General features: G+C 60.4%; 41 protein-coding genes, 1 tRNA gene and 3 pseudogenes (2 of these 45 cut by a window edge). 34 read left to right on the forward strand and 11 right to left on the reverse strand.

The genetic code is table 11. The annotated features are described in order from the left end of the window. The 18 genes and pseudogenes from RV1423_RS07110 to RV1423_RS30600 form a co-directional block, all read left to right on the forward strand. Positions 1-42, forward strand: the end of a protein-coding gene (locus RV1423_RS07110) for an SDR family NAD(P)-dependent oxidoreductase (protein WP_081768730.1). 822 nt of this gene lie to the left of the window's left edge; 42 of the gene's 864 nt are visible here — the last part of the coding sequence; its start codon lies beyond the left edge, outside the window; its stop codon occupies positions 40-42. A 38-nt stretch (positions 43-80) separates the two neighbouring features. Then, positions 81-2,270 carry a thiamine pyrophosphate-dependent enzyme gene (locus RV1423_RS07115; RefSeq protein WP_034294824.1) on the forward strand — a complete coding sequence of 730 codons (2,190 nt, stop codon included), beginning with the start codon at positions 81-83 and terminating at the stop codon, positions 2,268-2,270. A gap of 12 nt (positions 2,271-2,282) precedes the next feature. After that, complete coding sequence (locus RV1423_RS07120) at positions 2,283-2,774, forward strand: VOC family protein (RefSeq protein ID WP_034294827.1); 492 nt, start codon at positions 2,283-2,285, stop codon at positions 2,772-2,774. Between the two features lies 1 nt (position 2,775). Continuing rightward, positions 2,776-4,035: a pyruvate dehydrogenase complex dihydrolipoamide acetyltransferase gene (locus tag RV1423_RS07125; protein ID WP_034294828.1), complete on the forward strand. Its 1,260-nt coding sequence runs from the start codon at positions 2,776-2,778 to the stop codon at positions 4,033-4,035. Positions 4,036-4,042: 7 nt separating this feature from the next. Then, positions 4,043-5,446 (forward strand): dihydrolipoyl dehydrogenase, encoded by a 1,404-nt coding sequence (gene lpdA, locus RV1423_RS07130; protein WP_034294830.1) that lies wholly within the window; start codon positions 4,043-4,045, stop codon positions 5,444-5,446. A 42-nt stretch (positions 5,447-5,488) separates the two neighbouring features. Beyond that, positions 5,489-6,943: an NADP-dependent succinate-semialdehyde dehydrogenase gene (gabD, locus tag RV1423_RS07135; protein WP_034294832.1), complete on the forward strand. Its 1,455-nt coding sequence runs from the start codon at positions 5,489-5,491 to the stop codon at positions 6,941-6,943. Between the two features lie 400 nt (positions 6,944-7,343). After that, on the forward strand, positions 7,344-8,570 hold the full coding sequence (gene bcsQ / locus RV1423_RS07140; protein ID WP_034294835.1) for a cellulose biosynthesis protein BcsQ: 1,227 nt from the start codon (positions 7,344-7,346) through the stop codon (positions 8,568-8,570). After that, the gene (gene bcsA, locus RV1423_RS07145; RefSeq protein ID WP_034294838.1) at positions 8,567-10,789 is read left to right on the forward strand and encodes a UDP-forming cellulose synthase catalytic subunit; all 2,223 of its coding nucleotides are present in this window, start codon (positions 8,567-8,569) and stop codon (positions 10,787-10,789) included. Before bcsQ ends, bcsA begins: the two co-directional genes overlap by 4 nt. After that, entirely contained in the window at positions 10,786-13,041 is a 2,256-nt protein-coding gene (bcsB, locus tag RV1423_RS07150; protein ID WP_034294841.1) for a cellulose biosynthesis cyclic di-GMP-binding regulatory protein BcsB, read from the forward strand. Before bcsA ends, bcsB begins: the two co-directional genes overlap by 4 nt. 31 nt (positions 13,042-13,072) lie before the next feature. After that, positions 13,073-14,293: a cellulose synthase complex periplasmic endoglucanase BcsZ gene (bcsZ, locus tag RV1423_RS07155; RefSeq protein ID WP_081768731.1), complete on the forward strand. Its 1,221-nt coding sequence runs from the start codon at positions 13,073-13,075 to the stop codon at positions 14,291-14,293. Next, positions 14,269-18,303, forward strand: coding sequence for a cellulose biosynthesis protein BcsC (locus RV1423_RS07160; RefSeq protein ID WP_034294843.1), 4,035 nt, complete (start codon positions 14,269-14,271; stop codon positions 18,301-18,303). Before bcsZ ends, RV1423_RS07160 begins: the two co-directional genes overlap by 25 nt. Positions 18,304-18,332: 29 nt before the next feature. Continuing rightward, complete coding sequence (locus RV1423_RS07165; RefSeq protein ID WP_034294845.1) at positions 18,333-19,004, forward strand: SGNH/GDSL hydrolase family protein; 672 nt, start codon at positions 18,333-18,335, stop codon at positions 19,002-19,004. Next, entirely contained in the window at positions 19,001-19,666 is a 666-nt protein-coding gene (locus tag RV1423_RS07170; protein WP_034294847.1) for a cell division protein FtsQ, read from the forward strand. Before RV1423_RS07165 ends, RV1423_RS07170 begins: the two co-directional genes overlap by 4 nt. Before the next feature lie 18 nt (positions 19,667-19,684). Next, complete coding sequence (locus tag RV1423_RS07175; protein WP_034294849.1) at positions 19,685-21,100, forward strand: MBOAT family protein; 1,416 nt, start codon at positions 19,685-19,687, stop codon at positions 21,098-21,100. A gap of 14 nt (positions 21,101-21,114) precedes the next feature. Further along, on the forward strand, positions 21,115-22,248 hold the full coding sequence (locus RV1423_RS07180; RefSeq protein ID WP_197034893.1) for a cell division protein FtsQ: 1,134 nt from the start codon (positions 21,115-21,117) through the stop codon (positions 22,246-22,248). Positions 22,249-22,287: 39 nt separating this feature from the next. Beyond that, positions 22,288-22,581, forward strand: a pseudogene (locus RV1423_RS30595) (hypothetical protein); the annotation flags it as partial. Between the two features lie 669 nt (positions 22,582-23,250). Further along, entirely contained in the window at positions 23,251-24,780 is a 1,530-nt protein-coding gene (locus tag RV1423_RS07185; protein WP_231502081.1) for a ShlB/FhaC/HecB family hemolysin secretion/activation protein, read from the forward strand. A gap of 25 nt (positions 24,781-24,805) precedes the next feature. Then, a pseudogene (locus RV1423_RS30600) lies at positions 24,806-27,115 on the forward strand (filamentous hemagglutinin N-terminal domain-containing protein); the annotation flags it as partial. A gap of 1,374 nt (positions 27,116-28,489) precedes the next feature. Here the strand turns inward: RV1423_RS30600 and RV1423_RS30605 are convergent. From RV1423_RS30605 to RV1423_RS07200, 3 genes and pseudogenes are all read right to left on the reverse strand, one after another. Further along, positions 28,490-28,798, reverse strand: a pseudogene (locus RV1423_RS30605) (DDE-type integrase/transposase/recombinase); the annotation flags it as partial. 134 nt (positions 28,799-28,932) lie between these two features. After that, positions 28,933-29,022: transfer RNA gene (locus RV1423_RS07195), tRNA-Ser, on the reverse strand. 54 nt (positions 29,023-29,076) lie between these two features. Then, a complete protein-coding gene (locus tag RV1423_RS07200; RefSeq protein ID WP_034294851.1) occupies positions 29,077-29,880 on the reverse strand; it encodes an SDR family oxidoreductase in 804 nt (267 codons plus the stop codon). Between the two features lie 296 nt (positions 29,881-30,176). On the opposite strand from RV1423_RS07200, the gene RV1423_RS07205 reads away from it, so the two are divergent. Continuing rightward, positions 30,177-30,941: a sulfite exporter TauE/SafE family protein gene (locus tag RV1423_RS07205; protein WP_034294853.1), complete on the forward strand. Its 765-nt coding sequence runs from the start codon at positions 30,177-30,179 to the stop codon at positions 30,939-30,941. Between the two features lie 6 nt (positions 30,942-30,947). Here the strand turns inward: RV1423_RS07205 and RV1423_RS07210 are convergent, their stop codons facing one another. Next, on the reverse strand, positions 30,948-31,868 hold the full coding sequence (locus tag RV1423_RS07210) for a LysR family transcriptional regulator (protein WP_034295191.1): 921 nt from the start codon (positions 31,866-31,868) through the stop codon (positions 30,948-30,950). A gap of 276 nt (positions 31,869-32,144) precedes the next feature. Here RV1423_RS07210 and RV1423_RS07215 point away from each other — a divergent pair, with 276 nt between their 5' ends. The 9 genes from RV1423_RS07215 to RV1423_RS07250 all read left to right on the forward strand — a co-directional run bounded on the left by RV1423_RS07215 (position 32,145) and on the right by RV1423_RS07250 (position 40,881). After that, positions 32,145-33,005: a MaoC family dehydratase N-terminal domain-containing protein gene (locus tag RV1423_RS07215; RefSeq protein WP_034294855.1), complete on the forward strand. Its 861-nt coding sequence runs from the start codon at positions 32,145-32,147 to the stop codon at positions 33,003-33,005. Between the two features lie 27 nt (positions 33,006-33,032). Next, positions 33,033-34,193, forward strand: coding sequence for an acyl-CoA dehydrogenase family protein (locus RV1423_RS07220; protein WP_034294858.1), 1,161 nt, complete (start codon positions 33,033-33,035; stop codon positions 34,191-34,193). Between the two features lie 42 nt (positions 34,194-34,235). After that, positions 34,236-35,426, forward strand: a complete 1,191-nt coding sequence (locus RV1423_RS07225; RefSeq protein ID WP_034294861.1) for a CaiB/BaiF CoA-transferase family protein — start codon at positions 34,236-34,238, stop codon at positions 35,424-35,426. An 8-nt stretch (positions 35,427-35,434) separates the two neighbouring features. Continuing rightward, positions 35,435-36,271 (forward strand): CoA ester lyase, encoded by an 837-nt coding sequence (locus RV1423_RS07230; protein WP_034295193.1) that lies wholly within the window; start codon positions 35,435-35,437, stop codon positions 36,269-36,271. A gap of 69 nt (positions 36,272-36,340) precedes the next feature. Continuing rightward, positions 36,341-37,357 carry a TRAP transporter substrate-binding protein gene (locus tag RV1423_RS07235; protein ID WP_051516542.1) on the forward strand — a complete coding sequence of 339 codons (1,017 nt, stop codon included), beginning with the start codon at positions 36,341-36,343 and terminating at the stop codon, positions 37,355-37,357. 259 nt (positions 37,358-37,616) lie between these two features. Then, positions 37,617-38,078 (forward strand): hypothetical protein, encoded by a 462-nt coding sequence (locus RV1423_RS07240; RefSeq protein WP_034294864.1) that lies wholly within the window; start codon positions 37,617-37,619, stop codon positions 38,076-38,078. Between the two features lie 102 nt (positions 38,079-38,180). Further along, a complete protein-coding gene (locus RV1423_RS30345) occupies positions 38,181-38,336 on the forward strand; it encodes a hypothetical protein (RefSeq protein ID WP_197034894.1) in 156 nt (51 codons plus the stop codon). Next, the gene (locus RV1423_RS07245) at positions 38,302-39,021 is read left to right on the forward strand and encodes a DUF3304 domain-containing protein (RefSeq protein WP_197034895.1); all 720 of its coding nucleotides are present in this window, start codon (positions 38,302-38,304) and stop codon (positions 39,019-39,021) included. Before RV1423_RS30345 ends, RV1423_RS07245 begins: the two co-directional genes overlap by 35 nt. 15 nt (positions 39,022-39,036) lie before the next feature. After that, a complete protein-coding gene (locus RV1423_RS07250) occupies positions 39,037-40,881 on the forward strand; it encodes a phospholipase effector Tle1 domain-containing protein (protein WP_081768734.1) in 1,845 nt (614 codons plus the stop codon). 154 nt (positions 40,882-41,035) lie between these two features. On the opposite strand, the gene RV1423_RS07255 is transcribed toward RV1423_RS07250, so the two are convergent. Then, positions 41,036-42,085, reverse strand: a complete 1,050-nt coding sequence (locus RV1423_RS07255; protein ID WP_034294865.1) for an NADP(H)-dependent aldo-keto reductase — start codon at positions 42,083-42,085, stop codon at positions 41,036-41,038. 106 nt (positions 42,086-42,191) lie between these two features. Here RV1423_RS07255 and RV1423_RS07260 point away from each other — a divergent pair, with 106 nt between their 5' ends. Beyond that, positions 42,192-43,427 (forward strand): MFS transporter, encoded by a 1,236-nt coding sequence (locus RV1423_RS07260; protein WP_034294869.1) that lies wholly within the window; start codon positions 42,192-42,194, stop codon positions 43,425-43,427. 34 nt (positions 43,428-43,461) lie between these two features. On the opposite strand, the gene RV1423_RS07265 is transcribed toward RV1423_RS07260, so the two are convergent. The 3 genes from RV1423_RS07265 to RV1423_RS07275 all read right to left on the reverse strand — a co-directional run bounded on the left by RV1423_RS07265 (position 43,462) and on the right by RV1423_RS07275 (position 49,068). Then, positions 43,462-44,022, reverse strand: a complete 561-nt coding sequence (locus RV1423_RS07265; protein ID WP_231502082.1) for a hypothetical protein — start codon at positions 44,020-44,022, stop codon at positions 43,462-43,464. A gap of 143 nt (positions 44,023-44,165) precedes the next feature. Next, positions 44,166-45,755: an ABC transporter substrate-binding protein gene (locus RV1423_RS07270; protein ID WP_034294875.1), complete on the reverse strand. Its 1,590-nt coding sequence runs from the start codon at positions 45,753-45,755 to the stop codon at positions 44,166-44,168. A 157-nt stretch (positions 45,756-45,912) separates the two neighbouring features. Then, entirely contained in the window at positions 45,913-49,068 is a 3,156-nt protein-coding gene (locus tag RV1423_RS07275) for an EAL domain-containing protein (protein ID WP_034294877.1), read from the reverse strand. 429 nt (positions 49,069-49,497) lie between these two features. On the opposite strand from RV1423_RS07275, the gene RV1423_RS07280 reads away from it, so the two are divergent. Further along, on the forward strand, positions 49,498-50,604 hold the full coding sequence (locus RV1423_RS07280) for an S-(hydroxymethyl)glutathione dehydrogenase/class III alcohol dehydrogenase (protein WP_034294878.1): 1,107 nt from the start codon (positions 49,498-49,500) through the stop codon (positions 50,602-50,604). A 1-nt stretch (position 50,605) separates the two neighbouring features. Beyond that, positions 50,606-51,454, forward strand: coding sequence for an S-formylglutathione hydrolase (fghA, locus tag RV1423_RS07285; protein ID WP_034294879.1), 849 nt, complete (start codon positions 50,606-50,608; stop codon positions 51,452-51,454). Between the two features lie 66 nt (positions 51,455-51,520). Here the strand turns inward: fghA and RV1423_RS07290 are convergent, their stop codons facing one another. The 3 genes from RV1423_RS07290 to RV1423_RS07300 form a co-directional block, all read right to left on the reverse strand. After that, positions 51,521-53,086 carry a DHA2 family efflux MFS transporter permease subunit gene (locus tag RV1423_RS07290; RefSeq protein ID WP_034294880.1) on the reverse strand — a complete coding sequence of 522 codons (1,566 nt, stop codon included), beginning with the start codon at positions 53,084-53,086 and terminating at the stop codon, positions 51,521-51,523. Positions 53,087-53,103: 17 nt separating this feature from the next. Further along, positions 53,104-54,306, reverse strand: a complete 1,203-nt coding sequence (locus RV1423_RS07295) for an HlyD family efflux transporter periplasmic adaptor subunit (RefSeq protein WP_034294883.1) — start codon at positions 54,304-54,306, stop codon at positions 53,104-53,106. An 89-nt stretch (positions 54,307-54,395) separates the two neighbouring features. Further along, positions 54,396-55,892 (reverse strand): efflux transporter outer membrane subunit, encoded by a 1,497-nt coding sequence (locus RV1423_RS07300; protein ID WP_034294885.1) that lies wholly within the window; start codon positions 55,890-55,892, stop codon positions 54,396-54,398. Positions 55,893-56,095: 203 nt separating this feature from the next. Here RV1423_RS07300 and RV1423_RS07305 point away from each other — a divergent pair, with 203 nt between their 5' ends. The 3 genes from RV1423_RS07305 to RV1423_RS07315 all read left to right on the forward strand — a co-directional run. Continuing rightward, a complete protein-coding gene (locus tag RV1423_RS07305) occupies positions 56,096-56,713 on the forward strand; it encodes a TetR/AcrR family transcriptional regulator (RefSeq protein ID WP_051516545.1) in 618 nt (205 codons plus the stop codon). A gap of 144 nt (positions 56,714-56,857) precedes the next feature. Beyond that, on the forward strand, positions 56,858-57,466 hold the full coding sequence (locus RV1423_RS07310; RefSeq protein ID WP_034294890.1) for a methylamine utilization protein: 609 nt from the start codon (positions 56,858-56,860) through the stop codon (positions 57,464-57,466). 40 nt (positions 57,467-57,506) lie between these two features. Continuing rightward, positions 57,507-57,671: the start of a bifunctional diguanylate cyclase/phosphodiesterase gene (locus RV1423_RS07315; protein WP_034294893.1), read on the forward strand. It continues 2,220 nt past the right edge of the window; 165 of the gene's 2,385 nt are visible here — the first part of the coding sequence; it begins with the start codon at positions 57,507-57,509; its stop codon lies beyond the right edge, outside the window.

The following is a 57,671-nucleotide window of genomic DNA, read 5'->3' on the forward strand; positions in this document are numbered from 1 at the left end:
ATTGTCGCCGACGGCGGCTGGTCTTCCTACAGCTACATCTAATACGAACTTACCTATTCCTCTATCTGGAGATTGACACCATGTCAGACCACATTGCACTCGTCCCGGCATCGAACTGGGTCGAATTGCGCACGACCGATGCCGACTGGGCTGCCGCCGATCCGGCTGTGCTCGGCACTTTGCTGACGCATTCGCACATGATTCGCGCCTTTGAGGAGACCGTCCTCGAACTGGCGATGGATGGCCTCGTACACGGCCCGGCGCACTCCAGCATCGGGCAGGAAGGCGGCGCTGCGGGCTCCATCGTGCCGCTGCTGGCGGCCGATCAGGTCAACGGTTCGCATCGCGGACATCATCAGTTTCTCTCGAAGGCGTTGGCGTATCTGACGCCGAACGGCATCGATCCCAAGGCGGCCCTGACACCGGAAATCGACACCCTGCTGCAACGCACGCTGGCTGAAATCCTGGGATTGGCGCAGGGCTTTTGCCGCGGCCGCGGCGGTTCCATGCACCTGCGCTGGCAGGAGGCCGGCGTGCTGGGCACCAATGCGATCGTGGGCGGAGGCGTGCCGCTGGCCGCCGGTGCGGCGTGGGCGCATCGTCATGCGGGAACCGAGAACGTCGCCGTGACCTACTTCGGCGACGGCGCCGTCAACATCGGTTCGGTGCTGGAAACCATGAACATTGCCGCGGCATGGAAGCTGCCGCTGTGTTTCTTCATCGAAAACAATGGTTATGCGGTGTCCACGACCGTCGACGAAGCCACCGCAGAACCGCGTCTGTCGGCGCGCGGGCTGGCATTCAACATCCCGAGCTGGAAGGTCAACGGCATGGATCCGCTGGCCGTGTATCTGGCCATGAACGAAGCGCTGGCGCACATGCGCGCGGGCAAAGGCCCGACCATCATCGAGGCCGATGTCTATCGTTTCTTCCACCAGAACGGTGGCTTCCCGGGCAGCGCTTTCGGCTACCGCACACGCGAGGAAGAGCAGTCCTGGCGCCAGCGCGACCCGCTGGATCTGCTGGGCAGCAAGATGCAGGCGCGCGGCCTGATCGATGAAGCCGGCATTCTGGCGCTGCGCGAGCGCATCAAGGCTTCGATGGCCAAGGCCGTGGCCGAGCTGACCGAAGCCGATCCGAACGGCAAGGCCGGCAAGAAGCGTATTCGTCCGGAACTGTGGCCAAGCCCGGACTTCCGCAACGTCGGCGTGCGCGGCGATCTGAGCGAGCTGCAAGGCGCGCGCACCGAAGAGCAGGAGAGCTTCGGCGGCAAGCTGGATACGCGCAAGTTCATCGATGTCGTGGCCGATGTCATGGATCGCCGCATGAGTACGGATGACTCCGTGGTCGTCATGGGCGAGGATGTGCACCGCCTGAAGGGCGGCACCAACGGCGCCACGCGCGGGCTCAAGGAAAAATTCCCGGACCGCACTTTGGGCACGCCGATCAGCGAGAACGCGTTTTGCGGCCTTGGCGGCGGATTGGCCATGGACGGGCGTTTCAAGCCGGTGGTGGAGTTCATGTATCCCGATTTCATGTGGGTGGCGGCGGACCAGGTGTTCAACCAGATCGGCAAGGCCCGCCATATGTTCGGCGGCGATATCGATGTGCCGTTCGTCTTGCGCACCAAGGTGGCGATGGGCACCGGCTACGGTTCGCAGCACTCGATGGACCCCGCGGGCATTTTTGCGACCAGCCCGGGATGGCGCATCGTCGCGCCGTCGACGCCATTCGACTATGTCGGCTTGATGAACGCCGCGTTGGCGCTGAAGGATCCGGTGCTGGTGATCGAACACGTCGATCTCTACAATTCATCGGGCATCGCGCCGGTGGACGATTTCGACTACCAGATTCCGTTCGGCAAAGCGGCCATCCGCCGCGCCGGCAGCGAAGTGACGGTACTGACGTATCTGTCCATGGTGGCGCATAGCCTGGAAGCGGCGGAACAGACCGGCATCGATGCCGAAGTGGTGGACTTGCGCTGGCTGGATCGCGCCAGTATCGACTGGGACACGATTGAAGCAAGTATCCGCAAAACCAATAATGTACTGATCGTCGAGCAGGGCGCTGTCGGCACCTCTTACGGCGGATGGCTGGCCGACGAGATCCAGCGACGTTATTTCGACTGGCTGGATCAGCCCGTGCAACGCGTCTCGGGCAGCGAAGCATCGCCAAGCATCTCCAAAGTGCTGGAGCGCGCCGCAGCCGCACGCACCGAGGAAGTCGTCGCGGGCCTGCGCTTGGTCATGCGCGACAAGGGCGCGGCATAAGGAGAACCTGACATGACTATCAACATGATCGTGCCGCTCGAAGTGGGCATCGCATGCCGTGACTTGCCGAAGTTGCGTGCATTTTATGAGGACGTGATGGGCTTCCGTTTCGTCAGCGAAATCGTGGTGCCGGCGGCAAAGGCCGGGCCATCCGCATTGTCGGCCGACGGCTATACCGTCGTGCGCCTGCAGACGCCTTACGGCGAACGCGTCAAGCTGCTGGCGCCGAATACGCCGGCCGTTGCCGCCACCGCAACGCCGACGGCCTACATCCTGGATAAGCCGAATGCCGGTTATCTGACATTCATCGTTGACGACATTGACGCAGCGATTGCGACCTTGCTGAAAGCCGGCGTCAGATTCCTGACCGGCAACGCGCGCGTCGAGGCGCGCCCCGGCGTCTACCTGGCGTTCTGCGAAGACCCGGAAGGCAATGTGCTGGAGCTGGTCGAATACACCGACATCGAGGCTTACCGTCCCGATTTGAAAAAAGGAAGCAACTGAGATGGCTACATTGATTCGCATGCCCGAGATCGCCGCCAATGCCACATCGGCCGTCATCAAGGAATGGTCCAAGAAAGAGGGCGACAGCATTCGCGTCGGCGAGACTCTGGCGGAGATTGAAACCGACAAGGCATTGATTGAATTCGATGCGGACCAGGCCGGCGTCTTGGGGAAAATCCTGGCGCCCACCGGCAAGGATATCGAAGTCGGCGCGCCCATTGCGGTGCTGTTTGCGGAAGGCGAGACTAACGTCGACATCGCGGCGGTTCTGGCGGCGGCCGGCGTCGGGGCGCCGACCGCCCAGCCCGCTGCGCAGCTTGCCGCGTCGGCGGCTGCAGCTCTCGCTCCCGCTCCGGCGGCAACGCATGCGGTTCCGGGCGAAGGCCGGCTCTTTGTCAGTCCGCTGGCGCGCCGTCTGGCGAAGGATCGCGGCATCGATCTGCAAGGCGTCAAGGGAAGCGGTCCGCACGGTCGTATCGTCAAGCGCGATGTTGATGCCCTGGCTGCTCCGAATGCGGGAGTCGCCGGCAGCAGCGTCGTGATGACTGCGGCAGCGCCGTCGGCGGCCAAAGAAGCCGGCGCCGCCTACGTCGAAGTCGCGCATTCCGGGATGCGCCGCACGATTGCCCGTCGTCTGAGCGAGAGCAAGGCAAGCATCCCACATTTTTACCTGAGCGCCGCGTGCAGGATGGACAAGCTGATGGCGTTGCGTGCGGAAATCAATGCAAGCAGCGCCCGCAAGATTTCCATCAACGATTTCATCGTCAAGGCTGTTGCCGCGGCGTTGAAGGCGTCTCCACAGATGAACGTGAGCTGGACGGACAGTGCATTGCGCCAGTACGCGCAAGCAGACATTTCGGTGGCGGTATCAACGGACGGCGGCCTGATTACCCCGGTGGTGCGCGCCGCCGACAGCAAATCCCTCTCCGCCATCAGCGCGGAAGTCGCCGATCTGGCGGCCCGCGCACGCAGCGGCCAGTTGGCACCGGACGAATATCAGGGCGGCAGCTTCACCATCAGCAATCTGGGGATGTTCGGCGTGCAAGAGTTCTCGGCCATCATCAATCCGCCGCAAGCGGCGATCCTGGCGGTGGGGGCGACATCGCAGCAAGCGGTTGTCGTCGACGGCGCGATTGCCGTTGCCTCCGTGATGAACGTGACCTTGTCGGTCGATCATCGCGCCATTGACGGCGCGACGGCCGCGCAATGGCTGGCGCTGTTCCAGCGCCATATCGAGCATCCGCTGAGCACCCTGATCTGAGGCAACCATGACACAAGCAAACTACGATCTCGTGGTCGTCGGCGGCGGCCCCGGCGGCTATGTGGCCGCCATCCGCGCAGCGCAACTGGGACTGAAAACTGCGTTGGTGGAGAAGGCGCAACTCGGCGGCATTTGCCTGAACTGGGGCTGTATCCCGACCAAGGCGCTGCTGCGCTCGGCGGATGTGTTGCGTCTGGTCAGAGACGCCGGCCGCTTCGGCGTCCAGGTGGCCGCCCCGCAGATCGACCTCGCCGCGATGGTCAAGCGTTCGCGCGAGGTTGCTGCGCAATTGCAAAGCGGCGTGACCTATTTGATGAAGAAAAACAAAGTCACGGTCATTGCCGGGCACGCCAGGCTGGCAGGCGCAGGCAAGCTGAACGTCGCCACCGCCGAGGGCGTCTCTCTGCTTTCGGCAAAACACATCATCCTGGCAACCGGTGCGCGCGCGCGTCCCTTGCCCGGCCTGACGCCGGATGGCGAGAGTGTCTGGTCGTATCGCGAGGCGCTGATGCCCACGCGTGTGCCCAGGCATCTGGTCGTGATCGGCGCCGGTGCGATTGGCATTGAATTCGCCAGTTTCTATCATGCGCTGGGCGCCAGGGTCAGTGTGGTCGAAATGGCGGACCGCGTCCTGCCGGTGGAAGACGAGGATATCTCCAGGCATGTGGGCGATGCCTTGCGCAAGCAGGGCATGCAGCTCTACACGGGGTCACGTCTGACGAGCAGCAGCAAGCGGCGGGTCGGCAACGACGATGAATGGACGCTGCAACTGGATGGCAGGCATAAAGAAAGTCTGACGGCCGATGTCGTGCTGACGGCCGCAGGCATCGTCGGCAATGTGGAAGAACTGGGCCTGGAAGGCACCACCGTCCAGGTCGAGCGCAGCCATATCGTCACCGATGCATATGGCGCGACAGGCGAGCCCGGCGTCTACGCCATCGGCGACGTCGCCGGCGCGCCGTGGCTGGCACACAAGGCAAGCCACGAAGCAGTCATTTGCGTCGAGAAGATCGCCGGCCTGGAACCGCATGCCCTGGACATCACCAGGATTCCCGCGTGCACCTACAGCCATCCGCAGGTGGCCAGCGTCGGCTTGACCGAAGCGCAAGCCGGGGCCGGCGGCCGCAAGATCCGTGTCGGGAAGTTCCCTCTGGCCGTCAATGGCAAAGCCATCGCGTTGGGAGCGACGGGCGGCTTTGCGAAAGTGGTCTTTGATGAAGCCAGCGGTGAGTTGCTCGGCGCCCACATGGTGGGCGAAGAGGTAACGGAAATGATCCAGGGTTACACGATCGCCCGCCAGCTCGAAAGTACGGAAGCCGAATTGATGGAAACGATTTTCCCTCATCCGACCGTCTCCGAAACCATGCACGAAGCCGTATTGGCGGCATATGACCGTGCCTTGCACATTTAACGGTCGGCCCCACGGCCATTTCTTCTTTTGAAAGAGACCCCCATGCTTACACTGAACAGGCCTGACTTATTCCGTCAGCAATGCTATATCGACGGCCATTGGCTCGATGCCGACGAAGGCGGCGTGCTCTCCGTCAACAACCCGGCCACGGGCGAGATCATCGGAACGATTCCAAAAATGGGCGGAGCGGAAACGCACCGCGCGATCGATGCCGCCAATGCCAGTTGGCGCGGCTGGCGCAACAAGTCCGCCAAGGCACGCGCAACGATTCTGCGCCGCTGGTTTGACCTGATGATGGCCAACGCGGACGACCTCGCAAAAATCATGACGGTGGAGCAGGGCAAGCCACTGGCTGAATCGAAGGGCGAGATCGCCTACGCGGCTTCCTATCTGGAATGGTTCGGCGAAGAAGGCAAGCGCGCTTACGGAGACACCATTCCCGGCCCCTCGTCCGACCGCCGTATCGTTGTGGTCAAAGAACCTATCGGCGTGTGCGCAGCGATTACGCCGTGGAATTTTCCGGCGGCCATGATCACCCGCAAGGTCGGCGCTGCATTGGCGGCGGGCTGTCCGATTGTCGTGAAGCCGGCCACCCAGACGCCCTATTCGGCATTGGCGCTGGCGGTGCTGGCCGAAGAGGCGGGAGTGCCGCCCGGCGTATTCTCCGTCATTACCGGTTCGGCAGCCGCCATCGGCGCCGAGATGACGAGCAACCCCATCGTGCGCAAACTCAGCTTCACCGGATCGACCGAAGTCGGGCGGATGCTGATGGCGCAGAGCGCGGCGACGATCAAGAAGGTATCGATGGAACTGGGCGGCAACGCGCCATTCATTGTTTTTGACGATGCGGATCTGGATGCCGCGGTAGAAGGCGCACTGGCAAGCAAATTCCGCAATACCGGCCAAACCTGCGTCTGTGCGAACCGCCTGTACGTGCAAGACGGCGTCTACGATGCCTTTGCTGAAAAGCTGGTGGCCGCCGTCAACAAAATGCAGGTCGGCAATGGCCTGACGGCGGGTGTCAGCCAAGGTCCGCTGATCGATGAAAATGCGGTCGCGAAAATGGAAGAGCATATTGCAGACGCGCTGGGCAAGGGCGGCAAAGTCATCGCAGGCGGCAAGCGCCATGCGCTCGGGCAGACCTTCTTTGAACCCACCGTGGTGCGCGACGCGAACCCGCAGATGCTGGTGGCGAAAGAAGAGACTTTCGGCCCTCTGGCGCCGCTATTCCGTTTTCATTTGGACGACGAAGTCATCGGTCTGGCGAACGACACGGAGTTCGGCCTCGCCAGCTATTTCTATACGCGGGATATCGGCCGGGTATGGCGGGTTGCCGAAGGCCTTGAATACGGCATGGTGGGAATCAACACCGGCCTGATCTCGAACGAGATGGCGCCATTTGGCGGCGTCAAACAATCGGGTATCGGCCGCGAGGGTTCCAGGTACGGATTGGACGATTATCACGTGACGAAGTATTTGTGCATGGGAGGCATCTGAGTCCGAGGTGCGCCCTTGCGGGCGCAATTTAACAACGTGAAGTTGACGCGAATGATAGAAAACCATTGAGATCAATGATTTTGTTTCTATGGGTCAATGAATAAATTTCGGCAAGGAAAGAATTCATATTTTTTTTGAATGTTATCGTTTTCAATTGGATTTTTTCTTTAATTTTTGTTGCACTGCAAGGGATTTCTTTGTTTTAATGACAACTTGTTGACTCCGGGTGAAATTTGAATTTTTTCAAATATTTTTATTGTTAAATATTCAAAAAATAACTAAGCGGTTTCCCGCCGACAACAAAAAAAGAAGTGGTTTTGCGCAGGTAAAGGGAGGGATGCGGTTGGTATTGCCCCGATGCGTGAAATGAAAAGCTGCTCGTCATACAAACCGGGGAAATATGAACATAGCAAGCGATATCTCCAACCTGCTCGGCAGATTCGGAGCAAATGCAAACGGGTACCTGGAAGTAGAAAACACGATCGAATACAAGGAGTTGCCGAAAACGGCAGTAGTGATTCCTGTAGGGCCCGTCAATTCTCCGGCAGGCGTGAACGAGACTGAAGATTCGCCCCCGGCTGCGGAGAAGGAAACGGTTTCGGCTCCGCCGTCCGTTGCTGCGGCGAACTCGCCGCATTCGGCGGGCGAGCGCGTAGAGCCGGTCATCGTCGATTTGCCTGCGGATACCGATGGCGCCGCGCCGTCGGCAACCGCAACTGCAACCGCTCCTGATCCAGTCCCGCCCCCTGTCTTTTCATCTTCGCTGCGATCCTTGCTGGCCGAAGTCGCTCTCAAGCGTGAGAGCCAGGCACGCGCCCAAAACGAGGAGACGGCGCTTCACACTTCCCTGAACGTCGCCCAACCCCTTACGCCCGCGCAGGTCATCGCCATCGTCTCGCCCAAAGGCGGCGTGGGGAAGACGACGATATGCGCCGCCCTGGCTGGCGCCTTGCATGGCAAGGGACGCGTCATTGCGATCGATCTGGATCCGCAAAATGCCCTGCAATACCACCTGGGCGCCGGTTCGGATGCTGCCCCTGCAGGCGCAGCACTGACGGAAGAACGTTGGAGTTCGTTGCTGCGCAGCGGCGCTGCGGGAACTTGCGTGTTGTCCTATGAAGCCATTTCCGAAGAAGGGCCGCGCGCGCTTGAACAGCGCATCCAGAAGGATCGTCATTGGCTGTCCAGGCAACTGGGGCGAATGAATCTGGGCGCTGACGATGTCGTGATTCTCGATACGCCGGCAGGTCGGACGCCTTATCTTGAGCAGGCCCTGGATGTCGCCGACCAAGTGGTGGTGGTGGTCACTCCGGATGCCGCCTCCTTCCTGGCGCTGGATCATATCGGCGACCTGTTCGATCAGCATGGCGACTGCAGTTATGTCGTCAACCAGTTTGATGCCTCTCGCACCTTCTGCCAGGACATGCTGGAAGTGCTCAAGCGGCGGTTCGGAAGCAAACTGATCGGTGTCGTCCCCCTAGATCACGCTATCAGCGAAGGGCTTGCCTACGGCGTCAACACCTTGATGGAGAACAGGAAGTCGCCCGCGTGGCATGAAATCCAGGCCATCGGAGACGTGCTGAAATCGGAGTCCGAGTCGCATGCATTGGCAGGTATTCGCGCATGATAAACAAGTCGCTGCAACAACCGGCGTCCAATCGCCTGCAGTCCTGGATACAAACAATCACCGACAAATTTGAAAGGCTCTCGCCCGGTATGCGGCGCAGGCTGCAGATCGGCATTCTGCTGTTTGCTGCGCTGCTGGCGGTATGCGTCGTTTCCGTGCCGTTTGAGTTCTATTCGCAGTGCGTCTTTGCCATTGGTTGCTTTGTTGTCGCACTGGTACTGCGCAAGCAGACCGGGCGCTTTCCGGTCGTACTGCTGATCGTTTTATCCCTGACCGTTTCGCTGCGTTATATCTTCTGGCGCGTGACCTCGACCCTGGCTTTCGAAAGCTGGATCGATTTCGTGTTCGGTTACGCTCTACTGGCGGCGGAAATATATTCGCTTGTCGTGCTGTGCCTGGGCTACCTGCAAACTTCCTGGCCGCTGCGCCGCGAACCGCAGATGATGACTGCGCCGCCGTCCGAATGGCCGACGGTGGATGTATTCATCCCGACGTACAACGAAGCGCTGGATATCGTCTCGCTCACCATTCTTGCGGCACAGGCCATCGACTGGCCAAAGGACAAGCTGCGCGTTCACGTGCTCGATGACGGTCGTCGTGAAGAATTCCGCCAGTTCTGCGATAGCTGCGGCGTGAACTATCTGGTTCGGGATAACAATCGCCATGCCAAGGCCGGCAATCTGAACGAGGCGCTGAAAGTCACCGACGGGGAATTCGTCGCGATTTTCGATGCCGACCACGTGCCGACGCGTTCATTCCTGCAGATCTGCGTTGGCTGGTTCCGCAAGGATCCGAAGTTGGCGATGCTGCAGACGCCCCATTTTTTCTTCTCGCCGGATCCCTTCGAAAAGAATCTCAATACCTTCCGCTCCGTCCCTAACGAGGGCGAGTTGTTCTACGGCCTGGTGCAGGACGGCAACGATTTGTGGAACGCCACATTCTTTTGCGGCTCTTGCGCAGTGATGCGGCGCACCGCGCTGATGGACGTCGGCGGCATCGCGGTGGAAACACTGACCGAGGATGCGCACACCGCGCTGAAGATGAGCCGCGCGGGCTACAACACAGCCTACCTCGCTATTCCGCAGGCGGCCGGTCTGGCGACCGAAAGCCTTGCGCGCCATATCCGGCAGCGTATTCGCTGGGCGCGCGGCATGGCCCAGATCTTCCGCACCGACAACCCGCTGGCCGGCAAGGGCCTCACGTTCGGGCAGCGCCTGTGCTACCTCAACGCCATGCTGCATTTCTTCTACGGCTTGCCGCGCCTGATATTCCTGACGGCGCCGCTGACCTACCTGTTTTTCGACGCGCATATCTTCCAGGCGCCGGCCCTGATGATCAGCGCCTATGTGTTGCCCCACGTTCTGCATGCCAGTTTGACCAACTCGCGAATCCAGGGACGTTTCCGCCATTCGTTCTGGAACGAGGTGTACGAGACGGTGCTGGCCTGGTACATCATGGGACCGGTGCTGCTCGCTCTGGTGAACCCGAAACTGGGAGGGTTCAACGTGACCGACAAGGGCGGGGTCATCACCGACAATCATTTCGACTGGAAGCTCGCCCGTCCTTACATCATCCTCCTGACCCTCAACGTCGTGGGCATGCTGTTCGGATTCTGGCAACTGGCGACGGGCGACAGGGGCGCGGTGACCACCATCCTCATCAACATGGCCTGGACGCTCTACAACATCGTCATCAGCAGTGCGGCGATGGCCGTGGCCAGCGAGACGCGCCAGGTGCGCAGCGAGCCTCGTGTCGCCGCCGAGCTGCCGGCCCGCGTCCTGTTGCCGGATGGCCGCGTCATCGACGGCACCACCATGGATTTCTCGCAAAAGGGCATCGGCCTGCGCTTGCCGGAAGGCGTCACGGTCCAGCAGGGCACGCACATCAACGTCAGCTTGTTCCTCAATCAGCAGGAAAAGGTATTCCCCGCGATCGTGGTGTTCAATCGCGGCGGCGTGTTCGGGGCCCAGTTCAATTCGCTGAGCCTGCGCCAGCAGAGCGAACTGGTGCGCCTGACGTTCTCCCGCGCCGACATCTGGGCCACGAACTGGGGCAGCGGCCGGCCCGATACGCCGCTGGCCGCGCTGCGCGAAGTCTCCCTCATCGGCGTCCATGGCGCGAAAGAGCTTATCAAGGCAACGCTGTTTCAACTGCGGGGGCGGTTGACAGCGCGTCGCCGGCCTTCGCCGGTATTCGACAACAATATGGAAAAGCAATGAAATCGAAGCTCTCTGAAAAAGCAGGCCCGCGCAATAACAAGCGTTTTCTATCGGTACTGATTTCAACATTGCTGGTGTCGAGCGGCGTACCGGTTCAGGCAGACACGCCGCAGGCGGGGACCGGCAATGGCTACAGCCTGACGCTCAAACAGTTGGGGCGCAATTATCCGATAAGCCTGCATGGCGTCGAATCGACCGACAGCGTCAATTTCGACGTGCCGGCCAGCCAGGTGGCGACAGGGGCGCAGGTAACGCTGCAATACAGTTATTCGCCTGCTTTGCTGCCCGACGTGTCCCAGATCAATGTGATGGTCAACGACGTGGTTGCGGCGAGCATCCCGCTGCTGAAAAAGGACGCGGGCTCGCTGCAGACGCAGAAAGTCGACATCCCGGCAAAGCTGATCACGGAATTCAACCGTCTGAGCATGCAGTTCATCGGCCACTACACGATGGGTTGCGAAGACCCCACGCATACGAGTCTGTGGGCCAAAATCGGCAACGATTCCGTGCTGGACATCCAGACCTCGCCGCTGGCATTGAAAAACGATCTGGCGATCATGCCGTTGCCGTTCTTCGATCGTCGGGATATTCACTTGCTGAACCTGCCGTTCATTTTCGCCTCGACGCCGAACAACGGCACGCTTGAAGCGGCAGGCACGCTGTCTTCCTGGTTCGGTGCGTTGGCAAGCTATCGCGGCGCGACATTCCCGATCCAACTCAATGCGCTGCCCGTCAAGGGCAACGGCGTCATCCTGGTCAGCGGCGACGCGGCGTCGCAAATCGGTGGATTGTCGATCCCTGCACCCAAGGGGCCGACGCTGACAATCGTGACCAATCCGAACGATCCCAACGGCAAGCTGCTGGTGGTGGCCGGACGCGACGTCGCCGAACTCAAGCGTGCCGCTATCGCGGTCTCGATCGGCGGCAAGGCATTGGCCGGCAGCAGCGCGGTCATCGACAAGCTCGACACGATCAAGCCGCGCAAGCCTTATGACGCACCGAACTGGTTGCCGACCGATCACGTCGTCAAGCTGGGCGACCTGATCGATGCAAAGCGGCTCAATGTCTCCGGTTACAATCCCGGCGACATCACCATCCCGCTGAATTTCCCGCCGGATTTGTCCAGTTGGCGCCAGGACGGCGCGCTGCTGAACCTGACGTATCGCTACACGCCGCAGCCGAAATCGACCAACTCGTCATTCATCGTCAGCTTCAACGACGGCTTGATCAAGTCGGATACCCTGCCGTCGAAAGAGCGTCTGGACAAAGGGCTGCTGAGCACGATCAAGGGCGACACCCTGGTGCGTGAAATGAGCGTGCGCCTGCCGCTCAACGCCGTCGCGCTGCAATCCCGACTTCAGCTCCGCTACATGTACGACTACATCAAGCAGGGCGAGTGCGGCGACATCATTATCGACAACGTGCGCGGCAGTATCGATCCTGAATCGACACTGGACCTGACCGGCTACGATCATTTCATGGCCATGCCCAACCTGGGCGTGTTCAAGGATGCGGGCTTCCCGTTCACGCGAATGGCCGACCTGTCCGAGACCGCTGTCGTGTTGCCGGACAATCCCAGCACCGGCGACCTGAGCGCCTACCTGACGATCCTGGGCCGTTTCGGCAATTCGACCGGCTATCCCGCCACCGGCGTGACCGTGACCCAAGCTGACCAGGTCGCCAAGTTTGCCGGCAAGGATTTCCTGGTGATGGCGTCCGGCGCCAACCAGCCGCTGCTGAAACAATGGGCTGATCGCCTGCCGACGGCCGTCACCGGCGAGAAGCAGCGCTTCGAACTGTCCGACCTGGCCGTGCGGGCGCGCACCTGGTTCAATGCCGATTCAGAGGAAACCCAGCGCAAGGCGCGGCTGTCGATGGCCTTCGCCGGCGGCGAGGCCACCTCGTACCTGACCGGTTTCGAATCGCCGCTCGCTAGCGGTCGCAGCGTGGTGGTCGTGGCCGGCGGCGATGCGCAGGGACTCACCCAGGTGGCCGAAGCCTTGAGCAGCAGCGACGTGGACGCAGGCGCCATCCAGGGCAGCCTGGTGGCGGTGCGGGGCAAGACGGTGGAAGCCTTGCTGGCTGACGAGCAGTACTTCGTCGGCAGCATGTCGCCAATCAGGTATGCACGGTGGTGGCTGTCGCGCCACGTCGGCTGGATGTTCCTGATCACCGCAGTCGGCGTTGCCTTGCTGGCTGGATTGGCCTACCTGGGCTTGCGCGCCAAGGCCCGGAAGAGGCTGAAGGTTTGAGCCCGAACCTGAATCTGCGGATATCCATACGATGAGCTTGCATCGCATTCTATGCTGGCGGCTGCGCGGTGCGGCTTGCGCACTGCTTGCCGCGGCAGGCTCGCTGGCCTGCCTGCCTTCGTCGGCGGCAGGCCAAAAATGCACGGCCGGAAACTGGCCTCTGTGGGAGTCCTGGGCGTCTCGTTACGTCCAGGATGACGGCCGGGTGCTGGAATCCAGCATGAAGCAGAACCACAGCACATCGGAAGGCCAGGCCTACGGCATGCTATTCGCGCTGATCGGCAATGATCCGGCGCGCTTCGAACATCTGTGGACGTGGACCGTGGCGAACATGCTCGGTTCCGACCCGGCGACCCGCCTGCCGGGTTGGCTGTGGGGGCAGGGCAAGGATGGGCAATGGCAGTTGCAGGATGCGAATTCCGCATCCGACGCCGACCTGTGGATTGCCTACGCGCTGCTGGAAGCGTCGCGTCTGTGGCAACGCCCCGACTACCGCAAGGATGCACTGCGCCTGCTTGCCACCATCAAGGCCAAGCTGGTGGTCGACCTGCCCGGCCTCGGAATGATGGTTCTGCCGGGCGCCGAGGGTTTCGTCCAACGTAACGTCCTGTGGACGCTCAATCCCAGCTATCTGCCGTTGCCCTTGCTCAGGCGCCTGGCGAAAGAGGAGCCGGCAGGACCGTGGAAACAGGTCGCCGACAACACCGTCAGGATGATCCAGGACTCCAGCCCCAAAGGGTATGCGGCCGACTGGGTCGGCTATCGGATGACCGGCTCCCAGACCGGCCAGTTCGTGGTCGCCCCGGGCAAGGGAGAGATCGGCAGCTACGACGCCATTCGGGTTTACCTGTGGGCCGGCATGACGCCCGCCAGGGATCCGGGATTTGCTCCGTTGCTGGCGGCGCTGGACGGCATGGGCCAGGCGACGGCTTCAACCGGTGTTCCTCCGGAAAAGGTCCAGGTGAGTTCCGGCGTGCTGGAGGGCAGTGCGCCGTTCGGTTTTTCGGCGGCGCTCGTTCCGTATTTCGTGGCCAAAGGCGACTTGCGCCTGGCTGAACAACTGCAGCGCCGCGCCCGGGAAAACATCGACGCGGCATTCGCGCCGGGCAGCCAGCGCGCCGAAGCGCTTTATTACAACGTGATGCTGAGCCTGTTCGGATTGGGATGGACGGAAAAGCGATACCAGTTCCGCGATGACGGAACGCTTAAATTGTCTTGGGAGAGATCATGCGCGCGCACCGTTCCACGCTAGCGATTGGGATTTTTACTGCGTTGATCGGTTCTGCCGCCCATGCGGAAGGGCCGGATGTACAGGCGCAGTTGGTTGAGCAGGGCCAGTATTGGCAGGCGCGCGGCAATGCCCAGCGCGCGGCCGAAGTCTGGCAGAAGGTGCTGATGCTGGATAAGAGCCAGGTCAATGCCTTGTACGGGATGGGCCTGATCGGCGTCAAGCAGAACAAGCCGCAGCAGGCCAACGACTATCTCGCGCGCTTGCAGGCGCTGTCTCCGGTTCCCTGGCAGGCGCATCAGTTGATGCAGGACATGGCGCTGGCCAGGTCGGAAAACCAGGCGCTGCTCGATGAGGCCCGGCGCCTGGCGGACGCCGGAGAACGGGACAAGGCGACCGATACCTTCCGGCGCATGTTCAATGGCCTGACGCCCGAGGGATCCATCGGACGCGAGTATTACAACAACCTGGCGTTCAATGCCGCAGGATGGCCGGAGGCGCGCAAGGGGATGGAACGCTTGCTGCGAGAAACCCCCGATGATTCGATCCTTGCGCTGTTCTACGGCAAGCAACTGGCCCGCCATGAGGAAAGCCGGGCCGAGGGCGCCCGCGTCCTGTCCAGGTTGACCCGGCACGTGGACATTGCCGGCGATGCCGATGAAAGCTGGCGCCTGGCGCTGGTCTGGATGGGGCCGCCGAATGCCGCGCAGATTCCCTTGTTCGAGGAGTTCCTGAAGGCTCATCCGGATGACCAGGGAATCCGGGAACAGATGAACAAAGGTCGGCAGAAGCTGAGCGCCGGGCAACAGGCCACTGTGGTCGGCCGCGGCATGCAGGCCCTGGAGAAGGGCGATCTGGCCGAGGCTGAAAAGGCGTTTCAGGAGCGTCTGGCATCGCATCCCGACGACCTTGACGCGATGGGTGGCCTGGGCGTCATCCGCCAGCAGCAGAACCGGTTTGCCGATGCTGAGCAATTGCTGGGCAAAGCGGTAGGCAAGGGCGCAAATCAATGGAAGGCCGCACTGGACAGCGTGCGCTACTGGTTGTTGATCGGGCGCGGACGCGACCTGCAAGCCAAGGGACAGACCGCCCAGGCGCAGGATGCCTTTGCCCAAGCGGTGCGCCTGGATCCGAAGAATATCGACGGCCGCCTGGCCATGGCCGATGCGCAGTCCGGCGCTGGCCAGTTCGATGCCGCCGTGTCCGGCTATCGCCAGGTCCTGGCGATGCAGCCGGGCAATCCGTCCGCCATACGCGGAATGGTCAGCGTGCTGTCGCAGACCGGCCATGCCGATGAAGCCCTGCGCCTGCTCGACGGCCTGTCGCCCGCGGAACAGGCCAAGCTCGGCGACCAAGGGCGCCTGCGCGCCCTGCGCGCTACGCAACAGGCGGGCCTGGCCGAGCAGCGTGGCGATTTGGCGGGCGCGCAGAACGCAATGCGCGAGGCCGTCAGGAACGACCCCGACAACGTATGGACCTCTTTCAGCCTGGCGCGCTTGTACATCAAGGCCGGCGACCGGAACAAAACCCGCGAGACCATCGATGCTTTCATCAAGGCGCATCCCGGCAATGCCGACGCCCTGTATGCGAGCGCCTTGCTGTCGGTGGAAATGGAACAGTGGTCGGACGCGCAGGCCACGGTTGACCGTATCCCTGCCGACCGCCGCACCGCCGCCATGAACGATCTCGCGGAGCAGATCGCCCTGACCACGCAAGTCAACCAGGCCGTCGCCCTGGTCAAGAGAGGACAGCGCCAGGACGCGCTGGTATTGCTCGACCGCCTGCAACCGATGGCGAACGGGAACGCCGAACGTGTCGCGACGCTGGCCTCCGTCTACGTCGATGCAGGCGATTCGCCACGCGCGCTGGCCATGATGCAGCCGTTGGTGGCCCCCGGCAGCGCGCCCTCGGCCAACCTGATGCTGCAATATGCATCGATCTTGCTGAGGGCGGGCGAGGATGCGCAGGTTTACTCTGTCCTGATCGGGCTGCAGAACCAGCCTCTGAGCGCGGCCACCAGCAAACGTTTCGATGAGCTGCGCTATCTGTATCGCATTCGCCAGGCCGACCGCTTGCGTGAGGCGGGCGATCTGGCGTCTGCCTACGACACGCTGGCGCCGGCGCTGATGCAACGTCCGGGCGACTCGGCAGCGGTTTCCGCGCTGGCGCGCATGTATGTCGCCGACGGCGACAGCGCCAAGGCCCTGGAACTGTACAAGCCGCTGGTGCAGCGCAATCCGCAGGACGCGGGTGTGTTGCTCAATGCCGCCGATGCCGCCGTGCTGTCCCGGGATAATGCCTACGCCGACAATGTCCTGGCCCAGTTCGTCAAATTGCACAGCACCGATCCGACTTCTTTGACCGAAGCGGCACGCATCTACCGTGCAATCGGCAAAGTCGGCGAAGCCACCGCGCTGCTGCGCCAGGCAGTGGCGATCGAAGCCGGCGAGAAGCAACGCCTGGCCTCGCGATCCGGCGCGGTGAACCTGGCGGTCAATCCCTTCAGGAAGCAGCGCGGACAACCGGCATCCGACGCGATATCGGCGATTCCTCCGCCGGCGGAAAACATCCTCGGCAGGAACGCACAAGCCGCCGCCGGCGACGGCTTGCCCGCGCCGTCCGACGCACTGCGCAGAATCCCGGCCACGGCGCCAGCTTATGCGCCTGCTTATGCCGCAGCGCCAAACGCGCCGGCGTACGTGACTGCTTTTGCTCCGGCTTATCCGGCAACAACGAACGCGCCGGCCTATGCGCAGGCTTATGGCACGGCACCCAGTGCGACGAACATGCCTGCCGCCAGGGCTGCAAGCGCCAGCGCCGCGCAGAGGGCGTTGCTGGCATTGCAATCCGAACCGCAAGCGACAAGGTCGGCCGAGGATTCCATCAGTCCGGCCCAGCGCGCGCTCAACGATATCGTTCAGTCGCGCAGTCCTTACATCACGCAGGGCGTCGTCATCCGCGGCAACTCCAGCGAGGCGGGATTGAGCCAACTGACCGACGTCGAAGCGCCTCTGGAGATCAACGTGCCGGTGGGCGGTAACCGCCTGGCGTTGCGTGTCACGCCGGTCTCGCTCCGCGCAGGCGACATGAGCGACGAAGCTTCCAGCCGCTTCGGCGGCGGGGGCGGCAGCGCTGCCGGCGTCGGCTCGCAAAACGCGAACGGCGTTGGCATCGGCGTCGCGTATGAGCGTTCCGATGCGGGCCTCAAGGCCGACATCGGCACGACGCCGATCGGCTTCAAATATGCCAATGTCGTCGGCGGCGTGAAGCTTGAAAAACCATTGGAAGGCAGCACCGATGTCCGTTATGGCGCCACCTTGTCCCGCCGTGCGGTGACGGACAGCGTGACCTCGTTCGCCGGCGCCACCGATCGCCGCGACAACAGGTCGTGGGGCGGCGTCACCGCCAATGGCGGCCGCGTCGAGCTGAGTTACGACGATTCGCAAGCAGGCGTCTACAGCTACGGCGCCTTGCACGCCCTGCAGGGCCGCAACGTCGCGTCCAATACCCGTGTCGAACTGGGAGCGGGCGCCTACCGGTATCTGGACAACGCGCCGGACAACAAGCTCACCGCCGGTGTCAGCGCCTCGGTGCTGAGCTACGCCAATAACCAGAACTTCTTCACGTATGGCAACGGCGGCTATTTCAGCCCGCAGGCCTACGTCTCCGTCGGCGTGCCGGTGACCTGGGCGCGGCGCTCCGACAATTTCAGCTTCCAGGTCAAGGGGGCGATGGGGCTGCAGTACTTCCAGCAAGACAGCGCCGAATACTTCCCGACCGACAGCAGCCTGCAGGCCGCCAACAACCAGCGTTACGCAAAGCAAAGCAAGACCGGCCTCGGCTACAGCGTGGAAGGCGCCGGCGAATACCGGTTCGGTCCGAGGCTGTTCGTCGGCGGCGCGCTGCGCCTGAACAACTCGAGCGACTACAAGGAAATCAACGTCGGCATGTACCTGCGTTACACATTCGAGGACATGAAGGGCCGCTTCATGACGCTTCCCGTCAACCCCTACCGTTCACCTTATTCAAACTGACTTTTTACATTTTTTTTACATTTATTCCTATGCCTACAGCTTCCGTACTTGCCGGTCTGACTATCCTGGTGCTTGGCGAGAGCCATATGAGCCTGGCGGACCATCTCACCGAGCCGCTGACCGCCAATCTTACCCAGCAGGGCGCGATCGTTCATTCGATCGGCGCCTGCGGCGCAAGCGCTGGCGACTGGCTGCTCACCAAAAAAGTGGATTGCGGCGCCGAGCAACGCAGCGCCGGCAAGATCCAGATCAAGGGGCGTGACGCAACGACGACGCCGATCGGCGAACTGATCGCCAAGGACAAGCCGGACCTGGTGGTGATGGTCATCGGCGACACCATGGCGTCTTACGACAAGTCAGCCTTCCCCAAGGCCTGGGCCTGGCAAAGCGTGACCAGCCTGACCAAGGCGATCGCCGCCACCGGGACCAAGTGCGCCTGGGTTGGCCCGGCCTGGGGCAAGGCCGGCGGCATGTACCAGAAGAACGATGCGCGCACCCAGCTCATGTCGCAATTCCTGGCCGCGAACGTTGCACCATGCACCTACATCGATTCGCTGACGATGTCCAAGCCGGGGCAGTGGGTGACCACAGACGGTCAGCACTTCACGGTAGCCGGCTACAAATCCTGGGGTAACGCAATTGGCGAGGCGCTGGCCAAATTGCCGCCTGAGGCATTGAGCAGCAAGGGAGCGAAGAAATGAAAATCGCCCAAGGTCTGATTGTCGCCGCGCTGCTGTCGAGCCTGCATGCGGTGGCTGCGGATATCCCACTGTATCCCACGGGGCCGGCGGAAGACGCGGCATTCATCCGCTTCGTCAATGGCGGCACCGACACCTTGCAGGTCGTGGCTCAGAAAAGCCAGCCGCCGCTGAAGCTGGAATCGGCCAAGCCCGTTTCAGTCTTCTTCCCGGTGACGGCAAAGAAAACCATCAAAGGGACGCTGACCAGCGGATCGAAGCACCTGGAACTGGAAGTGCAAGCCAAGCCGGGCGAGTTCGCCACGGTGGCGGTGCTCCCGGACGGCAAGGGCATCAAGCAGGTCACCGTGCATGACATTCCGGACGACTTCAACGGTCTGAAAGCCTCGCTGGGCTTTTTCAACCTTGACGGCGGTTGCGTGAATGCGGCGCTGCGTCCGGCGGGCCGTACGGCGGATCTCTTCAAAGGTGTCGCGCAAGGCGGCCTGCAACGGCGTTCGATCAATCCGGTCAAGCTGTCGGTGCAGTTGGTCTGTGCGAATGCCAACGTCGGTCCCGCGCTGGACCTGGGAGAGTTGAAGGCCGGCGAGCGTTACAGCGTATTGCTATTGCCCACGGCCGCCGGGCCGCGGCTGGTGCCTGCGACCGACAACCTGGCCAACTGACGGGACTGCGCCGCCGACATGGTTTTTGCTTCGCTCGAATTCCTGACGCTATTCCTGCCCGCGTTCCTGCTGATTTACGCGCTGGCGCCGCAACGCTGGCGCAACGTGGTATTGCTGCTGGGCAGTTGGGCGTTCTACGGCTGGCTGAGCCCGCTGTTCCTGCTGCTGCACATCGCCCTGGCTATCGTCGCCTGGTTGGGCGGCCTGCTGGTTGAGCACGCCCGGGAGGATTCGCGGGGAAGGATACACCTGCTGGTCGGCTTGATCGTGTTCAACACCGCCGTGCTGGTCTGGTACAAGTACGCCAACATCGCCGCCGCAAGCCTCAGCGACCTGATGACGTACTACGGCGCCATGCCCCTGGAGTGGCAGAAGGTGGCGCTGCCGGCAGGGCTGTCGTTCATCGTGTTGCAGGCGATTTCCTATCTGGTGGACGTGCATCGGCGCACGGTGCCTGCCGAGCGCAGCTTCATCAACTACGCCACTTACATCTCCATGTTCGGCCACTCGATTGCCGGTCCGATCATCCGGTATGACTGGGTGCGGCGGGAACTGGAGCAACGCTGGTTCAACTGGGCGAATTTTTCGCTCGGCGCGCGGCGCTTCATGGTCGGCATGGGCATGAAGGTATTGGTGGCGGACACGATGTCGCCGCTGGTGGATGCGGCGTTTCATCTTGGCAATCCGTCTTTCATCGACGCCTGGATCGGTTGCCTGGCGTATTCGCTGCAACTGTTCTTCGACTTCTCGGGTTACAGCGCAATGGCCATCGGCCTTGGCCTCATGCTGGGCTTTCACTTTCCCGAGAACTTCAACCGGCCCTATCTGGCCGGCAGCATCCAGGATTTCTGGCGACGCTGGCATATTTCGCTGTCGAGCTGGCTGCGCGATTATCTGTATATCGGCCTGGGCGGCAACCGCCACAGCGTCTGGAAAACCTACCGCAACCTGTTCCTGACGATGGCCATCGCCGGCCTTTGGCATGGCGGCGATAGCTGGAACTACCTGCTGTGGGGTTCGGCCCATGGCGTAGCCTTGTGCATCGATCGCGCCTGGTCCCGATCGCATCTGCCGGATGTGCCGCGGTGGCTTGCGCATGCGCTCACGCTACTGTTTGTCTGCCTGGCCTGGACGCTGTTCCGCGCGCCGGACTTCCATGCCGCGCTCACCATGTATGCCGGCCAGTTCGGGCTGCACCAATTTGCCTTGAGCGATGCGCTGGCCGTCACGCTGCGGCCGCTCCAAGGCCTGGCGGCGCTATTGGGCGTGATCTGCGTGATCGCACCGGTCTGGCTCGAACGTTGCGAAGTTCGCCTGGCCGGTAATGCGCTGTTCGCAGCGTTCTGCGCGCTTTGGCCTGTCGCCGGTTTCTTGCTGTCGTTCGCGCTGATCGCCAGCCGCGAAACCGTGCCTTTCCTGTACTTCCAGTTTTGATGAGGACGCCATCCATGCCTCCGTCCGTTGCGCCGGTACAGCCCGGCGGATTTACAGCGCGCGCCAGTAAAACAGCCGGCTACGCGCTGGCGGCGCTGCTTGGCGGCGGCCTGATTTCCTGCTGCTGGCTGTTCTACCTCGGCAAGGTCAACTTGCTGCCGCCGGTCCTGACCCGCGATGCGGCGATGCATGGTGAAGTTACGCACAAGATCGCCAAGCAACTGTCAGGCGCATGGCTCCCGCAACAGGCTGCCAATCTGGAGCGCGGCGCCAGTTGGTTATTGTTCCATGACACCGGGCCGCGCGTACGCAGCGGTTGCCCGGGATGGTTGTTCCTGAATCAGGAGTTCCAGATCGACCGGCAAGCCCAGGTCAACGCGGATACCAAGGCGAGGGCGGTGATGGACATCCAGCAGCGCCTGAGCAGGCAGGGCATTGCGTTGCTGGTGGCCCTGGTGCCGGACAAGAGCCGGATTGCCGCCGACCAGTTGTGCGGTCTGAATCGTCCGTCCGAACTGGGGCCGAGGGCGGCCCAATGGATCCAGGCCTTGCGCAAAGCAGGCGTGTCGGCAATGGATCTGACGCCCACCCTGCAGCCTCTGGCCGCGACGGCGTACCTGCGTACAGACACCCACTGGAATGAAACCGGCGCCCGGGCCGCGGCACGCGCCATTGCGCAACAGATCCAGATGATCGGTGTGCATCCGGAGCCGCAGAAAGCCTTCGATGTCCATATAAGCAAAGAGAAATTGCGTCCCGGCGACCTTGTCCGTCTGGCCGGGATCGACTGGTTGCCGCTACGCTGGCAACCTGCGCCTGAGCTCGTCGCTGCGACCGAAATCACCGAGCGGCAGGATTCTGCACAGGGAAACGGCGATAACCTGGACGACCTGCTTGGCGACGACCAATTGCCGAACATTGCGTTGATCGGCACGTCATTCTCGCGCAACTCCAATTTCGTCGGCTTCCTGCAACTGGCACTGAGCGCCAGGATCGGCAGCTTCGCCAAGGATGGCGGCGAATTTTCCGGAAGCGCCAGGGAGTACTTCAGCAATCCCGCCTTCAGGCAGACTCCGCCGAAACTGGTGATCTGGGAAATTCCCGAACGCGATCTCCAGACACCGTACGAACCGATCAGTTGGCGCTAGCGACGTTCCGAGTTATCGCACCAGCCAGACAGCCAAGAGGTGACGTATGGGAAAACTGGAACTCATTTCATCAATGAGCGCGAGATCGCCAGGCGTTTAAGCATCTCACGCAACACCGTCAGGCGATACATTCGCGCGGAAATCATTGAGCCAACCACACAGACAGGCGTCCGCGGAGCTCCCTGGACAAGTACACACTTAAACTCTCGACTTGGTTAAAGACCGCGGCGGCAAAATCCCGCAACCAACGTCGGACGTTAAAACAGCTCCATTGGGAACTGCGAGCGTTGGGTTATGAGGGGGGCGTACGATCGGGGCGCAGCCTTCGCTAGACGCCGGGAGGTGGATCAATTGGAGAAGGGCGCCCATTAGCCGCGCTCTGTAAAGGTGAGAATTTACTACTCGCGATATTCCGCGATATCTCGATTCCATCGCTGTCAATTCTGCGAGCAAATCAACACGTATACTTTAAAATTTAAAAATGCGAGCTAGTTATTTTCGTTTCTTCGTCCATGTCTTTTTTGCAATCATTTTTAGTGGTGTTTTTGATTGATACATACTGGTTGGTATATTGTTTTTGTTGATATAAATGCATTAATCTGATTTTTATTTCAATTGATTATCGAAAGGTAATGAATAAATAATATTAAAAATAATGCGAGCTGTTGTATTTTTAGTGTTTCTTAACAAAAACCAACATTCCCGCAAATCAAGAATGTGATCTGCGGATAGAATCCCGCCCGGCAACAAATTCGAAGAATAAATCAGAATTTCCGGGGTGTGGTTTTGTATTATCAGAATAAGAAGTTTTCTTGCGGCAAGTGTTTCGCGAGCTTTCTACTGATCGGCACAGTGCACTTCAGTGCTGTCGCCCAGACTGTTCAGACATCCGAGAGTGAAGAGCAACGTCGACGTGCCCGTGCCGAAGCAGCCGAGCGCGAACGCTTGGCGAACGCGCCTAAAGTTGAACTGCAAGTAACCGGGGCTGCTCCGGATTCGTTGGTGCTTCCAACGGAATCTCCCTGTTTTGCCATCGACCATTTCTCTTTACATGTCCCTGAACAGTTGCCGGCGTCGATGCGCGCATTGGGAGCGAGTGCGTTATCGCAGGATCCTTTTCGATTCGCACAGGAATACCTGGAAAAGTACACGGGCGCCTGTGTCGGAAAAGAAGGCTTCAATCTCATCGTCAAGCGCCTGACGGCGCTGATTCTCTCCAAAGGCTATAGCACGACCCGCCTGGGCATCCCTGCGCAGGACCTGTCCAGCGGCACGCTGACATTGACGCTGGTGCCGGGTGTCATCCGTGCCATCCGTTTTGCTGATCCATCGTTGTCGGGAACCTGGAAGAACGCCTTCCCAACCGGCCCCGGCCAACTGCTCAATCTGCGCGACATTGAACAAGGCCTTGAGCAGATGAAGCGGGTGCCGAGCCAGGAGGTCGACATGGAGATCGTTCCCGGGACCTTGCCGGGAGAAAGCGACGTGGTGATTACGGTCAAACGCGTCAAGCCATGGAAGGTCACTGTTTCTCTTGACGACAGCGGAGCCAAAGGCACGGGGAAATTGCAGGCTGGCCTGAATGCCGCTCTGGACAATGCGCTCGGCGCCAACGACCTCTTCAATTTCGGCGTCAATACCGATGCCGACCGCAAGGGCGAGCAACGCGGCACCACCGGCGGCAATCTCTACTACGCCATTCCCTACGGCTACTGGACGTTCTCGGTCTATGCCAGCAGTTATGACTATCACCAGCAAATCGCCGGTCTCTTTCAAACTTTCGTTTCGAGCGGCAAGTCGCGCAACCTCGAATTCACGACGCAGCAGTTGTTCTATCGCGACCAATATCAAAAGCACAGTTGGCAGTTCAAATTAGGCAAGCGCTGGAGCCATTCCTACGTCGACGACACTGAACTTGAAGTGCAACGCCGCAATACGACTTTCGCAGAACTGGCCTGGATACACACGCGCTATATCGGCGACGCGCAACTCAATCTGACGCTGGCAAATCGCTGGGGCGTGTCGTGGTTCAACGGCCAGCCGGATCTGGAGCCGCGCACGCCCGATGCGCCGACCTACCGATACACCTTGCAGACGATCGACGCCAGCCTCTATGCGCCGTTCAAATTGTTCGGCCAGTCCTTCAACTATATCGGTGCGTTGCGCGCTCAAGCGACACGTTCAGCGTTGTTCCAGTCCGAGCAATTCTCGATCGGCAATCGCTACACCGTAAGGGGTTTCGACGGTGAGCAGACGCTGGCGGCTGAGCGCGGTTTCTATGTAAGAAATGAACTTGAGATGCCCCTGGCACAGAGCAAGCAGACCTTGTATGTGGGACTTGATGCCGGACGCGTATTCGGACCCAGCGCCCAGTACCTGTTGGGCAACAAGATGGTCGGTGCTGCCGCCGGTGTGCGCGGCGGCGTTGCAGGTTTGCGCTATGACGCCTTCGTCAGTTGGGCGCTGGTGAAACCGGACGGGCTCAAGACCGCCACGCCCGCAGCCGGCTTCAGCGTGAGTTACCAGTACTGATTAATCAAACAAGACAAAGAATGAAATGAACAAGCAAGCTTACCGCGTCATCTTCAATGTGCGTCGCGGCGCACTCATGGCAGTCGCGGAGAACGTCTCCAGCCAAGGCAAGAGCACATCGGAGAGCAGTGGCGCAAGCACACCGGCAGCCTCGACAAGATCCGGCTGGATGCGACTGGGTCAATTGGGTGTGATGATTGCCGTCTTGTTCGGCGGCGTGACGGTTGTGCAGGCGCAGATCGTCGCCGATCGCAATGCCGCCAGTCGTCCGGTCGTCGATCAATCGGCCAACGGCAAGCCCGTGGTGCAAATTGTGACGCCCAACGCCGCCGGCGTTTCGCACAATCGCTACGATCAGTTCAACGTCGGCCAAGGCGGCGCCATCCTCAATAATTCAAACGCGGTGACGCAGACCCAGCAGGCCGGCTATATCTCCGGCAATGCGGCATTGGCCAACGGCAGTGCCCGGATGATTCTCAATGAAGTCACCGGCGCGTCGCGCAGCCAGCTCAACGGTTATATCGAAGTGGCCGGCCAGCGTGCCGACGTGATCGTTGCCAATCCCAACGGCATTTCTTGCAGCGGTTGCGGCTTCATCAATACCAGTCGCGGCGTGCTGACTACCGGCACGCCGGAATTTGCCGCCGACGGCAGCCTGTCCAATCTGCGCGTGACGCGCGGCGATATCAGCATCGACGGCAACGGCATGAATGCCGCCGGCATCGACCGGGTCGACCTGATTGCGCGCAGCGTGCAGGTCAACGGCGAGTTATGGGCGAATCAGCTCAATGTCGTGACCGGCGCCAATCTGGTGAACTACGCCAATCTGGGCGTGCAGGTGATCCAGGGAGACGGCGCGCCGCCGACCGTCGGCATCGATCTGGCGCAAATGGGCGGCATGTACGCCAACAAGATCAGACTGATCGGCACGGAAGCCGGCGTCGGCGTGCGCAGCATGGGAAATATCGCGGCGCAAGCCGGCGACATCAGCATCGACAACAGCGGCAAGGTCACATTGAACGGTAACACCACGGCGACAGGTAATCTGACGATTCACGGCGGCGACGGTATTGCCAATGGCGGCAGCCTGTACGGCCAGCAAAACGTCGCACTCGCAAGCGAGGGCTTGATCGGTAATAGCGGCACCGTCGCCGCGCAAGGTAACCTGAGCCTCAACGCTGCCAGCGTCAACTCCACCGGCTCACTCGGCGCCGGCATCGACGGCAGCGGTAATGTTACTCAGGCCGGCAACCTGAGCCTCGACGCCGGGGGGACAATTGCGGCCACCGGCCAGAATACCGCGGGCGGCAATATCGCCATGAACGCCGCCAGCATCAATCTGGCCGGTGCGCGCACCAACGCCGCCGGCAACGCGACGCTGAGCGCCAGTGCCGGAGACATCGACCACACCGGCGGCAACTTGCAGGCCGCCGGCATGGCCACATTGATCGCAGCAGGCGCCATCAACAATAACCAAGGCGCGCTTAACGCCGGTCAGTTGTCCCTTGCCGCGGTCAATCTGAGCAACCAGCACGGCCAGATCATCCAGTCCGGCACCGGCATCACGCGGATTGCCGTGGCCAATACGCTGGACAACAGCAATGGCGGCCTGCTGAAGACCAATAGCAGCGACCTGAGTCTGACACCGCAGACCTTGATCAACGATGGCGGTACGATTGCCCTTGCCGGCAGCGGCCAGTTGACGCTCAATATCGGCAATGGCGCCGGCAGCTTGTCGAGTGCGGGCGGCAGTATCGGCGGCAACGGACTTGTCACGCTCACGGCAGGCAGCATCGTCAATCGGGGCGGATCGATTTTTAGCCAGCAGCAACTTAGCGTCGCAGCCACACAGGGCACTATCGACAACAGCGCCGGCGGCGTGATGCGCAGCGCTGCCGGTGTGGACGTGAACGCTTCAGGCGCCATCAACAACAACGGCGGCTTGATCGAAGCCGATGGGCCCACCGACGCCTTGACCGTGTCCGGCAGCAGCATCGACAACAGTGCAGGGCGGATCGCCAATGTCGGCAGCGGCCTGACCCAGATCAACGGCGGCAGCCAGATCGTCAATCGTCAAGGTACGCTCGGCGGCAATGGCGATATACAGATCCGGACGGTCCGGCTGGACAACAGCCAGCAAGGGCAAGTCATTGCCACCGGCAACCTGACGCTGAATATCAGCGGCGCACTGAGCAACGACAGTGGCCGCTTATATGCCGGCAACAACCTGACCGTCAATGGCGCGAATGCAGACGTCAGCAATGTGGGCGGCAATGTCAGTGCGGCCGGCGACATCACATTGGCCGCGCTCAGTCTCGACAACAGCTCCGGCTTCATCGGCAGTACCGTCGGCAGCAACAGCAACATCGGACTGTCCACTCTTCGCAGTCTGGCCAACACTGCCGGGACTGTTTCCAGTAGCCGCAATCTCAACGTTACCGCCAATACCATTGTCGGCAACGGCAATATTGTCGCGGCGCAGGATCTGACGCTCAATCTGCAGGGCGACTATCTCAATGCGGCGGGCAATGTCCTGACCGCCAATCATGATCTGACGTTGACGACGACCGGCAATTTCAGTAACACCGGCGAGCTCACTGCCGTCAATGCGCTGACATTGACGGCGGTCAATGTCGACAATCAGGCCACCGGGCTTATCAACGCCAGCGCCACCACGATCCGGGCCGGCAATGCCATCACCAACACCGGCCGCATTTACGGCGACGACATCGCCCTCGGCGCGCAGTCGCTGACCAACGATGTCGATCTCGGCAGCGGGCAGGCCGGTGCGATTGCCTCCCGCAACAGCATCAATATCGGCGCTGTCAACGTCGTCAACCGCGAGCACGCTCTGATCCAGAGTCTGGGTGATATGAGTTTCGGGCGTACGTTGGATAGCAATCGTCTGGCGAGCGGTACCGCCGACAGCATCATCAACGGATCTGCCACCATCGATGCGGGCGGTATCTTGCGTCTGCAAACGGCGTCGCTCTTGAACAGCAACAATCACTTCAGCACGACGGTGCAGGACGATCCATCGCTGACCCGTCACGTTACCGAGTATGCAAATTGGGCAGATCCGACCAATTGGTTTGCTGCAGATCGTGTGTCATGGAGCGACAGCGGCGGTGGCGGCATCGTGCTGGTGATGCCCAATGGCGACCGCTTTGAAAAATTCTACAAGCGCGACTACACCGAAGTGGTCCAAAAAACGGTGGTCTTGAGCAGCGACCCGGGCAAGATCAGTTCCGGCGGCAACATGATCCTGTCGGGCAACGTGACCAACGACAAGAGCGTGATGGTCGCAGGCGGCACGCTCAGCGGCATGGTGGGGGCGATCAATAATATCGGCGCCACCGGCACCGATACCACCGTCGACCATATGACCGCTGGAGAAAATTACTACCATTGGGTCGACGGCCATCCTCATCAAAACCACTATACCTACAACCAGGGCGGCGCCGCTTACGACAACGTGCTGGCATCCACAACAGCAGATTTGCCGGTATGGAGCGTACAACAGAACACCAGCCCCGGCAGCGGCGCGAATCCCGCGGTAGCCCAGACGGTAAATGGTCGCGCAGTGCCGTCCGCCAACGGCGCTGGAGGCATCACGGCCAGCAATGGCAACAACCAGACCATTGGCAACGCGGCGAATCCCCTGCCTGATTTCAGCATACCTAACAATCGCTTGTTTATTCGGCATCTCCAGCCGTTCGCTATACCGAATGCTGAGGTATTGCGACCCTCTGTCCGAATGGTGGATCAGCGGTCCATTATTGCCCGGCTGACGGGCGTACAGCGCCTGTTCAAGCGCATCCAGAACGAAGTCTGTGGACATTGACGAACTGACGCGCCAACCAACAATACGGCGAGCGAACACATCGATCACGAACGCCACGTATAGCCAGCCCTGCCATGTTGAAACATAGGTGAAGTCCGACACCCAAAGCTGATTCGGCTGGTCTGCCTGGAACCGCCGATTGACCCGATCTAGCGGACGCGGTGCAGCCATATCAGGGTCTAAATTCCTCCGCAACGGCAGAGGACTTTGCAATTTATTGGATGCACAATTGCGTGGTGCCATGACCGCGGCAGACATGCGGGTAGAAAACAGAAACGGGCCTGAAAGGCCCGTTTTTCTTCGTACTTTGGCGGAAGGTGTGAGATTCGAACTCACGAAGGGCTTACGCCCTCGCCAGTTTTCAAGACTGGTGCATTCAACCGCTCTGCCAACCTTCCTGCGCAAGCCGGGCATTATACATGAGCTGCCCGGCTGCTGTCGTTTTTTGCCGCTTAGAAAATCCCCGGATAGGCGCCGCCGTCCATCAGCACATTCTGGCCGTTGATGTAGCCCGCGTGCTTGCTGCACAGGAAGGCGCAGGTGGCGCCGAATTCGTCGGGGTCGCCGAAGCGGCCGGCCGGGGTTTCGGCCATGCGTTGCAGACGGACTTCTTCGGGCGTTTCGCCGGTCAGTTTGGCAGAGCCGACAAAGCTGCTGCGCAGGCGGTCGGTTTCGAAGCTGCCGGGCAAGAGGTTGTTGATGGTCACGCCGCTCTTGGCGATGTGGCGCGAGACGCCGGCGACGAAGCCGGTCAGGCCGGCGCGGGCGCCGTTGGACAGGCCGAGGTCGTAGCGCGGCGCCTTGACCGAGCTGCTGGTGATGTTGACGATGCGGCCCCAGCCGCGCGCGATCATCTGGTCGACGGTGGCCTTGATCAGTTCGACCGGCGTGAGCATGTTGGCGTCGATGGCTTTCAACCAGATGTCGCGGTCCCAGTCGCGGAAATCGCCCAGCGGCGGGCCGCCGGCGTTGTTGACGAGGATGTCGGGACCGTGGTTTTTTTCACCGGCGATTTCATCGACGGCAGCCAGCGCCTTGGCGCGTCCTTCGACGCTGGCGATGTCGGCGGCGACGGCGATGACTTTAATCGGGCCGAGCGCGCGCAGCCTGGCGGCTGCCTGGTCCAGCGTATCCTGGTTGCGGGCGACGATCACGACGTGGGCGCCTTCGCGCGCCAGGTGTTCGGCGCAGGCATAGCCCAATCCTTTGCTGGCGCCGCAGACCAGCGCGATTTTTCCTTGTAGTCCTAAATCCATGGTGTCTCTTTCCTTTGTGGCTGGCGCATCGCATCGGCGATGCATTAAAAATTTTCATCCGGAGCGCTTGCTTGTGAGCGCGGACATGGGCTGATAAACTGCTTGCGGCCTGGAGCCGATTATTTCTTCCTGATCAGGTAGATCGCCAGTGCGATGATCACGACGACGCCGGCTTCTAGCACGACAACCAGAACTCCACTACTCACGCCATTCTCCTTTTGGATTCGCCAGGTCGTACAAGCTGTCTCGTCGATGTTGCGGGACGTCTTGCGCGGCCAAGTGCGTACTTTACACCTATGATGCAATCTTTGTTTTTCGCCTCCTGTGTCAATTTTTTATTGGGCGGGGTGTTGGGCGCGCTCGGCGGTTTGTTCGGCATCGGCGGCGGGCTGATCGCGATTCCGGTGCTGGGATTTTTGTATGGCATGGACCAGCAACTGGCGCAGGGGACTGCCTTGGTGATGATCGTGCCGAATGTGCTGATCGGGTTCTGGCGCTACAAGCAGCGCAACAAGATCGAGTTGCGCTCGGCCATGCTGATGGCGGTGCCGGCGGTGTTCGCCACGTATTTTGCAGCGCGTTTTGCGACGGCCATCGACGCCCGGTCCCTGCACTTTTCCTTTGCGGTGTTCATGGCGGTGCTGGCGTTGTACTACCTGTGGACGCTGATGCGCAGGCAGAAGGAAGTCACGCCGCGCGTGTTATTGCCGCAGCGTTATATTTTTTTCGTGGGTATTTTCGCGGGGGCGACGGCGGGATTTTTCAGCGTCGGCGGCGCGATTGTGGCGGTGCCGGGGCTGGTGGCTTTTTTCGGCGCGACGCAGACGGCGGCGCAGGGGCTGGGACTGGCGATGGTCACGCCCGGCACGCTGGTGGCGCTATGGGCATACGCCAGCGCCGGGCATGTCGACTGGACCGTCGGGATTCCGCTGGCGTTGGGCGGCGTGCTGAGCATTTCCTGGGGCGTGGCGCTGGCCCATCATTTGCCGGAACGGCGTTTGCGCATGCTGTTTTGCGGCGCGCTGATTGCGATTGCCTTGTGGATGATGATCCACGGCTGACGCCGGTCAGGCGGCTTCTTTTTGCACGGGAACGATTTGCGCCGTCTGCTGGCGGATGAAGTCCACCAGGTCGCGCGCATACAAGGGCAGGGCGTCCAGGCTTTGCACCACCATGCTGCGTTCGCGCACGCTCCACGGATCGCTCAGTTCGACCAGGCTCAGTTGCATCGTCTGTTTGTGGCGCAGCGCGGCCGATTGCGGCACGATGCCGATGCCGACGTTGGTTTCCACCATGCGGCACATGGCTTCGAAGCTGCGCACCTGAATCCGCAGTTTGAGACGCTGGCCGCTTTCCGAGACGATGCGGTTGAGGAAGTGATGCAGCGTGCTGCCTTCGTGCAGGCCGACGTGTTCATATCCCAGCGTTTCGGCGAAAGCCACTTTGCCGGCGTCGGCCAGCGGATGTTCCAGCGCAGTTGCCAGCATCAGGCGGTCGGTGGAAAAGTTCAGGATTTCCAGGCCTTCTCCCTGTACCGGTCCGGCCACGATGCCGATGTCGGCCGTGCCTTCCTGGATGCCGCGCATGATGTCATGGTTCAGCCTTTCTTCCAGCGCGACATTGACCTGCGGATACTGGGTGAGGAATTTGCCGAGGATCTCCGGCATGAATTCGGTTACCGCGGTGGTGTTGGCGAAGATGCGGATATAGCCCTTGAGGCCGTTATTGTATTGCTGCATGTCGCTCTTGAGGCGCTCGACCTGTTGCATGAATTGCTGCGCATGCGTGAGGAAGGTCTGGCCGGCCGGCGTCAGTTGCACGCCTTTGCTTTCACGATAGAGCAGGCGCATGCCGAAGCGGGTTTCCAGTTCCTTGATGCGGTTGCTGGTGGCCGCCAGCGAAAGATTCATGCGCTCGGCGCTGCGCGTGAGACTGTTGAATTCGGCGATCAGGATGAACAGGCGCAGGTCGGTCAGGTCGAATAGCATGATGTCGGTGTCTCTCTGGAAGAGGCGCCGGCGTTCTTGTGCGCCGGTGCGAATGGCGTCTATCTTACGCCTGAACGGGGCCGGCATGCAGACCTCACGTCTATTTCATGCAACGGCAATCCGGCGGCGGTCGCTCCGGGCCGCGATGCTGCATGCGCACATTATTTTCTTCGCCTGACTTCACCAATCCGGAAGCCCCCCTTCAGAAAATACCGATTGTCTTGCCGGCGCAGGCGACGCAGACTCTGTCGTATTCTTTAACCGGCGACACGACAAATGAGCAAGCCTGACATCGACCTGATGCTGCTGCGCCAATGGGTAGGCAAGACCGAAACCCGCAGCGATGTAATCAATCCCGCTTGCGCCGATGCACTGGCTGCGACGCTGGACCATCCGCAGGCCCCGGCACTCGGAGAAGCCTTGCCGCCGCTGTGGCACTGGATTTATTTCTGGACCGTCTGCCGCCAGTCCGAAGTCGGCGACGACGGTCATCCGCGCCGCGGCGGTTTCCTGCCGCCGGTGCCGTTGCCGCGCCGCATGTGGGCGGGGGGGCGTCTCCGGTTTGCGGCGCCGTTGCCGGTCGGCGCCACAGCAACGAAGCTGTCGCGCATCGCCAGTGTCGACGTTAAGAAAGGCAAGACGGGCGAACTGGCTTTCGTCACGGTGGCGCATGAGATTGCATATGACGGCCTGGTCGCGATCCATGAAGAACACGACATCGTCTATCGCGACCTGCCTCAGCCGGGCGCAGCGCCGGTCGCGCCGAAACAGGCGCCGACCGACGCCGATTGGCGCCGCCGCATCGAGCCGGATCCGGTGCTGCTGTTTCGCTATTCGGCGCTGACCTTCAACGGTCATCGCATCCATTACGACCGCAGCTATGTCACAGGCGTCGAGGGCTATCCCGGCCTGATCGTGCACGGTCCGCTGATCGCCACCTTACTGGTCGATCTGCTCGGACGCCACTTGCCGCTGGCGCGGTTGGCGGCGTTCAGCTTTCGCGCCGTCGGCAGCCTGTTCGACACGGAAGCCTTTGAGGTGTGCGGCAAGCTGTCCGCGGACGGCAAGAGCGCTGAATTGTGGGCGCAGAACCTGCGCGGCGAGCTGGCGATGCAGGCGCAGGCGACTCTGACTTAACTTTACCCATCAGCAGGAGAATCATCCATGTCCCATCAAGCGGACGCTTACCAGGATTTGCGCGATGCCGTGCGCGATCTGTGCAACACTTTTCCGGCGGAATACTGGCGCAAGGTCGATGAGGCGCGCGGCTATCCGGAGCAATTCGTCGACGCGCTGACCAAAGCCGGATGGCTTGCGGCGCTGATCCCGGCGGAGTACGGTGGTTCCGGCCTCGGCCTGACCGAGGCGTCGGTGATCATGGAGGAGATCAACCGCACCGGCGGCAATTCCGGCGCGTGTCACGGCCAGATGTACAACATGGGCACCTTGCTGCGCCACGGCTCCGAACAGCAGAAACAACTTTATCTGCCCAAGATCGCCAGCGGCGAACTGCGTCTGCAATCGATGGGCGTGACCGAGCCGACCACCGGCACCGACACCACCAAAATCAAGACCGTGGCCGTGAAGAAGGGCGATCGCTACGTCGTCAACGGGCAGAAGGTATGGATCTCGCGCATCCAGCATTCCGACCTGATGATCCTGCTGGCGCGCACCACGCCGCTGGACCAGGTCAAGAAGAAGTCGGAAGGCATGTCGATCTTCCTGGTCGATCTCAAGCACGCCATCGGGAACGGCATGGCGGTGCGGCCTATCCTCAACATGGTCAATCACGAAACCAATGAGCTGTTCTTCGACAATCTGGAAATTCCGGCGGAGAACCTGATCGGCGAAGAGGGCAAGGGCTTCAAATATATCCTCGACGGCCTCAATGCCGAACGCACGCTGATTGCCGCCGAATGCATCGGCGACGGCTACTGGTTCATCGACAAGGCCACGCAATACGCCAAGGAGCGCGTCGTGTTCGACCGGCCGATCGGCATGAACCAGGGCGTCCAGTTTCCGATCGCCGACAGCTATATCGAACTGGAAGCCGCCAACCTGATGCGCTTCAAGGCCTGCGAATTGTTCGATGCGCATCAGCCCTGCGGCGCGCAAGCCAACATGGCCAAGTTCCTCGCCGCCAAGGCCTCGTGGGAAGCCGCCAACGTCTGCCTGCAAACGCACGGCGGCTTCGGCTTCGCCTGCGAATACGACGTCGAGCGCAAGTTCCGTGAGACGCGCTTGTATCAGGTCGCGCCAATATCGACCAACCTGATTTATTCCTACGTGGCCGAGCATATTCTCGGCTTGCCGCGCTCGTTCTGATTCTCCGGCACGCGCAATGAAAATTCATTCGGAAACCAAACCATGACCCAATCAACACGTCCTCTCGACGGCATTACCGTGGTCAGCCTGGAGCATGCCATCGCCGCGCCGTTCTGCACGCGCCAACTGGCCGACATGGGCGCCCGCGTGATCAAGGTCGAGCGTCCCGGCGTCGGCGATTTCGCACGCGGCTACGACGAGCGCGTCAACGGTCTGTCATCGCATTTCGTCTGGACCAACCGTTCCAAGGAAAGCCTGACGCTCAATCTCAAGGACGAAGAGGGCAAGGCCGTCATCGACAAACTGCTGGCCGACGCCGATGTGCTGGTGCAAAATCTCGCTCCTGGCGCGGCGGCCGGGCTCGGTTTGTCCGCTGCGGTTCTGCATCAAAAATATCCGCGTCTGATCGTCTGCGACATTTCCGGCTATGGCGAGGACGGTCCTTACCGCGACAAGAAGGCCTACGATCTGTTGATCCAGAGCGAGGCCGGTTTCCTGTCGGTGACCGGCACCGCAGATGAACCGGCCAAGGCAGGTTGTTCGATCGCCGATATTGCCGCCGGCATGTATGCGTATTCACACATCCTGGCGGCGCTGATCAAGCGCGGCCGCGATGGCGTGGGCAGCCACATCGACTTGTCGATGCTGGAGTCGCTGACGGAGTGGATGAGTTTCCCGATGTATTACGCTTACCAGGGCGCATCGGCGCCGGTGCGTTCCGGCGCCGAGCATGCGACGATTTATCCGTATGGGCCGTTCAAGGCAGGCGACGGCAAGGTCGTCATGCTGGGCTTGCAAAATGAGCGCGAGTGGAAGGTCTTCTGCGAAATGGTATTGCAGGATGCGGCACTGGCGCAGGATGCGCGCTTTTCTTCCAATTCGCGCCGGCATGAACACCGCGCCGAACTGCGCACGCTGATCCTCGACATGTTTGCGCCGCTGACAGCCGAGGAAGTCGTCGTGCGGCTCGACCGGGCGCAGATCGCCAACGCGCGCGTCAACACCATGCAGGACCTGTGGCAGCACCCGCAACTAGCGGCGCGCCGACGCTGGACCGAGGTCGGGTCGGCGGCGGGCTTCTTGCCGGCGTTGCTGCCGCCCGGCGTCAACGATACCTACGACTTCCGCATGGATCCCATTCCCGCGCTGGGCCAGCATACCGACGCCATTCTCGGCAAGCTGGGATATACCCCGGCGCAGGTCGACGAGATGCGCAAGCGCGGAGCCGTCTGATGCCATCCATGCCGCCGGCCAGATCCTATCTGTTCGTTCCCGCCAACCGCCCCGACCGTTACGGCAAGGCGCTGGCCAGCGGCGCGGACGCGGTCATCGTGGATCTGGAAGACGCCGTCGCGCCCGCCGCCAAAACGCAGGCGCGCGACATGTTGTCGGACTGGCTGTCGCGGCAGTCGCAGCCGTCAAATAATGTGTGGGTGCGCGTCAACGCCGCCGACACCGAATGGCATGCGGAGGATGTCAGGTGTGTCGCCGCCGCGCCGATTGCCGGCATCGTATTGCCCAAGGCCGACAGCCGCGACGCCGTGCGCAACGTCACACGGCACTTCAACGGAGCGCGCAGCCGGTTGCGCCTGCTGCCGCTGATAGAGAGCGCTGCCGGTATCGCCCGGATGCGCGAGATTGCGAAAGCCGGTCATGTGGAACGGCTGGCCTTCGGTTCCATCGATCTGCAAGTCGACCTCGGCATGCAGTGCGAGCCGCAGGAAAGCGAACTGATGCACTTGCGCGTGGAGATGGTCCTGGCTGCGCGGCTGGCCGGGATCGCGCCGCCGGTGGATGGCGTGACGACGAACTTCGACGACGCCGCGTTCCTTGAGCAAGCCGTCGGCCGCGCCCGCCGCCTCGGTTTCGGCGCCAAGCTATGCATCCATCCGCGCCAGGTGGACGTCGTCAACCGAGGATTCCTGCCGAGCGACGAAGAAATCGCCTGGGCGCGCGCCGTCATGGCTGCAGTCGGGCAAGGCGACGGCGGGGCGATTTCATTGAACGGCAAGATGATCGACAAACCGGTGATCATGCAGGCGCAGGGATTTTTGCGTCGGGCAGGAGAGTGCGAATAAGAAGGCAGCAGAAAAATCAGGGAAAACACGGCGAAAAAAGCCGATGCTCAAACATCAAGGAGACAAAACATGTACAAGAAGTTGTTCACCTCTGCAGCAACCGCGGCAAGTCTGGCATTCGCGCTGCATGCCGCACCGGCGCTGGCGCAACAAACCATCGTCATCAAGTTCAGCCACGTGGTTGCTTCCAACACGCCCAAAGGCAAGGGAGCGGAACGTTTCAAGCAACTGGCCGAGGAACGCACCAAGGGGCGCGTGAAGGTCGATCTCTATCCCAATAGCCAGCTCTACAAGGACAAGGAAGAAATGGAAGCGCTGCAGCTTGGCGCGGTGCAGATGCTGGCGCCGTCGCTGGCCAAGTTCGGCCCGCTGGGCGTGAAGGAATTCGAAGTGTTCGACCTGCCGTACATTTTTCCCAACCGGGCCGTGCTGGCGCGCATCACCGAGGGACCGATCGGCCAGGGCCTGTTCAAGAAACTCGAAGCCAAGGGCATCAAGGGCCTGGCTTATTGGGACAACGGCATGAAGGTCATGACCGCCAACAAGCCGCTGCACAAGGTCGACGATTTCCGCGGACTGAAGATGCGCATCCAGTCGTCCAAGGTGCTCGACGAACAATTCCGCGCATTGAAGGCGAATCCGCAGGTGCTGGCGTTCTCCGAGGTGTACCAGGCGATGCAGACCGGCGTGGTCGACGGCAGCGAGAATACGCCGTCGAATATCTACACGCAAAAGGTGCAGGAAGTGCAGTCGAACCTGACCGTCTCGGACCACGGTTATATCGGCTATGCCGTCATCGTCAACAAGAAATTCTGGGATAGCCTGCCGCCCGATGTGCGCACCCAACTGGAGTCGGCGATGAAGGATGCGACGCGTTATGCCAACGCCATCGCCCAGCAGGAAAATGAAGATGCGCTGGCGGCTATCAAGGCATCCGGCAAGACCAAGGTCTATTACCTGACCGACGCCGAAAAGGCCGAATGGCGCAAGGCCCTCCTGCCGGTCCACAAGTCGATGGAGTCGCGCGTCGGCAAGGATCTGATTCAGGAAATCTACAAGGAAACCGCAAGCATGGGCGTGAAGTAAAGAATCCAAGTCTTCTCCGATCTGCCGACGCCGAGCGGCGGATCGCTTATCAATTGACGCTGACGGCGGTCTCGCATCATTCTGTTGATATCGCCGAATCAGTTACTGATATCAATAAAATCAAAGGAAATATTTCATAAAAATTCTATTTTTTTTTGACTTTGTTTTAATGGAATTCTTTTTGCACTTCCTTTCTATTCACATTTAAATCAAACCTCTTTAGCATGGCGAGCACGCCCTTTCGTGAAGGACATGCGCCATGCCCGACCTGTCGAATCCGAACTATCTCACAACACGGTTTCTCAAGCGCCCCACCGGCCAACAGCAGTACGACGTCACGGTTCCTGGCGTGGCCAGCGCCGCGTTGTTGTTCGACGTCATCGGGGCTCTGGGCGAACCCTACCGTATTACTGTCCGGCTGATCCATCAGCAAGAACTCAATCGCGCCAACTACCTTGGCAAAGAAGCCAGCTTCAACATCGCCTCCGGCCTGCGTGCTGCCTGTTTCCTGTACACCTTGATTGCACAATTCAGAGAAAAATATCCTGATGCGTTCGCCATGCTGTCAACAGAAAAACGCTATGCATTTTTTGCGAGTCAATATCAAAAGGTGCAAGAACACTGCGTGGGAGAGGGGCTGCGCTGGAAGCGTTTTGCAGCCATGCACTGCGATATGGAGAAGCATTTGATCCGCATCTGCGCCAGGTTTTGGGGAAAATGAAATACGGCACTCTCTGCAGCGAAGCCATACAAAAAATCACCGAACATCAATGGTGGGATATTCAAGCGGCAAGTTACGTTTTATTTTTAAAAGGATACAAACATGGACAAAAAAATAGTTACGGGACTTTTTCTGATGCTACGACATGCGCTTAGTCTATTGCCGCTCTCCGTTTTCTGCATACAAGCAGCTATCGCAGACGATATGGAAGCACTGGATGGTCATGACAATCAAAAAGGCAAGCAAGCGTATGTATAGAAAAATAGCAGTGGGAATCCTGCTGGCAAGCACCCTTGCCATTGGGGGATGCAGCAATCTGGGCGGATGTGATTCGCTGGCGCTGTGTGACGACTTCAGCAAGGTGAATGATCCAAATTTTAAGATTATTACGGCCGGGGTGGTGAATTACACGACGCATTCTGTTGGTCGCGTACATCTATTACCGCTGAATAAAAATGACATAGATGATGGCGCAATAATCGGTGTAGCAGCAAGAACTCCAATGAATGCCAATGAATGGTCCACTGGTGGTGGTGGAATGCCCGCACTAGCTTGGGACTTTAGATGGAAGTTGCCTAAAAAATTTAAAGTCTGGTGGACCGTTATTCATGATGACAAGTTGTATGACGCGAGTAAAACTTATATGAAAGATGGTAAGCCATTTGACCCTTACGATCCTTATATCACCAAAGAAACACGTCCTGGGCTAGTGTGGTGTGAAGCTGAGGTGGAAATAAAACATCCGGTTATCAAAGATCGCAGTTCTAAATTAGCTTTGTATTTTTATCCAGATGGACATGTAGAAGGTGACATTGGCGGTATTCCGATGAGTAAATTGGACATCCAAAAGCGCAGCGAACTTCCTGTCAGCGACAAGCCTTGCGCTAAAGAAATTTCCAATCCCTATTACGGTAAAAAGAAACCCGTGCATTTCACTTATTAAAGAGCGGAGATAAAAATGGGCACACCAAAATTCATGCGCATCACAGATGTTCCTAACAGCCATGACTTTACGCGCAGTAAAAACCGTTACGACTTAAGTCCCTATCCTGATTGTAAAAGTTGTACGTCGCCGATCTGGTTTACTGCTTTCTTTGATGGGACAAATAATAATTTTTATCAGGATGGTGGTACAGGCGATGAGCCTTTAGTAGATCCCGATTTAACCAAATACACTAATATCGCCAAGCTGTGGCAGTTCGCGCATAAAAATCCTAATGGTGAAGACACTTCATATGCCTCATCACAGACCAAAGCCGCCTACATCCAAGGCGTCGGTACGCCTTGCAAGGAAGTCGGCGATCCCGGCGGCGGATTCGGCGCAGCGACGGCAGCTTATGGCGAAGCCCGTATCAACTGGATGCTGGACCAGCTTGCAGAACACGTCCGCAACCGAAAACTCAGCTATGGCGACGGCCACCTGTACATCAGTCAAATCAACCTGGCCGTTTTCGGTTTTTCCCGTGGCGCAACGCAGGCACGCGCTTTTGTCCGCAAGTTGGCCGATGGCAAGCTGGCCTCGGTGGTTGACGGCGAATTGCGTTGGCACCAGCCCAATCGTGATGGTATACGTCCCAAGATCCATCTTTACTTCATGGGTCTGATCGATACCGTGGCCGGCGTCGGTTATGGTGGCGGCGCATTGGAGGAACGGCTTTCGCCCGGACTGGCCGTAGGCGGTCCTGTGCTGGGACAAGTATTGGGTTCCAGCGTCTTTGGCCCGGTGGGTGCGGTGCTGGGTGGTTTGCTGTGGCTGTTGAATAAAGACGGACACGATAGCTGGGCTGATGACTTGCGCATTCCGGCCTATGTGCAACGTTGCGTGCATTTGGTCGCCAGCCACGAGGTGCGCGAGCGGTTTCCGCTGGACTCGGTGCGTGAAGACGATATCTTGCCCGGCAACTGTGTCGAGGATTTTTATCCCGGCGTGCATTCGGATGTGGGCGGCGGGTATGAGCGCAATTATCAGGAAAACCGCAGCAATGAACTCGCCAATATTGCACTGGCGCGCTTGTATGTCGAGGCGTGGCAGGCAGGCGTACCTTTGAAATCGCCCGATGAGATCATGGCATCGCCTGCCGCAGAGTTGTTTGCGATTTCGCCGGAACTGGAACAATTATGGATGAATTATATGGCGCAAGATACACCGGGCGAAAAAATGGAAATCCAGCTTATTTCGCACATGAATCGCTATTATCGCTGGCGTGCTGGACGGACTAGTCGTTTGGGACGCTGTGATGCGAATATCGATTGGCGCAATGTTGATGCGTTTATGAAAATCACCGACAAGGAGTGGGCGGACGATATCGTCACATTTGCAAAAAAACGGCGTGAAGTCGAGGAACAAAATAAAGAGTATTTAAAAACACACAACAACTTGCTCGATTTCCGACGCGAGCGCGGCATCGATACTGCCTTGACTTATGACGCGTATCAAGCGCCGTCCCCGCTAGAGCAGCATCAAGCCTATCTACTCGATGCGTATTTCAAACAGCAGGACCGCGATCCGTGGGAGGGTGAGGCGCGACGTCAGCTCGATCAATTTTTTGACCGGTATGTGCATGATTCCATCGCAGGATTCAAGCAGGTTTTAGCGAACAGTAAAAAATCGTATGTAGAAAGCAGTCGCTGGTCGGTGAACCGACGTATCTTTGTCGGTAAGCGAGACAGTAGCTATTTGTACTGGCGCTACGAGGGCAAGACGCCCGAAATCGAGGAAGCGAGAGTTGCAGCGATACAGCAGGAAAGAGAGAAAGTGTTGGCGCAGGAGAATGCTCGACCGAATATTGCTAGGACGGGATAGAAGCGCGTGGGCGTCCGAGTGTGTTGGGAATGGTCAATATTTGTCCTGTATCAATATCAAAAATTCATACTTGTGCGCTTTTTTCCACCCATAAAATATCTGGCCCGCCAACACCAATTAGCGGGCCTTGTTATTTCTCTGAAGAGACAATGAATCAGGGCGCCGGATTCGGCTGCGTCTTGTGGATCGCTTCGATCTGCTCGACGATCTCCGGCGACAGTTGTACCGACAGGCTGTCGATGTTGCTGCGCAATTGCTCCATGGTGGTGGCGCCGATGATGTTGGAGGTGACGAAAGGGCGGCTGTTGACATAGGCCAGCGCCAGTTGCGCCGGATCGATGCCGTGCTTGCGCGCCAATGCCACGTAGGCCTTGGCGGCGGCTACCGTCTGCGGGCTGTTGTAGCGCGTGAAGCGATCGAACAGCGTCAGGCGGGCGCCGGCCGGACGCGCGCCGTTTTCGTATTTGCCCGACAGCACGCCGAAGGCCAGCGGCGAATACGCCAGCAGCCCGACCTGTTCGCGATGGGCGAATTCGGCGAGGTTGATTTCAAAGCTGCGATTCAACAAGTTGTAAGGATTCTGGATGGCGACCACGCGCTCCAGGTCGAATTTTTCGGCGGCGCGCAGGAACTGCGCCACGCCCCAGGCGGTTTCATTCGACAGGCCGATGTGGCGGATCTTGCCGGCCTTGACGAACTCGGACAGGATGGTCAGCGTTTCGTCGATGGCGACGGTCTGTTCGTCGGCGATATGGCTGTAGTTGAGCTGGCCGAAGCTGTTGACGCTGCGGTCGGGCCAGTGCAACTGGTACAGGTCGACGTGATCGAGCTGGAGGCGTTCAAGACTGCCGTGGAGCGCTTCGGTCAGGCCCTTGCGGTCGAAATTGTTGACGCCGCCGCGCACGTGGCGCGGATTGTGCGGTTTGCGCGCCGGGCCGGTGGCCTTGGTGGCGATCAGCAGTTGGCCGCGCTTGCCCGATTTCTTCAGCCAGGTACCGAGATAGCGTTCGCTCAGGCCCTGCGTTTCGGCCTTGGGCGGTACCGGATACATTTCGGCGACGTCGATCAGGTTGATGCCGCGCTCGGTCGCAAAGTCGAGTTGCGAGTGGGCTTCGGCTTCGGTGTTTTGTTCTCCCCAGGTCATGGTGCCGAGCGTGATCAGGCTGACGTTGACGTTAGTGCGGCCAAGAGGGCGGTATTGCATGGGTGAGTCCTTTCGGAAAACGTATGGGCGCGACGGAAATGAAGTAGTATATCCGCGCGCCGCGTTCCGCGCAGAGCCCCTTCCAGCACAAGAAAATTCCTCGCCAATGACTTCCGCCATCGCATCAGAACAGTTGTTGCACCATCGCTCCTTCCGCTTGTTCTGGCTCGCCAGCGTGGCCTCGACGATTGCGCTGCAAATGCAGATCGTTGCGGTCGGATGGCAGGTTTATCAGTTGACGCATAGTGCGTTCGATCTCGGCATCGTGGGGCTGGTACAGTTCATTCCTTCACTGTTTCTGGTCTTCGTCGTCGGCCATGTGGCCGATCGCCACGACCGCCGCCAAGTGGCGCGCATCAGCATCCTGGTCGAGGCGATCGCCGCCGGTCTGCTGGCGGCGGGCAGTATCGGCGGCTGGCTGAACAAGGAGGCGATTTTTGCGATCGTGTTCGTGATCGGGGCCGGCCGCGCGTTCAGCAAACCGACCATGTCGGCGCTGCTGCCGACGCTGATGCCGCCGTCCTTGTTGCCGCGCGCCGTGGCCGGTTCCGCTTCCGCGACGCAAGTGGCGATCATCATCGGCCCGGCTATCGGCGGTTTTTTGTATGTCGCGGGGCCGTCGGTGGTGTATCTCTCCAGTTGCGCCATGTTCTTGCTTTGCAGCGTGCTGGTGTCGCTGATCAAGGTTGAGACGCCGCCCGTCAAACGCGAGAACACGACGCTCAAATCGGTGTTCGCCGGCCTCGCTTATATCCGCAGCAAGCCGGCCATCTTCGGCGCGATTTCGCTCGATCTGTTTGCCGTGTTGCTGGGCGGCGCCACGGCATTGTTGCCGATCTATGCGCATGACATCCTCAACACCAATTCGGTCGGGCTCGGTTTGCTGCGCTCGGCGCCTGCGGTGGGCGCGTTGTCGGTGGCCTTGTTCCTCGCACATCATCCGCTGAAAGGGCGCATCGGACGCACCATGTTCATCGCCGTGGCGATCTTCGGCTGCGCTACGATCGTGTTCGGCCTGTCGCAGTCGTTTGTGTTGTCGCTGGCGGCGTTGGTGGTGCTGGGTGCATCGGACATGATCAGCGTGGTGGTGCGTTCGAGTTTCGTGCAACTGGAAACGCCGGATGAAATGCGCGGCCGCGTGAGCGCGGTGAATTCGGTATTCATCGGCACGTCCAACCAGCTCGGCGAGTTCGAGTCGGGCCTGACCGCCGCCTGGTTCGGCGCCGTGCCGGCGGTGTTGATCGGCGGCATCGGCACGCTGCTGGTGGCGGTCTTGTGGATCAGGCTGTTTCCCCAGCTATTCCATGTCGATCGTCTGGTCGCGAATGCGGGCAAGAAATAACGGGAAGCAGCGAGAGATCGCGTGGCCGATGCCGTCAGGGTTCCGGATCCTGATTGGCGAGATGGATCTTCACATGCGGCAGCGGGCCATCCGCTGCCGAGAACACCACCGGGCAGTTGACCACGATATCGGTCTTTTCGATACTGACCTGGCCGGCTTCTTCCGCGGCCAGCACTTCCTCTTCCGACTTCAACACATGCGGTTGCTTGCCGGGCAGCCAGGTCACCTTGTGCACCTGCCACAGCGGCGAATAATTCAGGTTGGCATTGGCCGCGCCGATGGGGGCGGGCAACGACGGCAACACGCCGCCTTGTTTGACATTCACGAATGAATAGATGCGCTCGACGGCCCCCGGCTGTCCGGGTTGGCGCTGCCGGCTGATCGCATTGACCAGGCGCGGCACATAATTGGCGCCCATATCCTGCGCTGCCTTTCTGTCGGAAACGTCGGTGGTGACATAACGTACGATCTGGCCGTTGTACCAGCCCGAGATCAGCGGCAACGCGACGATGTCGCCGGTTTGCTGGCCATGCGCTTGCGCGGACAGGCAAGCCGCGATAACGAATGGAATCAGGTCCAGGATGTTTTTCTTCATGTTGTCGAATGCTCTCATGTGGTCGTGGCGGATGTGCCGAACGTGAGTCGTTGGCGACGTTGCAAATCTTACAGCGAAGAATACAGCGAAGAAAAAGGCCTGCGGGAGAAACCGGCAGGCCTTGGAAACGGAACGGACTCAGCTTATTGCGGATGGAACTGATGCGCGAAGGTGAATTCGTCGATGCGCGGCGTGTACTTCAGGCCCTTGCGCACCGCCCAGGTGGCGTACTGATGGTGCAGCGGGATCACCGCGTAGTCGTTCAGCGCCACGGTAGCCGCCTGTTGGGCGAATTCCTGACGCTGCTTTTCGTCGACCGAGGCCAGCGAGGACTGCACCAGCTTGTCGACTTGCGGATTGCTGTAGTGGCCCCAGTTCCACGAACCCCAGCCGGTGGCGGCATCGGTGGTGCCGACCAGCGTGCGCAGGCCGAAGTCGCCGGCCAGCGTGCCCCAGCCCAGCAGCGCGACGCTGAAGTCGCCGTTGCGCGCCTTGCCGAAATAGACCGACAGCGGGAAGGTCTCCACCTTGGTCTGGATGCCGACGCGGCTCAGGAATTGCGCCACGGTCTGCACCACGCGCTCGTCGTTGATGTAGCGATTGTTCGGACCGTGCAGCGTCAGCGCGAAGCCGTTTGGATAGCCGGCGGCGGCCAGCAGTTTCTTGGCGCCTTCAGGATCGTATTTCTCGACCTTCAGGTTATCGGCATAGCCGAGGATGCCGGGCGCGACGATGTTCGATGCCGGCGTGCCGAGGCCTTCCAGCGTACGCTCGGTCAGGGCCTGGCGGTTGATCGCCTTGGAAATGGCCTGACGCACGCGGATATCCTTCAGCGGATTCTTGTCCAGCGGCTTGCCCGACTTGTCGGTGATATCAGGCGTCTTGTCGCGCGACTGGTCCAGCGTCCAGAAAATCGTGCGCCACGAGGTGCGTTGCACCAGTTCGAATTTCGGATTGGACTTCAGCTTGGGCACGTCGGCCGGCGGCACGCTGTCGATGGCGTCGACTTCGCCGGCCAGCAACGCAGCCAGGCGCGCGCCGTCGGAGGTCAGGATGCGGAAGGTGACCTTATCCCAGTCGGCCTTGCCGCCCCAGTAGCTGTCGTTGCGCACCAGTTCGATGCTGTCGCCGCGCTTGAAGCTGCCGAACTTGAACGGGCCGGTGCCGATCAGCGCCTTGCCGCTGTTGAAGTCTTCGGTGGTGGCGTTTTGCGCCGCCTTCTTCGATACGATGAAGATGGTGCTCACGTCCAGCGCCAGCGGACCATAAGGCGTCGCGGTCTTGAGGCGCACGGTGTAGGGATCGACGATCTGTTTCTCGATGATCTGCTTGGTGTAGCTGGTGAACGGGCCGGGGCTGTTGGTCAGCGTGGCCGGACGGTCCAGCGAGAACACCACGTCTTCGGCGGTGAAGTCGGAACCGTCATGGAACTTGACGCCGCGGCGCAGCTTGAATTCCCAGGTGGTCGGATCGATGGCTTTCCACGAGGTCGCCAGGCCGGGAATCAGCTTGCCGGTCGGATCGACGTTGACCAACGCGTCGAACAGGTGCGACGACAGCGAAATGTTCGGGGCGATGTTGTTGAAGTGGGGATCCAGCGTGGACACGTCGGCGAACAGACCCAGCTTGAGTTCGGCCGCCAGCGAGGATTGCGCGGTCAGCGGCAGCGCCACGGCGGCGGCGATACCGCTGAAGGCCAGACTGAGTAATTTTTTCTTGAAAGAGAATGCCATCACGACTCCCGTTAATGATTGATTTGAAGCAGGCTTATTTTATGAGGACTTGTTGATTCAGGGGCAACAATGTTCCTATTTGCTTATTCGAAAAATGCATGGCATCCGTCAATGTACATGCAATGAGGATTTTTTGCCGAAGCGAGGCGGTCGCCGTTCAGGCCGCGTCCTGCTTTTGCAGCATTTCCACGAACTGCGCATGCGGAATCGGCCGGCTGAAGAAATAGCCCTGGTATTCGTCGGAACCGAAAACTTGCAATGCTTGCAACTGTACCTCAGTTTCCACGCCTTCGGTCACCACCTTGAGGTTGAGCGCGTGCGCCATTGCGATGATGGCCTGCACGATGGCGCTGCCGTTGGCGTCATGCGGGACGTCGGTGATGAAGGAGCGGTCGATCTTGACGTTGTCGACCGGAAAACGTTTGAGATACGCCAGCGACGAATAGCCGGTGCCGAAATCGTCGATGGAAATGGTGAAGCCCAACGCGCGGATGCCGTCCATGATGGCGATGGCTTGTTCGCGGTTGTGCATCACCATGCTTTCGGTGATTTCGAATTCCAGGCTGGAGGACGATACGCCGCGCGCCTGCACCACACGCTGGATGTCGGCCAGCAGGTTGTCATCGTTGAACTGGCTGCCGGCCAGGTTGATGGCGATGCGGCCGAACGCAAGGCCGAGCTTGTTGAGCGCGACAATGTCGTTGCAGGCGCTGTCGAGGACCAGCAGGCCGATCTGGTCGATCAGTCCGGCTTCCTCGGCCAGACCGATGAACTCGCCTGGCGGCAGCAGGCCGCGCACCGGATGTTGCCAGCGCACCAGCGCTTCGGCGCCGACGATGCGCGAACTGGCGAGGTTGACCTTGGGCTGGTAGTGGACGACGAATTCCTGACGTTCGATGGCGCGGCGCAATTCGGTTTCCAGCGCAATGCGTTCGACGGTATGCGTGTTGACTTCGTCGGAATAGAAGCGGTAGTCGTCCTTACCATTGTGCTTGGCGCGATACATGGCAATGTCGGCGTTCTTGATCAGGGTCTGGGCATTGCCGCCGTCGCTCGGATAGGTGGCAATGCCGATGCTGGTGCTGAGCTGGCATTCCTGGCCGCCGATATCGAACGGCTTGCGCGCCTCGGCCAGCAACTTTTGCGCGATCTCGCCGAGTTGCAGCGGATCGTCGTAGTCGTCGACCAGCACGATGAATTCGTCGCCGCCGACGCGCGCGAGGATGTCCAGTTCGCGCAGGCAGTTGCGGAAGCGCAGCGCGATTTCGCGCAGCAGGGCTTCACCGGTTTCGTGGCCGAAGGTGTCGTTGATGTTCTTGAAGCGGTCCAGGTCCATCAGGAACACCGCGACCTGGCCACCGCGGTGTTCGGCGTGGGCGATGGCGTTGCTGATGTGCTGGGTGCACAGGAAGCGGTTCGGCAGCCCGGTCAGTTCGTCATAGTGCGCCAGGTGGCGGATGCGTTCCTCGGCCTTGCGGCTTTCGATGGCGACGCTGGCCAGGTCGGCCGCGACGCCGGCCAGATGGAGGTATTCGCTGCTGGGCATGCCGTGCTCCTTGAGCAGGGCGGAGAACACGCCGAGCACCTGGCCTTCCTTGCCGATGATGGGCCAGGCGCCGCAGGAGGGAAACTCTTCCAGATGGATGAACTGGCGTGTATTTTCCATCACCGGATCGCCGGGGATATCACTGACGACATAGGGCATGCGCGTGATGACGGCTTCGCTGCTGGCGCCGTTGCCGTGGGCCACCGGCATGCCGAGATAGCCGCGCCGCATGCGTTCGGACAGGCGCGCGCTGATGATGATGGAAAAATGCGAGTTGTCTTCGTTGATCATCAGGATGGAGCAAACGCTGTGCGGGATCTGAGAATCGGCGAACAGCACGATTTCTTTGAGGATGTCTTCCAGGTCGGCATCGGTCATGACCATGTGCAGGATGCGGTTCTGGGTTGTCTGCAGCAACTCGGCGCGTTTGCGCGCGCTGATGTCGCGCAGGATGGCGAATATCGCAAAGCCTTTGTCGAGCTCGGTGCGGTTGATGGTGACGTCGGTATAGATGATCTTGTGGCGGCGGATTGTGATCCATTCGAATTGCTGGGGCTCGCCGGCGATGGCTTTTTCGATCAGTGCGGCGATGTCGGGCTGCTGAAGCTGCAGCGCGCTCTGGCGCGAAAACAGGCCGACCTTCCTGCCGATGATGCGCTGTTTGTCGGACACGCCGAAGAACCTGACCGCGGCGGCGTTGCAGTCGATGTAGAGCATGTCCGGGCTGAGCAGGACGATGGGGTCGTTGCCTTCCTCATACAGCTTGCGATAACGATGCTCGCTTTCGGTCAGGGCGTCGTCGCGCTTTTGCTTGTAGTTGTAATAGATCAGGAAGGCGATCAGCGCCAGCACGATGAAGCCGCTGATGCCGATCGACAGCAGGATGCGGTTGAGCGTGCGGCTCTTCCACGGCGCCAGCACGTCGTCCATGCGGCGCGCATACACCGCCACCATGCCGGAATCCGGGATTTTCTTGTAGGTAAACAGGAGGTATTCGCCGGTCAGTATGGAGTACTCTTCAAAGGCTCCTTCATCCGGGCCGTTGCGGATGTTGACCATGCTCCTGGCGTCGCGCAGGCTCTTGTCCAGCCACGCCGCTTCGAAAGGCGAACGTATCATCAGCGAACCGTCGGCTTTGCGCAGCGAGACGATGGCCTGGTAATTGGTGATGCGTTTGTAAAAGTCGAAGAAGTAGGACACCTTGAGTTCGGCCACGACCATGCCGACATGCTGGCCGCGAATGTATAGATTGCGGGCGACGGGCAGGATCAGCTCCTGGTTGTAACGGCTTCTGCCGAGCATGCCGACGAAATAATGCGGCAAGGCCGGGTTGGCGTCGACCTGGCGCAATTGCAGGTCGTTGAGTTCGATTTCGGTGGCGCCGACGCGCATCGAACTGGCGCGGCTGACGCCGGTCAGGTCGACGAAGCGCAGCGACTGTACCGGCGTCAGTTGCTGTTTTTCATGGACCAGCAGTTGATAGAGGCCGACATCGTCGTCAAGGATGTGCTGGTCCGCCGTCTGGATGGCCAGCGCCGTCGAGGCCAGCATGCGATCGATATCGGAGAGGATGCGTTCGGCATGTTCTTCGACGCTGCGCACGGCAACCATGGAACTGTTCTTTTCGGAAGCGATCGTCAATTGCCGGTCCTGCTCGACTTCCCACCATGTCTGAGCGCTGATGACGGCGATGACGAACGCCACGAAAAAAAGCAAAGTCCGTAAAGTACTGGTTGTCCTTCCTAGCGTCTTTTTCCCTTTTCCCATGTGGCCAGTATCGAGTGATGTTGCGGTAAAACACTTAACGCTTATTGTTTTTTTTGCTGCCTGGTGAGATCGCCCCGGATTTTGTTTCTTCTGTGAATCGGCTCTGTAGGGAGAGAACATACCGTAAGCAGAAGTCTTTGTCATCCTTCCCGCAAAACAAATCGCCTGTCCGGCTAATAATGTCCGGTCGCCGATTTCTCCCATGGCGAACCAATTCCCGCCGGCAATGCGATAATACCGGCCTTCGTCGGTAATGCCGTTCAGTTAAGCGTAAAAAGCGTCTTGCCGCATTGTCAGTCCATCCAACCGTCGTCCTGACGAAAGTCAGGACCCAGCGTTCGCTGGGACGACGGCTGGGAAAATAGGCTTAACTGAACGGCATTAGGCCTTCGTCGAAGCCATTTTCCAGAAACAGATCAGAGGATAACCATGAAGACCAAAGCAGCAGTCGCCTGGCAGGCGGGCAAGCCATTGACCATCGAGGAAGTCGAACTGGGCGGTCCCAAGGCCGGGGAAGTCCTGGTCGAAATCAAGGCGACCGGGATTTGCCATACCGATTACTACACGCTCTCAGGCGCCGACCCGGAAGGCATCTTCCCGGCCATCCTGGGCCACGAAGGCGCAGGCGTGGTGGTCGACGTTGGTCCCGGCGTCAAGAGTCTCAGGAAAGACGACCACGTCATTCCCCTGTACACGCCGGAATGCCGCGAGTGTAAATTTTGTCTGTCGCAGAAGACCAACCTGTGCCAGGCGATCCGCTCGACCCAGGGCCGTGGCCTGATGCCGGACGCCACCAGCCGTTTTTCGCTGGACGGCAAGCCTTTGTTCCATTACATGGGCACCTCGACATTTTCCAATTACATCGTGGTGCCGGAAATCGCGCTGGCCAAGATCCGTGAAGACGCGCCGTTCGACAAGGTCTGCTACATCGGCTGCGGCGTCACCACCGGCGTCGGCGCGGTGCTGTTCACCGCCAAGGTGGAGGCGGGCGCCAACGTTGTGGTGTTCGGCCTGGGCGGGATCGGCCTGAACGTGATCCAGGCGGCGCGCATGGTGGGCGCGGACAAGATCATCGGCGTCGATCTGAACCCGGCGCGCGAAGCCATGGCGCGCAAGTTCGGCATGACCCACTTCATCAATCCGAAGGAGGTCGGCAATGTGGTCGACGCCATCGTCGGCCTGACCGACGGCGGCGCCGACTACAGCTTCGAGTGCATCGGCAACACCACCACCATGCGCCAGGCGCTGGAGTGCTGCCACAAGGGCTGGGGGCAGTCGATCATCATCGGCGTGGCGGCGGCAGGCCAGGAAATCAGCACGCGTCCGTTCCAGTTGGTGACCGGCCGCGTCTGGAAGGGTTCTGCTTTTGGCGGCGCGCGCGGCCGCACCGACGTGCCGAAGATCGTCGACTGGTACATGGACGGCAAGCTCAACATCGACGACCTGATCACGCACAAGCTGCCGCTGGAGCGTATCAACGAAGGCTTCGACCTGATGAAGAGTGGCGAATCGATCCGCTCCGTCGTCGAGTTCTGAGATGGCTGCCGAGGTCTTGAGCGAGCACGGCTGCTTCGGCGGCGTGCAGGGCTTTTACAGGCACGACTCGAAAGAGATCGGCTTGCCGATGCGCTTTTCGGTGTTTGCGCCGCCGCAGGCCAGGCAAGGACCGGTGCCGGTGCTGTTTTATCTCGCCGGACTGACCTGTACCGAAGAAACCTTCATGATCAAAGGCGGCGCCCAGCGCGTCGCCGCCGAACTTGGGATCATGCTGGTGGCGCCGGATACGAGTCCGCGCGGCGCCGGTATTCCCGGTGAAAGCGATTCCTGGGATGTCGGTGTGGGCGCAGGTTTTTATCTCGACGCTACGCAGGCGCCGTGGAGCAGGTACTACCGCATGGAGTCCTATGTGGCGGAGGAATTGCGTCGGCTGATCCTGGCGGAGTTTCCCGCGGATGCGGGACGGGTCGGCATCTTCGGCCATTCGATGGGCGGCCATGGCGCGTTGACGCTGGCCTTGCGCCATCGCGAGGCCTATCGATCGGTGTCGGCGTTCGCGCCGATCGCCGCACCGTCCAAGTGCCCGTGGGGCGAGAAGGCGTTCGGCAGTTATCTCGGCAATGACCGCGAGGCCTGGCTTGCGCACGACGCCAGCGCGCTGATGCTGAAGGCGCAGACGCCGTTCCCGCAGGGCATCCTGGTCGATCAGGGACTGAGCGATAAATTCCTGGCGCAGCAGTTGTTGCCGCAGGAGTTTGAAGCCGCCTGCGTGCAGGCGCGGCAGCCGTTGGAATTGCGGCGGCACGAGGGGTATGACCACGGCTATTACTTCATCTCGACGTTCATGGAAGATCACCTGCGTTTCCATCATCGCATCTTGTCGGCCTGAAACCTGCGGTCATGAAAAAAGCGCTCGTCCCGTGAGGGAGCGAGCGCTTTTTCTTTGCGCGGAAGTTCAGTGCGCGGCTGCTGCTTCGGTGCTGCCTGCACCGCCCTTGACCGGTTTGATGATCCAGATCAATGGAATGATCACGATGAAAATCACCGCCGACAGCCAGAAGATATCGTTGATGCCGATCATCGCCGCCTGCGCGTTCAGGTTGCGTTCGATCAGGCCGGTGGCCTGGTCCTGGCTCATCCCGAAGGTGCTGCCGAGCGTATTGAACATCTCCTGCAGCCAGGGGCTGTAGGGCGTGGCGTGCTCGGTCAGTTGCGCGTGGTGGACGATGGTACGGTTGTTCCATGCCGTGGTTGCAATCGACGTGCCGATCGCGCCGCAGAATACGCGCACGAAACTCGACAGGCCGGCTGCCGCGGGAATGCGTTCCGGCGGCAGGCCGGACAGCAGCAGTACCGTCAGCGGTACGAAGAACATCGCCGTCGGGATGCCTTGCAGCAGCGTCGGCAGAATCACCGTCCACTGGTCGACTTCCAGGTTGTAGCGCGAGCGCATCCAGAACACGAAGGCGAAACCGACGAAGGACGCCGTGGCGACCTTGCGCGCATCCATGCGCGGCAGGAATTTGCCGATCAGCGGCATCAGGATCACCGCAAAGATCCCGATCGGCGCCGTCGACAGGCCGGAGTCGATCGAACGGTAGCCGAGATACTGTTGCAGCCATTGCGGCAGCAGCACCAGGTTGCCGAAGAACACGCCGTAGCCGATGGAAATCGCGACCGTGCCGCCGAAGAAATTGCGTCTTCCGAACAGTCGCAGATCCACCACCGGATGGTCGTTGTTCAATTCCCAGATCACGAAGTAGGCAAAAGCGACCGCAGCCACGATGCCCAGCGTCAGGATCAGCGGCGAAGCGAACCAGTCCAGATCCTTGCCCTTGTCCAGCATGATCTGGAAGGCCGCCACCCAGGTCACCAGCAACAGCAGGCCGACGGTGTCGATGGGCAGCTTGCGCGTGGGACTTTCGCGCGTGCGATAGATCGCCATCGTGATGCCGGCGGCGATCAGGCCGACCGGGATGTTGATGTAGAAAATCCACGGCCATTTGTAGGCATCGGTAATCCACCCGCCCAGCGCCGGTCCGGCCACCGGCGCGACCACCGCCGTCATGCCCCAGAGCGCCAGCGCAAAGGACGCCTTGGACTTGGGGTAGGCCCCCAGCAGCAGCGATTGCGACAGCGGCACCATTGGTCCCGCCACCAGACCTTGCAGCACGCGCGCAGCCAGCAGGATCGGCAGCGTTGGCGCCAGCCCGCACAACCAGGATGCGATCACGAACAGCAGCACCGAAGTGACGAACAGACGCACCGCGCCGATGCGCTGCGTGAGCCAGCCGGTCAGCGGGATGGAAATCGCATTCGCAGCGGCGAACGAGGTGATGACCCAGGTGCCTTCATCGATCGAGACGCCGAGATTGCCCGAGATGGTCGGAATCGCCACGTTCGCGATCGACGAGTCGAGCACGTTCATGAATACCGCCAGCGACACCGACAAGGTGCCCAGCACCAGGTTGGCGCCGGTCAGCGGCGGCGGCGGGGTGTAGTTTTGAGGACTGCTCGCCATGGGGGATGTCTGTCCGGTCAGGTGTGGGGAACGACGATGCCAGCCTTCTTCTTCGTCGCGGCCGGCGAGGACAGGCCGCCGGCGTTGTCGCTGATGATGCGCTCGACGATGTCATCGGCTTGCTTGCCGAGGTCGCTGTAGACGTTGGTCTGGTAATCGGTGGTCGCCGCTTCCATCGCCTTGCCGTCGCCGCGGATGTTCACGGTGGCGGTGGTCGACAGGCCGATGCGCAGCGGATGCGCCTGCACTTCCTGCGGGTCGAGGGCGATGCGCACCGGCACGCGCTGAACCACCTTGATCCAGTTGCCGGTGGCGTTCTGCGCAGGCAGCAACGAGAAGGCGCCGCCGGTGCCGGCGGAAAAGCCGATCACGGTGCCTTTGTACTTGACGTCGGAACCGTAGACGTCGGCGATCACTTCAACCGGCTGGCCGATGCGGATGTGCTTCAACTGGCCTTCCTTGAAGTTGGCGTCGATCCAGATCTGTTCCAGCGGCACGATCGCCATCAGCGGACTGCCGGCGGCGATGCGCTGGCCAAGCTGGACCGAACGCTTGGAGACGAAACCCGACACCGGCGCCACGATGTTGACGCGGGCATAGTTCAGATAGGCGTTGCGCACCTGCGTGGCGGCCTGCAGCACGTTCGGATGTTCGGTCACGCTGGTGCGATCGGTCAGGGCGCGGTTGGCGGCCAGGCTGGCGCGCGCTTGGTCGAGCGCGGCGACGGCGTTCTTGACGGCGTCCTGGGCATGGGCCAGGTCTTCCTGCGACACGGCGCCGGAAGCGATGCCGGCCTGGCGGCGTTGTAGGTCGTCGCGCGCGCGCACCAGGTTGGTTTCCGCCGCGGCCACGTTGGCCGACAGCGTGTCATTGTTCAGGAAGGTCTGGCGCGTCTGGCGCACGGCTTGCGCCAGCGCGGCCTCGGCCTGGGCCAGTGCGATCCTGCTGTCGGCTGCGTCGAGCGACACCAGTTGCTGGCCGGCCTTGACGATTTGCGTATCGTCGGCCTTGATCGAGGTCACGGTGCCGCCGACCTGGGCGGAAATCTGCACGACGTTGCCGCCGACGTAAGCGTCGTCGGTTTCTTCGTAGAAGCGGGCATACAGGAACCAGTACAGGCTGAAAGCAATGGCGACGACGATCAGAACCGCAGTCAGCAGCAGCAACTGGCGTTTGCGTTTGCCATTGCCGTTGCCGTTTTGTGGAAGGGCTTCACTCATGAATTACTCCGTGTATTACTTTGTTTTTGTCAGGGGCGCGCAGCCGATCATGGTCAGTTGCGCCACGCTTGGAACAATTGCTTTAAAAATTATTGTGGTTTGGCGGCGCTGGCGTCCGGGGCCGCGATCGCCAGTCCGGTCTGCCGGGCATCGAAACCGCCGCCGAGCGCCTTGAACAAGCCGATCTGCTGGTTGCGGCGGCTGGCTTCCAGATTGATCAGCGCCTGTTGCTGGGCGAGCAGGGCGGTTTCCGCGTTCAGCACCACCAGTTGCGAGGTCAGGCCGATGCGATAACGTTCCTTCGCCAGGTTGTAGGCGCGTTGGGTGGCGGCAAGCGCTTCGCGCCGGATCGGCAATTGCCGGTCGATCGAGCGGATGCCGGTGATCTGCTTGGCGACATCGCCGTAGGCGTCGTTGAGCGTCTGGTTATAGGATGCCACGGCCATGTCGTACGACGCATACGAACCCTTCAGATTGGCGCGCAAGGCGCCGCCTTCGAAGACCGGCAGGCTGATCGCGGGACCGAAGGCGATGCTCTTGCTGGCGGCCGTGAACGGATTGGCATTGAGCAGGCTGTCGAAGCCGACCATGGCCGACAGGTTGATGTCGGGGTAGAAGCGGGCCTTGGCGACCTCGATGTCCTTGCCGGCAGCTTCCACCTGCCAGCGCGCGGCGACGATGTCGGGACGGCGGCCCAGCAGGTTGAGCGGCAATTGCGCCGGCAGTTCAGGCGTGGTCAGCGTGGCCATGCGCGGCGCGGCGATTTGCAAGCCGCGGTCCGGCCCCTTGCCGAGCAGCACGCCGAGTTGCTGACGCGTGATGGTGATCTGGCCTTCGCTTTGCACCAATTGCGCGCGCGCTTCGGCACTGCTGCCTTGCGACTGGTTGCGTTCGATTTGCGTATCGAGGCCGGTCCTGACCCGATCGGCAGTGATTTTTTGGAGGGACTCGCGTTGTTCGAGGGTGCGCTGCAAGATCGCGTGCAGCGCATATTCCGTCGCCAGTTCGTTATAGGTCGAGGCGATCGAACTGACCAGCACCAGACGTGTTTCCTGGGCGCCGGCCTCAGCCGCTTTCTGCTGCGATACGGCTTGCTCGAGGGCGGCATGGTTCTTGCCCCACACATCGAGTTCATAGCTCAGGTTAAGGAAGGCCTTTTTTTCATTGAACCAGTTGCCGCCATAAGGCGGCGGGTAGATCGTGGTTTCCGGGAACAGGTTGCGGGTGACCGCCGCATCGGCGCTCACCGACGGCAGCAACGGCGCTCCTTTGCTTTCGGCCAGGGCGCTGGCCGAAGCGATGCGTGCTTGCGCCTGTTGCAGGCTGGGGCTGTTTTCCATGGCTTCAGCGATCAGGGCCGTCAATTGCGGGTCGCCGAATTGTTCCACCCAATTGGCGGCGGGCCATTGTCCGCTTTCCTGACCGGCGAGGCTGCTCCCGACGGCGTAATCGCCTGGTTGCGCCATATGTTTATCGCTGCTGATGCCGCTGAAACTGGCGCAGCCGGACAGGCCGAGTATGCCGATCGTCAGCATGCAAAAAGTGATCACTCGCAAACGCAGTGCGGGCGACGAGGCGCATTTCATGTCATTCTCCAAGGCGGGTTCTTATTGCTTGCTATGTCTGGATGCGTATCTGAATGAGTCGACGAGATTGCTGCCACCGTTTGAACTTCCGGACCGATGGCGACTTGCTGAGGGCGTTTACACGCTAGCGAGTAAAAACTCATCTTTCTGTATTATACTCGCATATACGAACATTAGCTCATGTTACAAAACTGGAACAAAAAATGAAATTGCAGCCTCGTAAAGAACCTCGCCAAGCCCGCTCTAAAGCCATGGTCGATACGATCCTCGACGCCATGGCGAGGGTGCTGGTCGAGCGCGGTTACGCCAAGACCAACACCAACCTCGTGGCGGAGGCTGCGGGCATCAGCGTCGGTTCTCTGTACCAGTATTTTCCGAACAAGGACGCCCTGATTTTTGCGCTGCGCGAACGCCATGTGGCGCGCATGCTGCAACTGTTTGAAGAGGTGGTGGCCAGGATGGATGCGTCCGGCAGCCTGGCGGGCGATTTCGAGGCGCTCATCGAAGCGTTGGTGGCGGCCCATCTGGTCGAGCCGGAGTTGAACCGCATCCTGGAAGAAGAGTTTCCCTCCTTCCATTTGCCGGTTTCCAATCATGTGCGCCAGCGCTTTTTCGAAGCCATCAAAGGCGTCCTGAGCAAACATCGCAAGAGCATCAGCGCGCCCGACATCGATGTGGCGGCCTTCGTCGTGCAGCGCATGCTCAAGGCGCTGGTCAACGCGGTGGTGCTGATTGCACCGCCGGGCCTGAATGCGGCTAGTGTCAGGTCGGAAATTGTTCCCGCCGTTGTTGGTTATTTAACAGCGCAAAGATCGAATTGATTGCATAATGAGCCTCGCTCGCCGAATCGTACAAAATAAAATTTCGGGGTAAGCAGGCTGGCAGGTTGTCTTGCCGATTTTTCGATCCGTTTTCGATTCTGACCAATCATGCGTCTATCGTTTGTTTACCGGCATGCCCCATGCATGCTGGCAGGGGCTGTTATTTTGACGGCATTCGCGGCAGCTCCCCACGCCGGCGCCGCGACCGTGACGGTGCAGGTGCTGGACGCGGCCGGCGCACCGGTGCCGAATGCGGTGGTGTATGCCGAACCGACCGGCGGCCAGGCTGTGCCGAAGTCGATCAGGCAGGCCGAGGTCGAACAAAAGGACATCAGATTTTTTCCGCTGGTAAGTGTGGTGCAAGTCGGTACGCCTATTCTCTTCCCCAATCATGACAAGGTCCGCCATCACGTTTACTCATTTTCGCCGGCCAAGACGTTCGAGCTGAAGCTGTATTCCGGCGTTCCGACCAGTCCCGTGCTGTTCGACAAGGCTGGAACGGTGGTGTTGGGCTGTAATATCCACGATCAGATGGTGGCCTACGTGCAGGTGGTCAACACGCCATACTTCGGCAAGACCGGCATGGACGGGCGAGTCAGGCTGGACGGTCTGGTCGGCGGTAAGTATGCGCTGAAAGCCTGGTATTTCAAGATGGCGCCCAATGAAGCCGCGGTGGAGCAGCCGCTGAATTATCAGGGGGCGGACATGACTGCTTCCGTGACGCTGAGCGTCAAAGCCGTTCCGGTGGAATAAACGGCAACAAGCAACGGTATAACAGGGGAGCAACTACAAAGTGCGCTGGCATCGTCTGGAAAACCGCATCGTCGCGCTGTTCATCGTCCTGATCCTGCTGGTTCAACTGGCCGGTTTCGTGGCCATTCGCAAGGCCATCGATGAAAACGCGCGCGCTTCGATTCGCGAGGAACTGGTCATCGGCGAGCGCGTGTTCCTGCGCCTG

Source organism: Herbaspirillum sp. RV1423 (assembly GCF_000577615.1).
Lineage (GTDB): Bacteria > Pseudomonadota > Gammaproteobacteria > Burkholderiales > Burkholderiaceae_D > Herbaspirillum.

What these genes read in the sequence shown, in the direction of transcription:
- RV1423_RS07160 (WP_034294843.1), top strand. Translation starts at nt 14,269, where the DNA reads ATGCGCGCGCACCGTTCCACGCTAGCGATTGGGATTTTTACTGCGTTG.
- bcsB (WP_034294841.1), top strand. Translation starts at nt 10,786, where the DNA reads ATGAAATCGAAGCTCTCTGAAAAAGCAGGCCCGCGCAATAACAAGCGT.
- RV1423_RS07120 (WP_034294827.1), top strand. Translation starts at nt 2,283, where the DNA reads ATGACTATCAACATGATCGTGCCGCTCGAAGTGGGCATCGCATGCCGT.
- RV1423_RS07180 (WP_197034893.1), top strand. Translation starts at nt 21,115, where the DNA reads ATGCCTCCGTCCGTTGCGCCGGTACAGCCCGGCGGATTTACAGCGCGC.
- RV1423_RS07265 (WP_231502082.1), bottom strand. Translation starts at nt 44,022, where the DNA reads ATGAAGAAAAACATCCTGGACCTGATTCCATTCGTTATCGCGGCTTGC.
- RV1423_RS07235 (WP_051516542.1), top strand. Translation starts at nt 36,341, where the DNA reads ATGTACAAGAAGTTGTTCACCTCTGCAGCAACCGCGGCAAGTCTGGCA.
- RV1423_RS07220 (WP_034294858.1), top strand. Translation starts at nt 33,033, where the DNA reads ATGTCCCATCAAGCGGACGCTTACCAGGATTTGCGCGATGCCGTGCGC.
- RV1423_RS07300 (WP_034294885.1), bottom strand. Translation starts at nt 55,892, where the DNA reads ATGAAATGCGCCTCGTCGCCCGCACTGCGTTTGCGAGTGATCACTTTT.
- RV1423_RS07250 (WP_081768734.1), top strand. Translation starts at nt 39,037, where the DNA reads ATGGGCACACCAAAATTCATGCGCATCACAGATGTTCCTAACAGCCAT.
- RV1423_RS07240 (WP_034294864.1), top strand. Translation starts at nt 37,617, where the DNA reads ATGCCCGACCTGTCGAATCCGAACTATCTCACAACACGGTTTCTCAAG.
- RV1423_RS07275 (WP_034294877.1), bottom strand. Translation starts at nt 49,068, where the DNA reads ATGGGAAAAGGGAAAAAGACGCTAGGAAGGACAACCAGTACTTTACGG.
- RV1423_RS07115 (WP_034294824.1), top strand. Translation starts at nt 81, where the DNA reads ATGTCAGACCACATTGCACTCGTCCCGGCATCGAACTGGGTCGAATTG.
- lpdA (WP_034294830.1), top strand. Translation starts at nt 4,043, where the DNA reads ATGACACAAGCAAACTACGATCTCGTGGTCGTCGGCGGCGGCCCCGGC.
- bcsZ (WP_081768731.1), top strand. Translation starts at nt 13,073, where the DNA reads ATGAGCTTGCATCGCATTCTATGCTGGCGGCTGCGCGGTGCGGCTTGC.
- RV1423_RS07295 (WP_034294883.1), bottom strand. Translation starts at nt 54,306, where the DNA reads ATGAGTGAAGCCCTTCCACAAAACGGCAACGGCAATGGCAAACGCAAA.
- RV1423_RS07125 (WP_034294828.1), top strand. Translation starts at nt 2,776, where the DNA reads ATGGCTACATTGATTCGCATGCCCGAGATCGCCGCCAATGCCACATCG.
- bcsA (WP_034294838.1), top strand. Translation starts at nt 8,567, where the DNA reads ATGATAAACAAGTCGCTGCAACAACCGGCGTCCAATCGCCTGCAGTCC.
- RV1423_RS30345 (WP_197034894.1), top strand. Translation starts at nt 38,181, where the DNA reads ATGGACAAAAAAATAGTTACGGGACTTTTTCTGATGCTACGACATGCG.
- gabD (WP_034294832.1), top strand. Translation starts at nt 5,489, where the DNA reads ATGCTTACACTGAACAGGCCTGACTTATTCCGTCAGCAATGCTATATC.
- RV1423_RS07215 (WP_034294855.1), top strand. Translation starts at nt 32,145, where the DNA reads ATGAGCAAGCCTGACATCGACCTGATGCTGCTGCGCCAATGGGTAGGC.
- bcsQ (WP_034294835.1), top strand. Translation starts at nt 7,344, where the DNA reads ATGAACATAGCAAGCGATATCTCCAACCTGCTCGGCAGATTCGGAGCA.
- RV1423_RS07260 (WP_034294869.1), top strand. Translation starts at nt 42,192, where the DNA reads ATGACTTCCGCCATCGCATCAGAACAGTTGTTGCACCATCGCTCCTTC.
- RV1423_RS07165 (WP_034294845.1), top strand. Translation starts at nt 18,333, where the DNA reads ATGCCTACAGCTTCCGTACTTGCCGGTCTGACTATCCTGGTGCTTGGC.
- RV1423_RS07225 (WP_034294861.1), top strand. Translation starts at nt 34,236, where the DNA reads ATGACCCAATCAACACGTCCTCTCGACGGCATTACCGTGGTCAGCCTG.
- RV1423_RS07200 (WP_034294851.1), bottom strand. Translation starts at nt 29,880, where the DNA reads ATGGATTTAGGACTACAAGGAAAAATCGCGCTGGTCTGCGGCGCCAGC.
- RV1423_RS07175 (WP_034294849.1), top strand. Translation starts at nt 19,685, where the DNA reads ATGGTTTTTGCTTCGCTCGAATTCCTGACGCTATTCCTGCCCGCGTTC.
- RV1423_RS07170 (WP_034294847.1), top strand. Translation starts at nt 19,001, where the DNA reads ATGAAAATCGCCCAAGGTCTGATTGTCGCCGCGCTGCTGTCGAGCCTG.
- RV1423_RS07310 (WP_034294890.1), top strand. Translation starts at nt 56,858, where the DNA reads ATGCTGGCAGGGGCTGTTATTTTGACGGCATTCGCGGCAGCTCCCCAC.
- RV1423_RS07290 (WP_034294880.1), bottom strand. Translation starts at nt 53,086, where the DNA reads ATGGCGAGCAGTCCTCAAAACTACACCCCGCCGCCGCCGCTGACCGGC.
- RV1423_RS07280 (WP_034294878.1), top strand. Translation starts at nt 49,498, where the DNA reads ATGAAGACCAAAGCAGCAGTCGCCTGGCAGGCGGGCAAGCCATTGACC.
- RV1423_RS07270 (WP_034294875.1), bottom strand. Translation starts at nt 45,755, where the DNA reads ATGGCATTCTCTTTCAAGAAAAAATTACTCAGTCTGGCCTTCAGCGGT.
- RV1423_RS07305 (WP_051516545.1), top strand. Translation starts at nt 56,096, where the DNA reads ATGAAATTGCAGCCTCGTAAAGAACCTCGCCAAGCCCGCTCTAAAGCC.
- RV1423_RS07205 (WP_034294853.1), top strand. Translation starts at nt 30,177, where the DNA reads ATGATGCAATCTTTGTTTTTCGCCTCCTGTGTCAATTTTTTATTGGGC.
- RV1423_RS07230 (WP_034295193.1), top strand. Translation starts at nt 35,435, where the DNA reads ATGCCGCCGGCCAGATCCTATCTGTTCGTTCCCGCCAACCGCCCCGAC.
- fghA (WP_034294879.1), top strand. Translation starts at nt 50,606, where the DNA reads ATGGCTGCCGAGGTCTTGAGCGAGCACGGCTGCTTCGGCGGCGTGCAG.
- RV1423_RS07255 (WP_034294865.1), bottom strand. Translation starts at nt 42,085, where the DNA reads ATGCAATACCGCCCTCTTGGCCGCACTAACGTCAACGTCAGCCTGATC.
- RV1423_RS07210 (WP_034295191.1), bottom strand. Translation starts at nt 31,868, where the DNA reads ATGCTATTCGACCTGACCGACCTGCGCCTGTTCATCCTGATCGCCGAA.
- RV1423_RS07245 (WP_197034895.1), top strand. Translation starts at nt 38,302, where the DNA reads ATGACAATCAAAAAGGCAAGCAAGCGTATGTATAGAAAAATAGCAGTG.